The 57671-nt window shown below is 64.9% G+C and carries 52 protein-coding genes and 1 tRNA gene (2 of these 53 running past the window's edge); 40 read left to right on the top strand and 13 right to left on the bottom strand.

Annotation, left to right across the window (positions count from 1 at the left end; translation table 11 throughout):
* The 3 genes in view from hscA to iscX are tightly spaced (at most 12 nt apart) and all read left to right on the top strand, a layout consistent with a single transcriptional unit that may run on beyond the window.
* On the top strand, positions 1-579 hold the final stretch of the coding sequence (gene hscA, locus B447_RS05205; RefSeq protein ID WP_002932451.1) for a Fe-S protein assembly chaperone HscA. 1290 nt of this gene lie to the left of the window's left edge; the window shows 579 of its 1869 coding nt (coding positions 1291-1869); its start codon lies beyond the left edge, outside the window; it ends in the stop codon at positions 577-579.
* Between the two features lie 12 nt (positions 580-591).
* Positions 592-933, top strand: a complete 342-nt coding sequence (fdx, locus tag B447_RS05210; protein WP_002932444.1) for an ISC system 2Fe-2S type ferredoxin — start codon at positions 592-594, stop codon at positions 931-933.
* Position 934: 1 nt separating this feature from the next.
* Positions 935-1129, top strand: coding sequence for a Fe-S cluster assembly protein IscX (gene iscX / locus B447_RS05215; RefSeq protein WP_002932441.1), 195 nt, complete (start codon positions 935-937; stop codon positions 1127-1129).
* A 19-nt stretch (positions 1130-1148) separates the two neighbouring features.
* Here the strand turns inward: iscX and B447_RS05220 are convergent, their stop codons facing one another.
* The 6 genes from B447_RS05220 to dapC all read right to left on the bottom strand — a co-directional run bounded on the left by B447_RS05220 (position 1149) and on the right by dapC (position 7127).
* Positions 1149-1607, bottom strand: a complete 459-nt coding sequence (locus tag B447_RS05220; RefSeq protein WP_002932438.1) for a response regulator — start codon at positions 1605-1607, stop codon at positions 1149-1151.
* A gap of 52 nt (positions 1608-1659) precedes the next feature.
* The gene (gene prmB / locus B447_RS05225) at positions 1660-2610 is read right to left on the bottom strand and encodes a 50S ribosomal protein L3 N(5)-glutamine methyltransferase (protein ID WP_002937375.1); all 951 of its coding nucleotides are present in this window, start codon (positions 2608-2610) and stop codon (positions 1660-1662) included.
* A 39-nt stretch (positions 2611-2649) separates the two neighbouring features.
* The gene (gene dapE / locus B447_RS05230) at positions 2650-3798 is read right to left on the bottom strand and encodes a succinyl-diaminopimelate desuccinylase (RefSeq protein ID WP_002937377.1); all 1149 of its coding nucleotides are present in this window, start codon (positions 3796-3798) and stop codon (positions 2650-2652) included.
* Between the two features lie 58 nt (positions 3799-3856).
* Positions 3857-5035 (bottom strand): PilT/PilU family type 4a pilus ATPase, encoded by a 1179-nt coding sequence (locus tag B447_RS05235; protein WP_002932431.1) that lies wholly within the window; start codon positions 5033-5035, stop codon positions 3857-3859.
* Between the two features lie 62 nt (positions 5036-5097).
* The gene (gene dapD, locus B447_RS05240; RefSeq protein ID WP_002932427.1) at positions 5098-5919 is read right to left on the bottom strand and encodes a 2,3,4,5-tetrahydropyridine-2,6-dicarboxylate N-succinyltransferase; all 822 of its coding nucleotides are present in this window, start codon (positions 5917-5919) and stop codon (positions 5098-5100) included.
* Between the two features lie 14 nt (positions 5920-5933).
* A complete protein-coding gene (dapC, locus tag B447_RS05245; RefSeq protein WP_002937382.1) occupies positions 5934-7127 on the bottom strand; it encodes a succinyldiaminopimelate transaminase in 1194 nt (397 codons plus the stop codon).
* A 130-nt stretch (positions 7128-7257) separates the two neighbouring features.
* Between dapC and smc the strand changes: the two genes are divergently transcribed.
* The 4 genes from smc to galU all read left to right on the top strand — a co-directional run bounded on the left by smc (position 7258) and on the right by galU (position 15032).
* The gene (smc, locus tag B447_RS05250) at positions 7258-10800 is read left to right on the top strand and encodes a chromosome segregation protein SMC (protein WP_232431533.1); all 3543 of its coding nucleotides are present in this window, start codon (positions 7258-7260) and stop codon (positions 10798-10800) included.
* 35 nt (positions 10801-10835) lie between these two features.
* Entirely contained in the window at positions 10836-11921 is a 1086-nt protein-coding gene (locus B447_RS05255) for a cell division protein ZipA C-terminal FtsZ-binding domain-containing protein (protein WP_002937389.1), read from the top strand.
* Positions 11921-14005 carry an NAD-dependent DNA ligase LigA gene (ligA, locus tag B447_RS05260; protein ID WP_002937397.1) on the top strand — a complete coding sequence of 695 codons (2085 nt, stop codon included), beginning with the start codon at positions 11921-11923 and terminating at the stop codon, positions 14003-14005. Before B447_RS05255 ends, ligA begins: the two co-directional genes overlap by 1 nt.
* A gap of 124 nt (positions 14006-14129) precedes the next feature.
* The gene (gene galU, locus B447_RS05265) at positions 14130-15032 is read left to right on the top strand and encodes a UTP--glucose-1-phosphate uridylyltransferase GalU (RefSeq protein ID WP_002932414.1); all 903 of its coding nucleotides are present in this window, start codon (positions 14130-14132) and stop codon (positions 15030-15032) included.
* Between the two features lie 244 nt (positions 15033-15276).
* Here the strand turns inward: galU and typA are convergent, their stop codons facing one another.
* Positions 15277-17094, bottom strand: a complete 1818-nt coding sequence (typA, locus tag B447_RS05270) for a translational GTPase TypA (RefSeq protein ID WP_002937398.1) — start codon at positions 17092-17094, stop codon at positions 15277-15279.
* 128 nt (positions 17095-17222) lie between these two features.
* Between typA and B447_RS05275 the strand changes: the two genes are divergently transcribed.
* Positions 17223-17960, top strand: a complete 738-nt coding sequence (locus B447_RS05275; protein WP_002937399.1) for an S-methyl-5'-thioinosine phosphorylase — start codon at positions 17223-17225, stop codon at positions 17958-17960.
* Between the two features lie 23 nt (positions 17961-17983).
* A complete protein-coding gene (locus B447_RS05280) occupies positions 17984-18490 on the top strand; it encodes a TIGR00645 family protein (RefSeq protein ID WP_002937400.1) in 507 nt (168 codons plus the stop codon).
* A gap of 76 nt (positions 18491-18566) precedes the next feature.
* Here B447_RS05280 and B447_RS05285 read toward each other — a convergent pair whose 3' ends face one another.
* The gene (locus B447_RS05285; protein WP_002937401.1) at positions 18567-21143 is read right to left on the bottom strand and encodes a [protein-PII] uridylyltransferase; all 2577 of its coding nucleotides are present in this window, start codon (positions 21141-21143) and stop codon (positions 18567-18569) included.
* Positions 21144-21157: 14 nt separating this feature from the next.
* Positions 21158-21982, bottom strand: a complete 825-nt coding sequence (gene map, locus B447_RS05290; protein WP_002937403.1) for a type I methionyl aminopeptidase — start codon at positions 21980-21982, stop codon at positions 21158-21160.
* A 357-nt stretch (positions 21983-22339) separates the two neighbouring features.
* Between map and rpsB the strand changes: the two genes are divergently transcribed.
* The 19 genes from rpsB (at position 22340) to B447_RS05385 (ending at position 40194) form a co-directional block, all read left to right on the top strand.
* Positions 22340-23095: a 30S ribosomal protein S2 gene (gene rpsB, locus B447_RS05295; RefSeq protein WP_002937404.1), complete on the top strand. Its 756-nt coding sequence runs from the start codon at positions 22340-22342 to the stop codon at positions 23093-23095.
* Between the two features lie 111 nt (positions 23096-23206).
* Positions 23207-24103, top strand: a complete 897-nt coding sequence (tsf, locus tag B447_RS05300; RefSeq protein WP_002929150.1) for a translation elongation factor Ts — start codon at positions 23207-23209, stop codon at positions 24101-24103.
* 13 nt (positions 24104-24116) lie between these two features.
* Positions 24117-24830 (top strand): UMP kinase, encoded by a 714-nt coding sequence (gene pyrH / locus B447_RS05305; RefSeq protein ID WP_002929149.1) that lies wholly within the window; start codon positions 24117-24119, stop codon positions 24828-24830.
* Between the two features lie 18 nt (positions 24831-24848).
* Positions 24849-25406 (top strand): ribosome recycling factor, encoded by a 558-nt coding sequence (frr, locus tag B447_RS05310; protein WP_002937405.1) that lies wholly within the window; start codon positions 24849-24851, stop codon positions 25404-25406.
* 49 nt (positions 25407-25455) lie between these two features.
* Entirely contained in the window at positions 25456-26241 is a 786-nt protein-coding gene (uppS, locus tag B447_RS05315; protein ID WP_051018567.1) for a polyprenyl diphosphate synthase, read from the top strand.
* Complete coding sequence (locus B447_RS05320) at positions 26234-27055, top strand: phosphatidate cytidylyltransferase (protein WP_002937406.1); 822 nt, start codon at positions 26234-26236, stop codon at positions 27053-27055. The genes uppS and B447_RS05320 overlap by 8 nt, the downstream gene beginning before the upstream one ends.
* 63 nt (positions 27056-27118) lie before the next feature.
* Positions 27119-28306, top strand: a complete 1188-nt coding sequence (gene ispC / locus B447_RS05325) for a 1-deoxy-D-xylulose-5-phosphate reductoisomerase (RefSeq protein WP_002929136.1) — start codon at positions 27119-27121, stop codon at positions 28304-28306.
* On the top strand, positions 28303-29667 hold the full coding sequence (gene rseP / locus B447_RS05330) for an RIP metalloprotease RseP (protein ID WP_002937409.1): 1365 nt from the start codon (positions 28303-28305) through the stop codon (positions 29665-29667). Before ispC ends, rseP begins: the two co-directional genes overlap by 4 nt.
* A gap of 9 nt (positions 29668-29676) precedes the next feature.
* On the top strand, positions 29677-32034 hold the full coding sequence (gene bamA, locus B447_RS05335) for an outer membrane protein assembly factor BamA (protein ID WP_002929132.1): 2358 nt from the start codon (positions 29677-29679) through the stop codon (positions 32032-32034).
* 34 nt (positions 32035-32068) lie between these two features.
* Complete coding sequence (locus B447_RS05340; protein ID WP_002929130.1) at positions 32069-32569, top strand: OmpH family outer membrane protein; 501 nt, start codon at positions 32069-32071, stop codon at positions 32567-32569.
* A 13-nt stretch (positions 32570-32582) separates the two neighbouring features.
* A complete protein-coding gene (gene lpxD, locus B447_RS05345; protein ID WP_002937410.1) occupies positions 32583-33620 on the top strand; it encodes a UDP-3-O-(3-hydroxymyristoyl)glucosamine N-acyltransferase in 1038 nt (345 codons plus the stop codon).
* 6 nt (positions 33621-33626) lie between these two features.
* Positions 33627-34061 (top strand): 3-hydroxyacyl-ACP dehydratase FabZ, encoded by a 435-nt coding sequence (fabZ, locus tag B447_RS05350; protein ID WP_002929126.1) that lies wholly within the window; start codon positions 33627-33629, stop codon positions 34059-34061.
* On the top strand, positions 34058-34828 hold the full coding sequence (gene lpxA, locus B447_RS05355) for an acyl-ACP--UDP-N-acetylglucosamine O-acyltransferase (RefSeq protein WP_002937411.1): 771 nt from the start codon (positions 34058-34060) through the stop codon (positions 34826-34828). Before fabZ ends, lpxA begins: the two co-directional genes overlap by 4 nt.
* A gap of 15 nt (positions 34829-34843) precedes the next feature.
* Positions 34844-35995 carry a lipid-A-disaccharide synthase gene (gene lpxB, locus B447_RS05360; RefSeq protein WP_002937412.1) on the top strand — a complete coding sequence of 384 codons (1152 nt, stop codon included), beginning with the start codon at positions 34844-34846 and terminating at the stop codon, positions 35993-35995.
* Between the two features lie 10 nt (positions 35996-36005).
* On the top strand, positions 36006-36629 hold the full coding sequence (gene rnhB / locus B447_RS05365) for a ribonuclease HII (protein ID WP_002929116.1): 624 nt from the start codon (positions 36006-36008) through the stop codon (positions 36627-36629).
* Positions 36626-37417 carry a TrmH family RNA methyltransferase gene (locus tag B447_RS05370; protein WP_002937415.1) on the top strand — a complete coding sequence of 264 codons (792 nt, stop codon included), beginning with the start codon at positions 36626-36628 and terminating at the stop codon, positions 37415-37417. The genes rnhB and B447_RS05370 overlap by 4 nt, the downstream gene beginning before the upstream one ends.
* Before the next feature lie 173 nt (positions 37418-37590).
* A complete protein-coding gene (locus B447_RS05375) occupies positions 37591-38082 on the top strand; it encodes a hypothetical protein (protein WP_002929111.1) in 492 nt (163 codons plus the stop codon).
* 139 nt (positions 38083-38221) lie between these two features.
* Positions 38222-39007, top strand: a complete 786-nt coding sequence (gene yaaA / locus B447_RS05380) for a peroxide stress protein YaaA (protein WP_002929109.1) — start codon at positions 38222-38224, stop codon at positions 39005-39007.
* A gap of 41 nt (positions 39008-39048) precedes the next feature.
* The gene (locus B447_RS05385) at positions 39049-40194 is read left to right on the top strand and encodes a M14 family metallopeptidase (protein ID WP_002937417.1); all 1146 of its coding nucleotides are present in this window, start codon (positions 39049-39051) and stop codon (positions 40192-40194) included.
* A gap of 74 nt (positions 40195-40268) precedes the next feature.
* Here B447_RS05385 and hpnE read toward each other — a convergent pair whose 3' ends face one another.
* The 3 genes from hpnE to hpnC are packed head-to-tail and all read right to left on the bottom strand — an operon-like array spanning position 40269 to position 43295.
* Entirely contained in the window at positions 40269-41597 is a 1329-nt protein-coding gene (gene hpnE, locus B447_RS05390; RefSeq protein WP_002937422.1) for a hydroxysqualene dehydroxylase HpnE, read from the bottom strand.
* 4 nt (positions 41598-41601) lie between these two features.
* Positions 41602-42435, bottom strand: a complete 834-nt coding sequence (hpnD, locus tag B447_RS05395) for a presqualene diphosphate synthase HpnD (protein ID WP_002937423.1) — start codon at positions 42433-42435, stop codon at positions 41602-41604.
* Complete coding sequence (gene hpnC / locus B447_RS05400) at positions 42432-43295, bottom strand: squalene synthase HpnC (RefSeq protein WP_198291751.1); 864 nt, start codon at positions 43293-43295, stop codon at positions 42432-42434. Before hpnC ends, hpnD begins: the two co-directional genes overlap by 4 nt.
* Positions 43296-43490: 195 nt before the next feature.
* On the opposite strand from hpnC, the gene B447_RS05405 reads away from it, so the two are divergent.
* The 12 genes from B447_RS05405 to B447_RS05460 all read left to right on the top strand — a co-directional run bounded on the left by B447_RS05405 (position 43491) and on the right by B447_RS05460 (position 57270).
* Positions 43491-44168, top strand: a complete 678-nt coding sequence (locus B447_RS05405; RefSeq protein ID WP_051018765.1) for an ABC transporter ATP-binding protein — start codon at positions 43491-43493, stop codon at positions 44166-44168.
* Positions 44165-46786, top strand: coding sequence for an FtsX-like permease family protein (locus B447_RS05410; RefSeq protein WP_002937431.1), 2622 nt, complete (start codon positions 44165-44167; stop codon positions 46784-46786). Before B447_RS05405 ends, B447_RS05410 begins: the two co-directional genes overlap by 4 nt.
* 43 nt (positions 46787-46829) lie before the next feature.
* Positions 46830-48056 carry a lipocalin-like domain-containing protein gene (locus B447_RS05415; protein WP_002937438.1) on the top strand — a complete coding sequence of 409 codons (1227 nt, stop codon included), beginning with the start codon at positions 46830-46832 and terminating at the stop codon, positions 48054-48056.
* 187 nt (positions 48057-48243) lie between these two features.
* Positions 48244-49320 (top strand): dTDP-glucose 4,6-dehydratase, encoded by a 1077-nt coding sequence (gene rfbB / locus B447_RS05420; protein ID WP_002937446.1) that lies wholly within the window; start codon positions 48244-48246, stop codon positions 49318-49320.
* On the top strand, positions 49317-50207 hold the full coding sequence (rfbD, locus tag B447_RS05425; protein WP_002937448.1) for a dTDP-4-dehydrorhamnose reductase: 891 nt from the start codon (positions 49317-49319) through the stop codon (positions 50205-50207). Before rfbB ends, rfbD begins: the two co-directional genes overlap by 4 nt.
* 18 nt (positions 50208-50225) lie before the next feature.
* Positions 50226-51674: a mannose-1-phosphate guanylyltransferase/mannose-6-phosphate isomerase gene (locus B447_RS05430; RefSeq protein ID WP_002937450.1), complete on the top strand. Its 1449-nt coding sequence runs from the start codon at positions 50226-50228 to the stop codon at positions 51672-51674.
* Positions 51675-51752: 78 nt separating this feature from the next.
* Positions 51753-51837, top strand: a tRNA-Leu gene (locus tag B447_RS05435).
* 275 nt (positions 51838-52112) lie between these two features.
* Positions 52113-53987 carry an NAD(P)H-dependent oxidoreductase subunit E gene (locus B447_RS05440; protein ID WP_002937451.1) on the top strand — a complete coding sequence of 625 codons (1875 nt, stop codon included), beginning with the start codon at positions 52113-52115 and terminating at the stop codon, positions 53985-53987.
* Complete coding sequence (locus B447_RS05445) at positions 53984-54706, top strand: 2Fe-2S iron-sulfur cluster-binding protein (RefSeq protein WP_002937452.1); 723 nt, start codon at positions 53984-53986, stop codon at positions 54704-54706. Before B447_RS05440 ends, B447_RS05445 begins: the two co-directional genes overlap by 4 nt.
* Positions 54706-55248 carry an NADH ubiquinone dehydrogenase gene (locus tag B447_RS05450; RefSeq protein ID WP_002937453.1) on the top strand — a complete coding sequence of 181 codons (543 nt, stop codon included), beginning with the start codon at positions 54706-54708 and terminating at the stop codon, positions 55246-55248. Before B447_RS05445 ends, B447_RS05450 begins: the two co-directional genes overlap by 1 nt.
* Positions 55249-55303: 55 nt before the next feature.
* The gene (locus tag B447_RS05455) at positions 55304-56770 is read left to right on the top strand and encodes a Ni/Fe hydrogenase subunit alpha (protein WP_002937457.1); all 1467 of its coding nucleotides are present in this window, start codon (positions 55304-55306) and stop codon (positions 56768-56770) included.
* A 23-nt stretch (positions 56771-56793) separates the two neighbouring features.
* Complete coding sequence (locus B447_RS05460) at positions 56794-57270, top strand: hydrogenase maturation protease (RefSeq protein WP_037982429.1); 477 nt, start codon at positions 56794-56796, stop codon at positions 57268-57270.
* Between the two features lie 8 nt (positions 57271-57278).
* Here the strand turns inward: B447_RS05460 and radA are convergent, their stop codons facing one another.
* Positions 57279-57671, bottom strand: partial view of a DNA repair protein RadA gene (gene radA / locus B447_RS05465; RefSeq protein WP_002937459.1) — the final stretch only. It continues 1017 nt past the right edge of the window; 393 of the gene's 1410 nt are visible here — the last part of the coding sequence; the start codon falls outside the window, past its right edge — the gene reads right to left on this strand; the stop codon is at positions 57279-57281.

Genomic DNA, 57671 nt, shown 5'->3' on the forward strand with positions numbered 1-57671 from the left:
AAGGATGGCCAGACCGCGATGGCTTTCCATGTCGTCCAGGGCGAGCGCGAGCTCGTTGCCGACTGCCGCTCGCTCGCTCGCTTCGAACTGCGCGGCATCCCACCGATGGTGGCGGGCGCAGCCCGTATTCGTGTCAGCTTCCAGGTTGATGCGGATGGTCTGCTGTCGGTGTCCGCGCGCGAGATGTCCTCGGGCGTCGAGGCAAGCGTACTCGTCAAGCCATCCTACGGGCTGTCCGACGAGGAGATCGCCGGCATGCTGAGATCGGGTGTCGAGCACGCGGGCGAAGACATGCGCGCGCGCGCGCTGCGCGAGCAACAGGTCGAGGCAGAGCGTGTGATCGAGGCGACCGAACACGCGCTGGACAAGGATGGCGGACTGCTGGCAGTGCACGAACGTGACGCCATCCTGACCGCGATCGTTAACCTGCGCGCCTTGCTTGCCGGCGACGACCATCGTGCGATCAAGGCGAGCATCGACGCTCTCGCGCGCGCCACCGACGACTTTGCTGCACGCCGCATGGACAACAGCATCCGCACTGCGCTCGCCGGCCACAAGGTCGACGAACTCGAACTCTGATCCGAACACATCATGACCCAGATCATCGTCCTACCTCACGTCGAACTCTGCCCCGACGGCAGTGTGATCGAAGCGACTCCCGGCACAACCGTTTGCGACAGCCTGCTGGAGCACGGTATCGACATCGAGCACGCGTGCGAGAAGTCCTGTGCTTGCACGACCTGTCATGTCATCGTGCGCGAGGGCTTCGAATCGCTGAACGAGGCAACCGAAGACGAGGAGGACCTGCTCGACAAGGCCTGGGGCCTCGAGCCGCAATCCCGCCTGTCATGCCAGGCCGTGGTCGGCGAGGCTGCGCTCGTGGTCGAGATTCCCCGCTATACGATCAACATGGCTCGCGAAGGAAAGCACTGACATGAAGTGGACCGAGGTGGAAGAAATCGCCATTCAGCTTGCCGACGCTCACCCCGATGTTGACCCGACGCGGGTGAACTTCGTCGATCTGATGAACTGGGTGCTGGCCTTGCCGGAGTTCGACGACGACCCCAAGCGCTGTGGCGAGCGCATCCTCGAAGGCATTCAGCAGGCCTGGATCGACGAGCTCGCTTGAGTGCGCGCGCGACAGCGCCTCAGTAGGCGCTGCGTGCCGCGCTGTCAGTGGTCTCGTTCAGGTCCAGCCAGTAATGGCCAATGAGGCCGATGGCGCGCTCGAAGCGTTCGAAATCCACGGGTTTGCGGATGTAGCTGTTGGCGCCCAGGCTATAGGCCTGGCGCAGGTCCAGGCTCTCACAGGAGGTGGTCAGCACGACCACTGGCAGGGTGGCTGTGCGCTCGTCGGCGCGGATCCGGCGCAGCACCTCCAGCCCGTCGATGCGGGGAAGCTTCAGGTCAAGCAGGACGACGACGGGCAGCGGATTCGCGTGGCGGCTGCCATTGGCCTCGAGACCGAAAAGGTAATCCACGGCCTCGACGCCATCGTGTGCGACCACGACAGGCGCTTCTATCTGGTTCTTACCCAATGCGCGCAAGGTCAGGGTCTCGTCGTCGGGGTTGTCTTCGACAAGCAGGATGGGGCGCGCAGTTGCCATGTTGGATTCCTTGTGGCTCGTGCCCGCCCGATCTCGAACCGGGCAAGGCGATCTAGAGGTCCTCCCTGCGAAGCAGGAAGATCGAGTCATCCCCGCCAGCGGTCGACAGCCAGGTAAAGGGCAGGTCGGGGAAGGCGTCTTCGACGAGGTGGCGATTATGCCCGACTTCTACAGCGAGGATGCCATTCGGATTGAGGTGATCGCGTGCCTGAGCGAGCAGGGTACGCACGACATCCAGCCCGTCTTCGCCCGCGGCGAGGGCCATCTGCGGCTCGTGGAGATACTCCGCAGGCAGTTCGTCCATCGATTCGGCCGTGACGTAAGGTGGATTGCTCAGGATCAGATCGAAGCTGCGACCTTCAAGTCCGGAGAACACGTCGCTATGGACAAGCTCGACCCTCTCGCTCAGACCATAGTCGTTCACGTTCAGATGCGCCAGTTCAAGCGCATCCTCGGACAGGTCCGCCCCGGTGATGTCCGCGTTGGGGAACGCATGAGCCATCAGGATGGCCAGGCACGCCGATCCGGTGCACATGTCGAGTGCGCTGTGCACCGCTTCGGGCTCCTCGATCCAGGGGGCGAGCCCATCTTCAAGCAACTCGGCAAAGAACGAACGCGGCACGATGACGCGCGGATCGACGGTGAAACGGAAGTCACCCAGCCAGGCTTCGCCAAGAATGTAAGCCGTGGGGATGCGCTCGTCCGCGCGTTGTTCGATGGCTTCGAGCACTGAAATGCGCTCCTCGCTCGGTATGCACGCATCGAGAAAGGGTTCGAGCCTGTTCAGCGGTAGCGCGAGCGTACCGAGGATGAGCCAGACCGCCTCGTCGTAGGTGTCGGAAACGCCATGGCCGCAGAAGATGCCGGCACGGTTGAAGCGCGTCACGGCATAGCGCAGCCAGTCGCGTACGGTAACGAGCTCGGCGAGCGGTCCATGTTCGTGGCCATGGTCGTGATCATGATCATGTTCGTCCTGCGCTTGCTCGAAGTGATTGTCTTGCATGGTTTTTCCGGCGAAGAGGTTGGTCGTGCCCGATAGGAGTCAGCCCGCGGGCTGGAGCAGGGCAGCAAGCGTGCGTTCGTAGATCGCGGACAAGGGTTCGACCGCGTCGATGGCGACGCACTCATTGATCTTGTGAATGGTGGCGTTGACCGGCCCGAACTCGACCACCTCTGGGCAGATATCGGCAATGAAGCGGCCGTCCGACGTGCCGCCGGTGGTCGACAGCTCGGTGGTGACGCCGACGGTGTCGTGGATGGCAGCCGACAGTGCCCTTACCAGCTGCCCTCGGCCAGTGATGAAGGGCTTGCCGGACAGATGCCAGTCGATCTCGTAGTCGAGGCCATGGCGGTCGAGGATCTCGCAGGTGCGACGCTTGAGATCGTCCGCAGTCGACACCGAGCCGAAGCGGAAGTTGAACAACACCTCGCACACGCCCGGAATCACGTTGTTGGCACCCGTGCCGGCGTGGATGTTCGACACCTGCCAGGTGGTCGGCGGGAAGAACTCGTTGCCCTCGTCCCAGCGGATGGCGGCGAGTTCGGCCAGTGCGGGGGCGAAGAGGTGAATGGGATTGCGTGCGAGCTGCGGGTAGGCTACATGCCCTTGCAGCCCCTTGACGCGAAGCGTGCCCGAGAGCGAGCCACGGCGGCCGTTCTTGATCATGTCGCCAAGCGTGCTGACCGAGGTCGGCTCCCCGACGATGCAGTAGTCGATGCGCTCGCCGCGGGCTGCCAATGCCTCCACCACCTTGACCGTGCCATGGGTGGCGACCCCTTCCTCGTCCGAGGTCAGCAGCAGCGCGATGCTGCCTTCATGATCAGGGCAGGCGCTGACGAAGCGTTCGATTGCGGTTACGAAAGCAGCGAGCGAGGTCTTCATGTCCGCAGCGCCACGCCCGTAAAGAAGGCCATCGCGCAGGTTCGGCTCGAACGGGGGCGTGTCCCAGGCTGCGGCAGGGCCGGGCGGCACCACGTCGGTGTGGCCGGCGAGGCATAGCACCGGCGCCTGGCTGCCGCGGCGCGCCCACAGGTTCGACACGCCACCGGTGTCGATGCGTTCGCAGGTAAAGCCCAGCGCCTGCAGGCGTGCGGAGATGAGGTCGAGGCAGCCAGCGTCCTCAGGGGTGACCGAGGGACGGGCGATGAGCTCGCAGGCGAGGGTGAGCGTCGGGGTATGGTTGGCGTGCATGTGAAGAGTCGGTTGGGGGAGTATGGCGCGGTGGCGCGGCATGCCGCGCCCCTGACGCTCAGTTGTTGCTCATGTCGAGGGTGAATTCCTTGAAGGACGCCCCCTCTTCGTTGATGCCCTCGAAGTCCAGCGCCTTGCCTTCGCGCGCGCTCTTCAACGAGGGCGACTCGGGTTCGTTGATCTGCGCATTGTTGATCAGCCAGTGGAGGTTGGTTGGCGAGTCGGCATTGGCGAGTGCCTCCTCCAGGGTGATCGTCTTTTCGGTGTAGAGCTGGTAGAGCGCCTGCTCGAAGGTCTGCGAGCTTGGCGCCAGGGATTGCTCCATGGCCTCCTTGATGCCGTTGAGCTCGCCGCGCTCGATCAGCTCGCTGATGTGGCGCGTGTTCATCAGGATCTCGACCGCGGGTACGCGTTTGCCGTCAGGCTTGCGCACGAGGCGCTGGGAGACGATGCAGCGCAGCGCGACGGCAAGATCGAGGTAAAGGAGCTGGCGGTTCTCGATCGGGAAGAAGTTCACGATGCGGTTGAGCGCGTGGTACGCGTTGTTCGCGTGCAGGGTCGCCAGGCATAGGTGGCCTGTCTGTGCGTACGATATGGCGGCCTGCATGGTCTCGCGGTCGCGAATCTCGCCGATCAGGATGCAGTCAGGGGCCTGGCGCATCGCGTTGCGCAGAGCTTCGTTCCAGCTCAGCGTATCGATCCCGACCTCGCGCTGATTGACCACCGACTTGCGATGCTTGAACAGGTACTCGATGGGGTCCTCGACCGTGAGGATGTGGCCACTGCGGTTGCGGTTGCGGTGGTCGAGCATCGACGCCAGCGTGGTCGATTTGCCCGAACCGGTGGCGCCGACCACGAGGATCAGGCCGCGCTTGTCCATCACCACCTCGGTCAGCACCGCAGGCAGGCCGAGTGACTGGACTTCCGGGATGTCGCTCTGGATGTAACGCACGACGATCGCCATCGAATTGCGCTGCCAGAAGACGTTGATACGGAAGTTGCCCAGGTCCCGGCGCCCGAACGAGAGGTTGAGTTCCCGGTCGCGCTCGAGCGCGGCGATCTGCGAAGGGGTGATCGCCTCCTGGATGATGCGCTGGATCATCAGCGGGTCCATGACCTGCTGGTTGATCGGCATGGTGTGGCCCTGGATCTTGATGTGGATCGGGGCGCCTGCGGTGATGAAGATGTCCGAGGCCTTCTTTTCGGCCATGAGCTGGAAAAGGCTGTCGAAAATCATGGCTCCGGACTCCTGCGAATGTTGTGCGTGGGGGCACGCAGCCCCCGGCTGCGATGTGCGGCTTACGCTCCGCGCAGCAGTTCGTTGATGGCAGTCTTGGCGCGCGTCTGGGCATCCACCTTCTTGACGATCACCGCGCAGTACAGGCTGTACTTGCCGCATGCCGAGGGCAGGCTGCCCGGAACGACCACCGCGCCGGCCGGTACACGGCCGTAGGTGACGGTGCCGGTCTCGCGATCATAGATCTTGGTGCTCTGGCCGATGTACACGCCCATCGACAGCACGGCGTTCTCCTCGATGATGACGCCTTCCACGACCTCGGAGCGGGCGCCTACGAAAACGTTGTCCTCGATGATCACCGGGCCGGCTTGCACCGGTTCGAGCACGCCACCGATACCGACGCCGCCTGACAGGTGCACATTCTTGCCGATCTGCGCGCACGAACCGACGGTTGCCCAGGTGTCGACCATCGTGCCTTCGTCGACGTAGGCGCCGATATTCACGTACGAGGGCATCAGCACCACGTTCTTGCCGATGAAGCTGCCCTTGCGGGCCACGGCCGGGGGAACGACGCGGAAGCCGCCATCGCGGAACTGATCCGGCGTGTAGTCGCCAAACTTGGTCGCGACCTTGTCGAAGAAGTTGAGGCCGCCGGCCTGCACCACTTCGTTGTCGCGCAGGCGGAAGGAAATGAGCACCGCCTTCTTGATCCACTGGTTGACCACCCACTGGCCATCCTTCTTCTCGGCCACGCGCAGGGTGCCGGCATCGAGGCCTGCGATCACCTGCTCGACCGCGTCACGGATCTCGGCCGGAGCGGAGGTGGGCGAAAGGCTGGCGCGGTTTTCGAAGGCGTCGTCGATGATCTGTTGCAGAGCGTGCATTGGGGGTTTCTCTCTCAGAGGGTTTTGCAGAAATCGATGATGCGCTCGGCGGCTTCGACGCATTCGTGTGTATCGGCCACCAGCGCAATGCGGACGAAGCCGGCGCCCGGGTTGACGCCCTGGGCCTCGCGCGCGAGATAGCTGCCGGGCAGGACCGTCACATTATATTCAGCCTGCAGCCTGCGGGCGAACTCGGTGTCCGGCAATGGCGTACGTACCCAGTAGTAGAAGCCGGCATCGGGCAATTGAACGGGAAGGTAGGGGCGCAGCATGGGCGTGACGCGAGCAAACTTGTCGCGATAGAGACGGCGGTTCTCCTCGACGTGGGTCTCATCGTTCCATGCTGCCACCGAGGCGGCCTGGACCGCGGGGCTCAAGGCGCAACCGTGGTAGGTCCGGTAGAGCAGGAAGTTCTTGAGGATGCGCGCATCGCCGGCGACGAAGCCCGAGCGCATCCCGGGGACGTTGGAGCGCTTGGACAGGCTGGAGAACATGACGATATTGCGGAAGTCGGTGCGCCCCAGGCGCCATGCGGCTTCCAGGCCGCCGATCGGTTTGGCGTGGTCGTCGAAGTAGATCTCCGAGTAGCATTCGTCGGCTGCGATGACGAAGCCGTGACGGTCCGACAGCTCAAAAAGGGTCTTCCACTCGTCGAGCTTGAGCAGGCGACCGGTGGGATTGCCAGGCGAACAGACGTAGACGAGCTGGATGTCCCGCCAGGTCGCGTCGTCGATCGCCGCGAAGTCCGAACCGAAGCCGTTCTCGGGCAGGTTGTTGATGAAGAGTGGCTCGGCGTTGGCAAGCAGCGCAGCGCCTTCGTAGATCTGATAGAACGGATTCGGGCACAGCACCTTGGCGCCAGGGCGGCTGCCATCGACCACGCACTGTGCGAAGGCGAAGAGCGCCTCGCGCGTACCCGCCACCGGTATGACCTGGGTGGCGGGGTCGACCTGCGGCAGCCCGAAACGGCGCTCGAGCCAGTGGGCGATCGCGCCGCGCAGGGCATCCGAGCCCAGCGTCGCCGGATAGCTGGACAGCCCGCCCAGGTTGTCCGCCAGGGTCTGGCGGATGAAGCCGGGGGTGGGGTGCTGCGGCTCGCCGATCGACAGGCGGATCGGCTTCAGGTGCGCGGGCGGCTCGATGCCGGCAAACAGTGCGCGCAGCTTCTCGAACGGGTAGGGCTGCAGTCGGGCGAGGTTTGGATTCACTTTGATACGGATCGGGTACGCGCCGGGCGCGTCCGCGCGAAGTCGGTAGGGGCGGAAATGTTATCATGCGAAGCCTCTGCGCCCGTCCGTGGCGGCGCTGCCACGCTCTCGCCCCTGCCTGTTTCCCGAAGTGCGCCTCTCCAAGCTCAAACTCGCCGGCTTCAAGACCTTTGTCGATCCGACGACCGTGCTCACCCCGGGTAGCCTGGTCGGCGTGGTGGGACCGAACGGTTGCGGCAAATCCAACATCATCGATGCCGTGCGCTGGGTGCTGGGTGAGACTCGCGCGTCGGCGCTGCGCGGCGAGTCGATGCAGGACGTCATCTTCAACGGTTCGACCACGCGCAAGGCGGTATCGCGCGCCAGCGTCGAGCTGGTGTTCGACAACGCCGAGGGCAAGGCGGCCGGGCAGTGGTCGCGTTATGCAGAAATCTCGGTCAAGCGCGTGCTCGACCGCTCGGGCGAGTCCACCTACTACATCAATGGCGTCCATGTCCGGCGCAAGGATGTGATCGACCTTTTCCTGGGTACCGGGCTCGGGCCGCGGGCCTACGCGATCATCGAGCAGGGCATGATCTCGCGCATCATCGAGGCGCGGCCAGAGGATATTCGCGGCTTCCTGGAAGAAGCCGCTGGGGTGACCAAGTATCGCGAGCGGCGCAAGGAGACCGAGGGGCGGCTGCGCGACGCGCGCGATAACCTTGCCCGCCTCGACGATATCCGCATGGAGCTGGGCGAACGCATCGCCCACCTCGAGGCGCAGGCCGAAGTGGCAGCGCGCTACAACGCCCTCAACGGTGCGCATGTGCAGAAGCAGCAGCTGCTCTGGTTGCTCAAGCGTAACGAGGCGCGCACCGAACTCGAGCGCAGCCGCGCTGAGCTGGGTGAAGCCAGCGCGCGCATCGACACCGACAACGCGCGCCTGCAGGAACTCGAGGGGCGTGTCGAAGCGGCACGCGATGCCCAGTTCGCAGCGTCGGAAGCCGTGCATGTCGCGCAAGGCGATCTGTTTGCAGTGAGTGCGGAGGTGGCACGCCTCGAGACCGAACTCCAGCACGTCGGCGAGGCCCGCAAGCGGCTGGAGGCCCGGCTTGCCCAGCTCGAACTCGACGATGCGCACTGGCGCGCGCGCGCCAGTGCGCTGGGCGAGGATCAGGCGCGTTGGGAGGCGCTGGCCGAGAATGCCGCCCTGCGTGCCGAGCACGCCGAGGCGCGTCATGCAGAGGTCAGTGAGCGCCTGCCCGAACTCGACGCCGCCCGCCAGGCGGCCGACACTACCGTCGGCGCAGCACGGCGCGAGCTGGCCCACACCGAGCAACAGCTGCGCGTCGAGGACGCCAACCGCAACAGTGCCGTTCGTGCGCTCGATGCATTGGCGCAGCGGCGCGCCAGGCTGGAGGCCGAGCTGGGTGCGATCGTCGGCCCCGATGAGCGGGCGATAGCGGAACGCGAGGCTCGCCTGGAGTACATTGAAGATGAGCTCGAGACATTGCAGCACGCGCTTGCCAGCGAACAGGCACGACTGCCGGATACCCAGGCCCGGCTCAAGGCGGCGCTGGACCATGAGCGCATGGTCCAGCGCCGGCTGACCGAGCTGCGTGCCCGTCGCGATGCGCTGGCGCAGCTCCAGGCCCGACTGCAGGCCCAGGGCAAGCTGGGCGACTGGCTCAAGCGTCATGGGCTGGATGGCCTGGCCCCTTTGTGGAAACACTTACGCGTCGAGCAGGGTTGGGATACGGCGGTGGAGGCGGTGCTGCGAGAGCGCCTGGCGGCGCTGCTTGCTGTCGACGCCGAGGCGGCGCTGGCGGCTGCGCGGGTTGTGCTCGACGAGGCTCCGCCCGAATCGCTGGCCATTGTGCTCTTGCCGGCGACAGAGGGTGGCGTAGCTGCGGACTTTTCCGCGCCCGGCCTGCGGCCGCTGGAGGCGCTGGTCGACGTCACCGATCCCGGCTTGCGACCGCTGATCGCAGGCTTCCTGCACGGCAGCTGGGCAGCCGAGCACCTCGAGGAGTGGCTACCCCGGCGGGCCGAACTGCCCGCGGGCGTGACGCTGGTCGGCCCGCGTGGGCAGGTGCTGGATCGCAACGCATTGCGTCACTTCGCGGTGGACAGCCGTACTCATGGCGTAATCGAGCGCCAGCGCGAGATCGACATGCTCGCAGCGGAGCAGGCCACCCTCGAGGACGAAGCCAGCATTGCCCATGACGCGCTGGCGGCTGCAGAAGCGCATGCTGCCGCACTGCAGGAGCGTGTCGCGGAACTGCGCCGGGACTTGCAGGTGCGGCAGGCGGGCGTACATGCCGAACAGGTCGAGCTGCTCAAGCTCAGCCAGGCGCGCAGTCGCGCGGATGAGCGCCGTGGCCAGCTTGCGCGCGACCTCGACGACATCGTTCAGCTGGCGGCGATCGAGCGCGAACATCTGTCGCGAGCCGAGCTGGAGCAGGCTCGCGCGGCCGAACTCGCCGACATGCAACGCGCACGGCTGGATGCGGCGGGCGAGGTCCTGCGCGAGCGCGAGCAGGCGCTGCGTGAAGCACGTGCGCTCGAGCAGGCAACTGGCCGCGACCTGCAGGAGGCACGCTTTTCGGCACGCGAGTGCGACGGCAAGCTCGAGGACATTGCACGCAACCGACAGCTTGCGGACGAGCAACTCGCGCGTATCGCGAATGAGGCGGTGGTACGTCGGGGCGAACTCGAAGCGGCCGACGATCGCCGCAGCGTGGAAGCCTTGCACGAGGCGCTTGCGCTGCGTGGCAGCCGCGAAGCCGCGCTCGGGGTACGCAGGGATGCGCTCGAGGAGGCCAGTGCGGCCCTGCGTCAAGCCGAGGAGCTGCGTATGCGCACCGAACATGAGGCGGCGCCAGTGCGGGTCAGGGTCGGCGAACTGCGCCTGGCGGTACAGGCGGCCGAACTTGCAGTGAGCCAGCATGAAGAGCGCCTGCGCGAGGTCGCCGCCGACGAGGACGCGCTTGCGCCGCTGCTTACGCCAGAGCTCAAGGAGAACAGCCTGCAGCGCGAGGTGGCGCGCCTGGCGCGGGAGATTGCCGAGCTTGGGGCGGTGAATCTCGCTGCACTGGATGAATTGCGGACGGCTTCGGAACGCAAGGGCTATCTCGACACTCAGACCGAAGATCTCTTGCTGGCGATCGACACCCTCGAGGATGCGATCCGCCGTATAGACCGCGAAACACGCGAGCAACTGCAGGACACCTACAATACGGTCAATCGGCAGTTCGGCACGCTCTTCCCGCAGCTTTTCGGCGGCGGGCGTGCCGAACTGGTGCTGACGGGCGAGGAGATCCTCGATGCGGGCATCCAGATCGTGGCGCAACCGCCGGGCAAGAAGAACACCTCGATACACCTGCTGTCCGGCGGCGAGAAGGCGCTGACGGCGATCGCGCTGGTGTTCTCGATGTTCCAGCTCAATCCGGCGCCGTTCTGCATGCTTGACGAGGTCGATGCCCCGCTGGACGATACGAACACCGAGCGCTACGCGAACATGGTCAAACGCATGTCATCGCAGACACAGTTCATCTTCATCAGTCACAGCAAGATCACGATGGAGTTCGCACAGCAGCTGGTCGGCGTGACGATGCAGGAGCAAGGGGTGTCGAGAGTGGTGGAAGTGGACATCGAGGAAGCGCTGCGCCTGGCGGAGCCGGCGGCAGCCTGAGGCATGGGAATACACGGGGTCATTCGGGAACATACATGGACAGCGAACTTCAGATTGCGCTGATTGGAGCAGGGCTTGCCGCGGTCGTCTTGATCGTTGGCTACAACAAGTGGCAGGAGCGCAAGCATCGCCGTCAGGCCGAACGTGCGTTCAAGTCCGAGCACCGCGACGTCTTGCTCGAGCCGCGCACCGACGGTGCTGCAGCCGACGAGCGCCGCGAGCCGGGACTTGGGCTCGACGAGTCGCCGCGCCGCTTCAGCGAGGCGCCGGTCAAGCGCAGCGTGCCCGAGATTCCGAACTTTCTGGATGAGCGCGCCGACTGCGTCATCCGCCTGGAGGCCATCGAGGCGCTCGATGTGCACAAAGTCTGGGCGGCGCAGGCCGAGCAGCTCGCGGGCGTGAACAAGCCCGTGCGTTGGTTCGGGTTCAACGATGCGCAGAACGTATGGCAAGCGCTCGGTCCACACAGTGCTGGCGCCTGCCACTGGTTTTGCGCTGCGCTGCAGCTGGTAGATCGCCAGGGCTCGATCGGCGAAGGCGATTTCCTGCGCTTCACCGGTGGTGTGCAGCGTGTGGCGGATGCGGTGATGGCCCTGCCGCCCGGATTGCCGCAGCGCGCCGATACCTTGCGCAATGCGACCGAACTCGACCGCTTCTGCGCCGACGTGGACGTCCAGATCGGTGTCAACGTCGTTGCACGCGACGGCCAGTTTGAGGGCCGTGCGATCCAGCAGCTCGCCGAACGCCACGGTCTCAGCCTCGCCAACGATGGCTGCTTTCATGCCCTCGATGAGCGCGGGGCAAGCCTGTTTTCCCTCGGCAACCTGGAGCCGGGCCTGTTCGCGCCCGACGCAATGCGGCAGATCGTGACACAGGGCCTGACCCTGGTGATCGACGTTCCACGCGTGAGCGACGGCCGCGCCGTGTTCGACCGCATGATGCGCATCGCGGTCGACCTGGCCGAGCAGCTCGGTGGCGTCGTGGTCGACGACAACCGTGCGCCATTCGGTGACGAGGCGGCCAACCTCATCCGGGTACAGATCGAGCAGTTCCAGGGGCGTATGGCGGCCAATGACATCCCTGCCGGCAGCTCCCTTGCCCAACGCCTGTTTGCAGTCTGATGGATCTCTTCGAACATGCCCGGGCGCAGGGTGATGCATTGCGCGCGCTCGAAGCGCGCGCGGCCGAGTTGCGCGCCCTGATCGCGCAGCATGACCATGCCTACTACGTCCTCGACGCGCCGACCATCGCCGATGCCCAGTACGACGACCTGTTCCGCGAGTTGCAGGCGATAGAAGCCCGGCACCCCGATCTGAAGACCGCAGACTCGCCCACTCAACGCGTAGGCGGGCGGCCTCTGGCTGCCTTTCCGGCGGTACGCCACCGCATTCCGATGCTGTCGATCCGCACCGAGACCGACACCGAGGCGAGCGGGGCTGAGGGTTTCGACGCGAGGGTGCGGCGTGAGCTGGGCCTGGCGTCGGCGGCACCCGCCGTCGAGTATGCTGCCGAACTCAAGTTCGATGGACTTGCCATCAGCCTGCGCTACGAGCACGGCCTGCTCGTGCAGGCCGCCACCCGCGGCGATGGCGAAACCGGCGAGGACGTCACCAGCAATGTGCGCACGGTCAAGGCCGTTCCCCTGCGTCTGCGCGGCGCGCCCCCTCCGGTGCTGGAGGTGCGTGGCGAGATCTACATGCGGCGCGACGATTTCGAACGCCTGAATGTCCGCCAGGCAGCGGCAGGCGAGAAGGTCTTCGTTAACCCGCGCAACGCCGCCGCAGGCAGCATCCGGCAGCTCGACCCCACGGTCGCCGCCCGCCGACCGCTGTCTTTTTTCGCTTACGGCGTGGGCGACGTGGACGGCTGGCTGCTGCCCGACAGCCATGCACAGGTGCTCGATGCGCTCGAGGCCTTCGGGCTTCCGGTATGCGCGCACCGCGCGGTGGTGAGCGGCGCCGAGGGCCTCGCGGCTTTCCACGCCAGGATCGCCGGCCTGCGCGACAGCCTCGGTTTCGACATCGATGGTGTCGTGTACAAGGTGAATGCGCTCGCCTTGCAGCAACGGTTGGGCTTCGTCACGCGCGAGCCGCGTTGGGCCGTCGCGCACAAGTACCCGGCGCAGGAGGCGATCACCTTGTTGCGCGATATCGAGGTGCAGGTTGGTCGAACCGGCGCGCTGACGCCCGTTGCGCGACTGGAGCCGGTTTTCGTGGGCGGCGTCACGGTCACCAACGCAACCCTTCATAATCAGGACGAGATCGATCGCAAGGATGTGCGCATCGGCGACTGGGTGGTCGTGCGCCGTGCCGGTGACGTGATTCCGGAAGTCGTGGCACCGGTGCCCGAGCGCCGGCAGACGGCACTGCCGCGCTTCGTGCTCCTTGAACGCTATCCGAACTGCCCGGTGTGCGGTTCCCACGTCGTGCGTGGCGAGGACGAGGCGGTCGCACGCTGCACGGGAGGGCTGTTCTGCCCCGCGCAGCGCAAGCAGGCCTTGCTGCACTTTGCCAGCCGGCGTGCGATGGATATCGAGGGCCTGGGGGAGAAGCTCGTCGACCAGCTGGTCGATGCAGCGATCGTGAAGACGACGGTCGACCTTTATCGACTTGGTCTGCTTGCACTGGCAAACCTCGAGCGCATGGGCGAGAAGTCCGCGCACAACCTGCTGGCGGCGATCGACAAGAGCCGTTCGACAACGCTCGCGCGCTTCATCTTTGCGCTTGGCATCCGCAACGTGGGCGAGGCCACCGCGCGCGAGCTCGCGCGCCATTTCGGTGCGCTTGACGCGCTGATGGAGGCCGACGTGGATGCCTTGCAGCAGGTTGCCGACGTGGGTCCCATCGTTGCGCGTTCGATTGCCGAGTTCTTTGCCGAGCCGCACAACCGCGAGGTGATCGAACAACTGCGGGCCGCCGGCGTGAATTGGACCGAGGGGGCACCAGCCGAGGGTGCAGTCGGCGCACTGGTGGGCAAGACTTTCGTCCTTACCGGGACGCTGCCGTCGATGACGCGCGACGAGGCCAAGGCGCAGATCGAGGCGAGAGGCGGCAAGGTTGCGGGCTCGGTATCGAAGAAGACCCACTATCTGGTCGCCGGTGCTGAGGCCGGCTCCAAGCTCACCAAGGCGCTCGAGCTGGGCGTCACCGTGGTCGACGAGCAGGCATTGCGCACGCTTCTGAACGAATCGGATACAGATCGTTGATACCGCCGGTCCCGGCTTAAGGCATCATGGCGGGCTGCTGCGCCGCACAATCACATCATAGTCATTTCGGGTCGTTTCGGGCTCGCTATACAGCCCGGTCAGTCAATATGGGAGTCAGAAAACAATGAAGAAGGTCACCAAGGCGGTCTTTCCGGTTGCCGGCATGGGCACGCGCTTCCTGCCCGCAACCAAGGCCAGCCCCAAGGAGATGCTGCCGATCGTGGACAAGCCCTTGATCCAGTACGCGGTCGAGGAAGCGGTGGCAGCCGGCATCACCGACATGATCTTCATTACCGGGCGTACCAAGCGCTCGATCGAGGATCACTTCGACAAGGCCTACGAGCTCGAGACCGAACTCGAGGCACGCGGCAAGAAGGAACTCCTCGAGATTGTGCGCAAGACGGTGCCGAAAGGGGTCAACTGCATCTACATCCGCCAGTCCGAAGCGCTGGGCCTGGGGCATGCCGTGATGTGCGCCAGCCATGTCGTGAGCGACGAGGCTTTCGCCGTGATCCTGGCCGACGATCTGCTCGACAACAAGAACGATACGCCGGTACTCAAGCAGATGGTTGATGTGTACAACTACCACCGCTGCTCGGTGCTGGGCACCATGAACGTTCCGCGCGAGGAAACCCGCAGCTACGGCATCGTCAGCACGGAGACCCAGAACGGGCAGGTGCAGCGCATGACCGGCATCGTGGAAAAACCAAAGCCCGAAGAGGCACCGACGACGCAGGCGGTGGTGGGGCGTTACATCCTGACCCCGCGCATCTTCGATCACATCCGCGCACTCAAGCCTGGCGCCGGTGGCGAGTACCAGCTGACCGACGCCATCGCCTCGCTGCTCAAGGAAGAAGCCGTGCTGGCCTACCAGTTTAATGGCGTACGCTACGACTGCGGCTCCAAGCTCGGCTATCTGAAGGCCACGATCGAGTTCGGCCTGCGTCACCCGGAGACAGGTGGCGAATTTGCCCAGTACCTGAACGCCCGTTTCGGCGCAGAGTCCGGCGGCAGCAAGAAGAAGTAAGCGGGGCCGCGGGCGCTGTTGTAGGAGCGACGCCAGTCGCGAGCTTTTAGGGGCTCGCGACTGGCGTCGTGCCGTCAAACCCTCGCGGTTCGCCGCGCTCCTACAGAAAGACCCCAAGCCGCGGCCCGGTTGTAACCGCAGGACCCAGCGCCATCAGGGGCCGTAGGAGCGGCCCCTGATGCGAGCCTTCTCAGGCATGCTGGTCTTACGAAACCGGCCCGACCGTTGGCAGCCGGGCCAGTAATCAGGCTTCGGCCGCCTTTGCAGCGCGCTTGCGATCGTTTTCCTTCAGGTGACGCTTGCGCAGGCGGATGTTCTTCGGCGTGATCTCGACCAGTTCGTCGTCGGCGATGAACTCGATCGCGGACTCCAGCGTCAGCGCGATCGGCGTGATCAGGCGCACGGCCTCGTCGGTGCCGGAGGCACGCACGTTGGTGAGTTGCTTGCCCTTGATCGGGTTTACAACGAGGTCGTTGTCGCGCGTGTGGATGCCGATGATCATGCCTTCGTACAGCGCTTCGCCCGGGCTCACGAACATGCGACCGCGGTCCTGCAGATTCCACAGCGCGTAGGCGACCGCGTCGCCGTCGTTCTGCGAGATCAGCACGCCATTGCGACGCTCGGCCATCGCGCCGGCCATCGGACCGTAGTCGTCGAACACGTGGCTGGCAAGGCCGGTGCCGCGCGTCATGGTGAGAAATTCGCCCTGGAAGCCGATCAGGCCGCGGGCCGGAATGCGGTATTCGAGACGCACACGACCTTTCCCGTCCGGCTGCATGTCCTGCAGTTCGCCGCGGCGGCGGCCGAGTTCTTCCATGACGCCGCCCTGGTGGTCTTCCTCGACGTCCACCGTGAGCATTTCGTACGGCTCGCATTTCACGCCGTCGATTTCCTTGTACACCACGCGCGGGCGGCCAACCGCCAGCTCGTAGCCTTCACGGCGCATGTTCTCGAGCAGGATCGTCAGGTGCAGCTCGCCACGGCCCGACACCTCGAAGACGTCCGAATCGCCGGTGTAATTCACGCGCAATGCGACGTTCTTAAGCAGCTCCTTTTCCAGGCGCTCGCGGATCTGGCGGCTGGTGACGAACTTGCCTTCGCGGCCGGCCAAGGGCGAAGTGTTGACCATGAAGTTCATGGTCAGCGTCGGCTCGTCGACCGCGATCGGCTTCATGCCCTCGAGGCAGTCCGGGTCGCACAGCGTGACACCGATATTGACCTGCTGAATGCCCGCGATCAGCACGATGTCGCCGGCTTCGGCCGATTCGGCAGGGGAGCGCTCCAGGCCCTTGAAGGTCAGAATCTGGCTGACCTTGCCCTTGCCACGGTTCTCGTCGCCGTACATGACCACAACTTCCTGGTTCGGGCGCACGCGGCCACGCTTGATGCGGCCGATGCCGAGCTGCCCCATGTAGGTGGAGTAGTCGAGCGAGCAGACCTGGAGTTGCAGCGGGCCGTCGGCATCGACCTCGGGCGCCGGCACGTGCTCGAGGATGGCCTCGAACAGCGGACGCATGTCCTTGCGCTCGTCACCCTCGTTGATGATCGCGAAGCCGTTCAGGCCCGAAGCGTAGATCACAGGGAAGTCGAGCTGCTCTTCGGTGGCGCCGAGCTTGTCGAAGAGGTCGAAGGTGTGGTTGATGACCCAGTCCGGACGCGCGCCCGGGCGATCGATCTTGTTGATCACGACGATCGGCTTCAGGCCCAGGGCGAGTGCCTTGCGGGTGACGAAACGCGTCTGCGGCATTGGGCCTTCGACCGCATCGACCAGCAGCAGAACGCTGTCGACCATCGACAGCACGCGCTCGACCTCGCCACCGAAGTCGGCGTGACCCGGGGTGTCTACGATGTTGATGTGGGTGTCGCCGTACTGGATGGCACAGTTCTTCGACAGGATCGTGATGCCGCGTTCCTTTTCGATGTCCCCCGAGTCCATGACGCGTTCTGCGACCTGCTGGTTTTCGCGGAAGGTGCCGGACTGGCGCAGGAGCTGGTCGACGAGGGTGGTCTTGCCATGATCGACGTGGGCGATGATGGCGATGTTGCGAATGGCGCGGGACATGGAGGAGGGCGTGCGAAGTCTTTGAAAGGGCGAGGATTCTATCACGTGCTGCGGCGGCGCAGCATGGAATTATCGAGCCTGTCCGGTGACGTGCTAGAATCGCGCGCCCATCACGGAGAAGACCACGAATGCTTGCGATCATCGGCGGCAGCGGACTCACCCAGTTGTCGAACATGGAGATCGAGCGGCGCGAGGTTGTGCGCACCCCGTTTGGCGAGCCTTCGGGCGCGCTCGTCTTTGGCCGCATGTGCAACGAGCCCGTCGTGTTCCTGGCGCGACATGGATACGGCCACACGATTCCTCCGCATCTGGTCAATTACCGCGCCAACATCTGGGCGCTCAAGGATGCGCGGGTAAGCGGCATCGTCTCGGTGGCATCGGTCGGTGGCATCCGGGCCGAACTGGCGCCGGGCACCTTGATGGTGCCCGACCAGATCATCGATTACACCTGGGGTCGCAAGAGCACCTTCTTCGAGGGTGGCGATACCCCGGTGCGCCATATCGACTTCACTCACCCCTACGACCAGGCGCTGCGCCAGCGCCTGCTTGCGGCGATCTCCGCTGCGGGCGAGCACGCGGTCGATGGCGGTGTCTATGCCAGCACCCAGGGGCCGCGGCTGGAGACCGCAGCGGAGATCAACCGGCTCGACCGTGATGGTGCCGACATCGTCGGCATGACCGGCATGCCCGAGGCTGCTTTGGCGCGCGAGCTCGATCTCCCCTATGCAGCGATTGGTGTGGTGGTCAATTACGCTGCCGGGCGCTGGTCGAGCGAGGCGGGCATCCACTTTCCCGACATCGAGATCGTGCTGCAGGAATCCATGCTGAGGGTGCGCAACGTACTCGAGTGCTTGTGCAGGGTTTGAGGCCAGGGGCCGGAGCAAATCGCATGAAACGGATCGAAACCACATTCGAGCATGTGCTCTTCACCAGCCGCTGGCTGATGGCGCCGGTCTACCTGGGCCTGGCGATGGCGATGCTGTTGCTGCTGTTCAAGTTCATGAAGGAGCTGTTCGGGCTGTTCGCCGAGATCTGGTCCGCATCGGGGAGCGAGTTGATCATCGGCGTGCTCACCCTGGTGGACGTTGCGCTGATCATGAATCTGCTGATCATCATCATGTTCAGCGGCTACGAGAACTTCGTCTCGAAGATGGAGGACTTGCACTCCCACCGCGACCGGCCGGACTGGATGGGGCACATAGGCTTTTCGGACCTGAAGCTCAAGCTGATCGGTTCGATCGTCGCCATCTCGGGGATCGAGTTGCTCAAGGGCTTCATGAATGCCCACAACATGACCGACCGTCAGCTCGCCTGGATGGTGGGCATCCATGTCACCTTCCTGTTCTCCGGCCTGCTCTACGCAGCCATGGATCGCATTGCCGGCAAGGGGCACTGATCCCTGCGGCGGACGCCTGCAGGCTGCTGGGGCCGGATGGGCGCAAGGAAGAGACAAGGGGGCGAAAGCCCCCTTGTCATGTCTGCAGGCGGTCCAGGATCTCGCGCTCGATCTTGAGCACGAGCGCGTCCTGGTTCAGGGCCTGGCCAGTGAGCAGGAAGGTGTCTTCGACGCGCTCGCCCAGTGTGGCGATCTTGGCCGTATGCAGGCGGATGCCATGATCGGCAAGCACAGAGGCAACATCGAAGAGCAGGCCGGGGCGGTCGGCCGCGGTCAGTGACAGGACGTGATGCCGCCCGGCTTCGTCGGCGCGGATGCTGACTTCGGGGCTGATCGGGAAGTGCTTCACATGGCGCGACATGCGTCCGCGCGCGGGGCGCTCGGGCGCGCCCTGCTGTTGCAGGCGCACGGCCAGCTCGTGCTCGATCAGGGTCACGATATCCCTGTAGGATGCTCGTTGCCCCGGGTCCTGGAGCATGAAGCTGTCGAGTGCGAAGCCATGGCGCGTCGTATGTACCTTGGCGTCGAGGATCGAGAACCCCATGCGCCCGAAGAAGCCGGTTAGGCGCACGAAGAGGTCGCGCTGGTCGCGCGTGAAGACCATCACCTGGACGCCATCCTCGTCTTCAGCCACACGCGCCTTGACGACCGGTTCGGGCGAGTCGCTGCGATAGTAAAGCAGACGGGTGTGCCATGCGATCTCCTCGGCAGAGTGGCGCATGAAATACACCGGATCGAGGTGATCCCAGAGCGTGTTTTCCACGCCGGGGCGCAGGCCGTGGTAGCGCAGCAGGCGCCGCGTGTCCTCCAGTCGGTCATCCAGGCCCAGTGCCGCCTGCGGAGTTGCACCGCGCAGCAGGCGCTGGGTGGCGAAGAAAAGATCCTCGAGCAGCTTGCCCTTCCAGCCATTCCAGACCTTGGGGCTGGTGCCGCGCACGTCGGCGTGGGTAAGCAGGTAGAGGGCTGTCAGGCGGCGCTCGTCGCCCACCGTATCTGCAAAGCGCTGAATCACTTCGGGGTCCGAGGTGTCTTCCTTCTGCGCCACACGCGACATGGTGAGGTGGTGCTCGACGAGCCAGACTACGAGTTCGGTGTCCTCGGTCGGCAGTTCGTGCTGGGTGCAGAACTCCCGCGCATCGGCCATGCCAAGCGTCGAATGGTCGCCGCCGCGTCCCTTTGCGATGTCGTGAAAGAGGGCGGCGATATAGAGCAGCCAGTGGCGCTCGAAGCCGATGATGAGCCGGGTCATCAGCGGGTATTCGTGCGCATGTTCGCCCATCGTGAAGCGCCGCATGTTGCGCAACACCATGAGGATGTGCTGATCGACCGTGTAGACATGGAACAGGTCGTGCTGCATCTGTCCGACGATACGGCGCCAAGGGACAATGTAGCGCGACAGGATGCCGTATTCGTTCATGCGCCTGAAGCTGCGCACGATGCCGCGCTTCTGCTGCAGGATCTGCAGGAACAGGGCGCGATGCTCGGGGCGCGCCCGGAAGGCGGCATTCACACGGTTGCGATTGATCCACAGGGCTCGCAGCGTGCGCGCAGTCATGCCCTTAAGTTCGGAGCGCTGCTGCAGCAACAGGAAGCACTCGAGCAGTGCGGCGGGTTCGCGCTCGAACACATCCTCATGGCGGATGTCGAGCAGTTCGCGCACGACCTGGAAGCGGGGGTTGACCGTGATCGCCGCGCCGCGGTCGGGGAAGATCACGCTGCCGTAGTTCTGCAGCAGTACAGTGTTGAGCTGCATGACCATCTTTGCGGTCACGTAGTAGCGCTGCATCAGAACTTCGGATGCGCGTCGGGTCGCCGTGGGTTCGATGCCGAGGATGCGCGCGAGCTTCTCCTGGTGGTCGAACAGCAGCCGATCCTCGCTGCGCCCGGTCAGCAAGTGCAGACGGATGCGCAGGTGCTGGAGGAAACGCTCGACATTGCGTAGCTCCCCGGCCTCGCTTCCGGTAATCAGGCGCCGCCGCGCGAGATCCCGCCAGCTGCGTCCAAGACCACCGGCGCGCGCGATCCAGCCGAGCATCTGAAGGTCGCGAAGCCCACCGGGGCTCTCCTTGCAATTAGGCTCCAGTGCGTACGGCGTTTCATTGAAGCGCGCGTAGCGCTGTTCCTGCTCGAGCAGCTTGGCCTTATAGAAAGTGCGCAGGTCGAGGCCATCGCGGAAGAGGCTGTTGAGCAGTTCGAACAGCCTGCCGTCGCCGGTGAGCAGTCGAGCCTCAAGAAGACTGGTCTGGACGGTGATGTCGTCGGCTGCAGCCACTAGGCACTCGTCGATCGTGCGCACTGAATGGCCGATCTCGAGGCCCATGTCCCACAACGCACTCACGAGGCTGGAGAGCTTGCCCTGCAGTGCCGCATCGGCAGCCTTCGGTAGCAGGATAAGCAGGTCAACGTCGGAGGCCGGAAACAGCTCGCCACGGCCATAACCGCCCACTGCAACGACTGCGGCATCGGCAGGCATTGCGCAGTCGTGCCATAGACGGACGATCTCATCGTCCACGAGCTTGGCTCGCCCCTTGAGCATGTTGCCGGTGTGCGGGCGCGCCTCGTAGGCGGTGCGCAGCGCGGCCATGCCCTCGCTGAGCCGGCGCCTGGCCGCGGCGACGAAGCCCTGCAGTGATTCGGTGAGCGCGTCGTTCATGCGCCTTGTCCGTCTCAGTGTGTCGCGGCGAAACGGTCGGCGACGATGGCGGGCGGAGCGGGCGCCTTGGGCGAAACCGTGAGCACCTCGACGCCGGACTCGGTGACGAGAATCGTGTGCTCCCACTGCGCCGACAGGCTGCGGTCCTTGGTCACGATTGTCCAGCCGTCCGGCAGTTCGGAGATCGCCGCCTTGCCGGCGTTGATCATTGGCTCGATGGTGAAGATCATCCCCGGCTTGAGCTCGGGGCCGGTGCCTGCCTTGCCGTAGTGGAGAACCTGTGGCTCCTCGTGAAACTTGCGGCCGATACCGTGTCCGCAGAACTCGCGCACCACGGAAAAGCCGTTGCCTTCGGCGTGCTTCTGGATGGCCGCACCAATGTCGCCCAGTCGCCCACCCGCTCGCACCGCGGCGATACCCAGCCACATGCACTCATAGGTGATCTGGGTCAGGCGCTTGGCGATGATGCTGGCCTCGCCGCCGACGATGAACATGCGGCTCGTGTCGCCATGGAAGCCATCCTTGATGACGGTGATATCGAGGTTGACGATGTCGCCCTTCTTGAGTGCCTTGTCGCCGGGTACGCCATGGCACACCTGATGGTTGACCGAGGTGCAGATCGACTTCGGATAGGGCGAGTAACCCGGGGGCGCATAGTTGAGCGGTGCCGGAACCGTGTTCTGCACGCCGACCATGTAATCGTGGCACAGGCGGTCGAGTTCGGCCGTGGTGACGCCGGGCTTGACGAAGGGTTCGATGTAGTCGAGGACTTCGGCAGCCAGGCGGCACGCCACCCTCATCTGCTCGATCTCTTCCGGTGTTTTGATGACGATGCTCATTATGTTTATGGGTGCGAGTGGCGTGGGAGTTGGGGGAGGGAGGGGTTGAAAGCCCCTGCCAAGGACTGAAGGCTATCGCATGCGCCCCTTACCGGCAAACCCGGAGTGAATCGCGCCTTGAGTGCTGTGATTCTGACGTGATATTATCGCCGGCTTGTCTGTAGTGACAGGCAAAATCCGCACGTCCTGATGGAAGGGGTCTGCCGGGTCAGCGCTGTGGTGCCAGCACGCCGTTCAAGGGCTGCAGGTACCTGACGGCCTGCCGGTGGCGTTTTTTGCGGCTTGTTCGTTAGCATTTTGCGGCGAGCTTGCGCACCTCAGGGCGGAGGTACAACCCTTTGAAATTTGGAGTTATTCATGTCCGTTACGATGCGTCAGATGCTGGAAGCCGGCGTCCACTTCGGTCACCAGACCCGTTTCTGGAACCCGCGCATGGCCCCCTATATCTTCGGTCAGCGCAACAAGATTCACATCGTCAACCTCGAAAAGACGATGGCCAAGTACAACGAGGCGATGGACTTCGTCCGCAAGCTCGCTGCCAATCGCGGCAACGTTCTGTTTGTCAGCACGAAGCGCCAGGCGCGCGAGATCATCGCCGAAGAGGCGGGTCGTGCCGGCATGCCTTTCGTCGATGAGCGCTGGCTCGGCGGCATGCTGACCAACTTCAAGACGGTCAAGCAGTCGATCAAGCGTCTCAAGGAAGTCGAGGCGATGATGGAAGACGGCTCGATCGAGCGTCTGTCCAAGCGCGAAGCGCTGACCGTTCGCCGCGAACTCGAGAAGCTGCAGAAGTCGATCGGCGGCATCAAGGACATGGGTGGCCTGCCCGATGCGCTCTTCGTCATCGACGTCGGTTACCACAAGATCGCCATTACCGAAGCACAGAAGCTGGGTATTCCGGTCGTTGCCGTGGTCGATACCAACCACTCGCCAGATGGCGTTGATTACGTGATCCCGGGTAACGACGACTCGTCGCGCGCAATCCGTCTCTACGCTCGTGGCGTGGCCGATGCCGTGCTGCAGGGCCGCAGCCAGGTGCTGCAGGAGATCGTCGATGCGGGCGGCGACGAATTCGTCGAGGTCGAGGAAGAAGGTACGCAGGAACAGGCCTGATCCTCTGCACAGGGGCCGCGAGGCCCCTTTTGCAATCTGGTCTCCGTGGAGCGGCCGCCTGGCCGGGACTCCACCCATATCTGACACACAACCGAACATTCAGGAGCTAGCATGGCGGAAATCACCGCGAGCATGGTCAAGGAACTGCGCGAGAAGACTGACGCGCCGATGATGGAGTGCAAGAAGGCGCTGACCGAGGCCGGCGGCGACATGGACAAGGCTGAAGAGATCCTGCGCGTCAAGCTCGGCAACAAGGCTTCCAAGGCTGCCGCCCGTATTGCCGCTGAAGGCATCGTCGGCATCAGCATTGCTGCGGACGGCAAGCTCGGCACCATCATCGAGGTCAATTGCGAGACCGACTTCGTGGCCAAGAACGACGACTTCCTCGCGCTGGTGCAGAACTGCGCCGAGCTGGTGTCGGCAAACAATCCGGCCGACGTCGCTGCGCTGTCGGCACTGCCGCTGGGCGAGGGTACGGTCGAGTCGACCCGTACCGCGCTGGTCGGCAAGATCGGCGAGAACATGTCGATCCGCCGCTTCGCTCGCGTCGAAGCCAAGGGCCAGCTGTTCTCCTACATTCACGGTGGCGCCAAGATCGGCGTACTGCTGGACCTCGTCGGCGGTGACGAGCAACTCGGGCGTGACATCGCGATGCATATTGCGGCCTCCAAGCCGAAGTCGCTCGACTCTTCCGGTGTGTCGGCCGAGCTGATCGAAGCCGAGCGCCGCATTGCCATCGAGAAGGGGCGTGAAGCCGGCAAGCCGGAGGCGATGCTGGAGAAGATCGCCGAAGGTACGGTGCAGAAGTTCCTGAAGGAAGTCACCCTGCTCGGCCAGATCTTCGTGAAGGCCGAGGACGGCAAGCAGACGATCGAGCAATTGCTCAAGGCGAAGGGCGCAAGCGTCGCGTCGTTCACCCTCTACATCGTCGGCGAAGGCATCGAGAAGAAAGTGACCGACTTCGCTGCCGAAGTGGCCGAGCAGGCCGCAGCTGCTGCAAAGAAGTAAGAGGGAGATGGATATGTCCGCCGCCTACAAACGCATCCTGCTCAAGCTCTCGGGCGAAGCCCTGATGGGAGATGACGCCTATGGTATCAACGAGGATGTCGTAACCCGCATCGTCTCCGAGATCGCCGAGGTTACACGGCTCGGTGTGCAGGTGGGTGTGGTGATTGGCGGCGGCAACATCTTTCGCGGCATGAAGGGTGCGGCATCCGGCATGGATCGCGCCACGGCCGACTACATGGGCATGCTGGCGACAGTGATGAATGCAATGGCCCTGGCCGATGCGATGCGTCGCATGGACCTCGAGGCTCGCGTGCAATCCGCGCTGCGTATCGACCAGGTCGTCGAGCCTTACATCCGCGGTCGCGCGATCCGCCACCTCGAAGAGGGGCGGGTCGTCATCTTCGCTGCCGGCACCGGCAACCCTTTCTTTACCACCGATACCGCTGCCGCCCTGCGCGGTGCAGAGATCGGCGCCCAGATCGTCCTCAAGGCCACCAAGGTCGATGGCGTCTACACGGCAGACCCCAAGAAGGATCCGAGCGCCCAGCGCTATCATCGCATCAGCTTCGATGAGGCCATCGGCCGCAATCTGGCGGTCCTCGATGCCACGGCGTTCGCGCTGTGCCGTGACCAGAAGCTGCCGATCAACGTGTTCTCGATCTTCAAGCCGGGCGCGCTCAAGCGCGTGGTGATGGGCGAGGACGAAGGAACGCTGGTCCATTCCTGATTACTGGAGAGTGCGCGCATGATTCCTGAACTCAAAAAAACGGCCGAGCAGAAGATGCAGAAGTCGGTCGAATCGCTCAAGACCGATCTCGCCAAGGTCCGCACCGGGCGTGCCCATACCGGCCTGCTCGACCATGTCATGGTCGAGTACTACGGCTCGATGGTGCCGGTGAACCAGGTCGCCAACATCACCCTGATCGATGCTCGTACCATCGGCGTACAGACTTGGGAAAAGCCGATGCTGCCCAAGGTCGAAAAGGCGATTCGCGACAGTGATCTCGGTCTCAATCCGTCGAACATGGGCGAGCTCTTGCGCGTGCCCATGCCCGCGCTTACCGAAGAGCGCCGCCGCGACCTCACCAAGGTCGTTCGCCACGAAGGCGAGAATGCGAAGGTCGCCATCCGCAACCTGCGCCGTGACGCGAACCAGCAGCTCAAGGACGCGGTGAAGGACAAGCTCATCTCGGAAGACGACGAGCGTCGCGCCGAGGATGACATCCAGAAACTCACCGACAAATACGTTGCCGAGATCGACAAGCTGCTCGCGCAGAAGGAACAGGAGCTGATGCAGATCTGATCCGGCCCCGGATCGGCAGTTGCCAGCACGGCGGGACAGGAGGCAGGTCATGGTCGGTAGATTGTTCAGGAGCTCCACAAGGGAGATTCCGGAAGTTGCATCCGTGCCGCAGCACATTGCGGTGATCATGGACGGCAACGGCAGATGGGCGCGCAAGCGTCTGATGCCGCGCGTAGCGGGGCACAGCCGTGGCGTCGAGGCTTTGCGCGCAGTGACCCGGGGGTGCATCGAGCGTGGCGTGGGCTATCTCACCGTGTTTGCCTTCAGCTCCGAGAACTGGAGGCGTCCGCCAGACGAAGTCTCCTTTCTGATGCAGTTGTTCTTGAAGTCGCTGCGCCGCGAGGTCAAGCGCCTGCACGAGAACGGTATCCGTTTCAGGGTCATCGGCGACCTGTCACGGTTCGACTCGCAGTTGGTGGGCGTGGTGCGTGAGGCCGAGGCGCTCACGGCCGCCAACGACCGTTTCCACCTTACTGTGGCGGCAAACTATGGCGGGCGCTGGGACCTCATGAACGCCATGTCGCGCTTGATCGCCAACAACCCTGGGCGTGACGGGGACTTCAGCGAGGATGAGCTCGCAGCCGAGTTGTCGATGAGCTTCGCACCAGAACCTGATCTGTTCATCCGCACCGGTGGCGAGAAGCGGATCAGTAACTTCATGCTGTGGCAGCTCGCTTACACCGAGCTGTATTTCACCGATACGCTCTGGCCCGATTTCGATGAGGCTGCGCTCGACATGGCGATCGACTCCTACCAGGGACGGGAGCGCCGTTTCGGGCGTACCAGCGAGCAGCTCAAGCAAAGCGCTGCCGAACTGCAGGAACCCAATGCTTAAGGATCGCGTCGTCACCGCCTTGTTGCTGCTTGCCGGCCTGCTGGGCGCAGTATTCCTGCTGCCGGCGATAGCCTGGCTTGCCGTGTGCGCGGCGCTATGCGGCCTGGCAGCATGGGAGTGGGGCGGGCTCGCCCGCTTCGATCGGCCCTTGCGCATGTCCACGGCGGTGGTATTCGCGGTGTCCTGCCTGATGCTCGGCTACCTGACCGGGCTTGGTAGCGGCACGCTTGCTGGCACTCCGCTGCTGCTGCCGTTGTATGCGATCAGCGCCTTGTTCTGGATGTTCGTCGTACCGATGTGGTTGCTGCGCAAGTGGCCGCTGGACAAACCGATGCTTGCGTCACTCGTGGGCTTCATCGTCCTCATCCCGACCGCGCTGGCGCTCGCCCACCTGCGCGTCGTCGGGCCGTGGGTCTTGCTTGGTACGATGGCTGTGGTCTGGGTTGCCGACATTGCCGCCTATTTCACCGGGCGCACCCTCGGACGAAACAAGCTTGCCCCAACGATCAGCCCGGGCAAGACCTGGGAGGGCGCGATGGGTGCCGTGGCTGCCGTCCTGCTCTATGGCATCGGCGTCCTCGTCTGGCTCGGCGCAGGCCAGGCGGGCGGTGCGCTGGTGATCGGCCTGGCGTTGGTGACCTGGACGGCGCTCAGCATCATCGGCGATCTGTTCGAATCGCTGCTCAAGCGGCAGGCGGGGCTCAAGGACAGCGGCAGCATCCTTCCCGGGCACGGCGGCATCCTTGACCGGATCGACAGCCTCACGTCCACGCTGCCGATCGTGGCGCTCGTTTTCGTCCTGTTGTCACACTGAGGCCCCGCAGCGGCTGGGCCGCTCATGCTCCTCAGGGCCGCATTTCTCGAGGCTGAACACGCAATGCAGCGCATCACCATTCTTGGGGCGACCGGATCGATCGGCCAGAGCACCCTGGACGTTGTTGGGCGCCACCCCGACCGCTTCGAGGTGTTCGCACTCACGGCGCATCGCCAGGACGACAAGCTGGTCGAGCCCTGCCTGCGCTTTCGCCCCCGCCATGCCGTCGTAGGGAGCCCGGAAGCCGCCCAACGCCTGGCTGCTGCATTACGGGCGCGGGGCTGTCCAACAGAGGTGCTTCATGGCGAGGCTGCCCTTGAGGGCGTCGCTTCAGCTGCTGATGTCGATATGGTGATGGCGGCCATTGTTGGCGCGGCCGGGCTGAAGCCGACGCTGGCTGCTGCGCGGGCCGGCAAGAAGGTGCTGCTCGCCAACAAGGAGGCGCTGGTGCTGTCCGGTGCGATCTTCATGCGCGCAGTAGCCGACAGCGGAGCGCAGTTGCTGCCGATCGACAGCGAGCACAACGCCGTCTTTCAGGCGCTGCCGCAGGGTTATGCCCGGGAGCCGTCGCCTGCTGGGGTGCGGCGCATTCTCCTGACTGCATCTGGCGGTCCGTTTCGCGAGACGCCGCTGGCCAACCTCGAGGCTGTGACGCCAGAGCAGGCGTGTGCGCATCCGAACTGGGTGATGGGCCGCAAGATCTCCGTCGATTCTGCCAGCATGATGAACAAGGGGCTCGAGGTCATCGAGGCCCATTGGCTGTTTGGCGTGCCTGCCGACATGATCGAGGTGGTCGTGCATCGCCAGAGCGTTATCCACTCGATGGTGGAGTACGCGGACGGATCGGTGCTCGCTCAGCTTGGCAATCCTGACATGCGCACCCCGATCGCGCACGCGATGGCCTGGCCCGAGCGCATCGAGGCCGGCGTCAGGCCACTCGACCTGTTCGAGATTGCGCGGCTCGATTTCGAACGGCCGGACTTTGCGCGCTTTCCATGCCTGCGTCTCGCTTTCGACGCGCTGCGCGAGGGGGGCGCCGCAGCCGCGGTGCTCAACGCCGCCAACGAGGAGGCTGTCGCGGCCTTCCTGGATCATCGTATCGGCTTTCTCGATATCGCCCGCGTTATCGAGCGCTGCCTGGAACGCAGTGCCGGCCTTGCGGTCGATTGCCTGGAGGCTGTTTTCGCAGCCGATGCGTGCGCTCGGGAATGGGCGCATGCCGAGATCCGCAACCGAACCCCTGGCCGATGAACCTTCTAGACTACCTCCTTCCGTTTGCGCTCGCGCTGGGTGTGCTCATCCTCGTGCACGAGCTGGGCCACTACCTCGTTGCACGTTGGTGTGGCGTCAAGGTGCTGCGCTTCTCGATCGGCTTCGGCAAGCCTCTGATCGTTCGCCGTGCGGGTCGCGATGGCACCGAATGGGCTCTTGCCGCCTTTCCGTTGGGCGGCTACGTCAAGATGCTCGACGAGCGCGAAGCTGCGGTCGCGCCGGAAGAGCTGCATCGCACCTTCAACCGGCAATCGGTCTACCGCCGCTTCGCAATCGTTGCCGCCGGCCCCCTGGCCAACTTCCTGCTTGCGATCGTGCTCTATTGGGGGCTTTTTGTCGCTGGCACGGACGAGCTGCGGGCGCGCGTCGCACTATCTGAAACGCCGCAGGTTGCCGAGGCGGCGGGTGTGCGTGACGGCGACCTGGTGTTGGCGGTGGACGAACAGTCGGTGCGCAGCTGGCAGGACCTGCGCTGGATCCTGCTGCAACATACGCTCGATCAGCGCGAGGTCGTGCTGCGCGTACGTACGCTCGAAGATGTGGAAGCGTTCCGCAGGCTCGATCTTGCGGGAGTGCGCATTGACGATGACAGTGGCGATCTGATCGCACGGCTTGGACTCAAACCCTGGCGTCCGCAGATTCCTGCAGTCATCGGGCGTCTGGTTGAAGGCGGGGCTGCCGCGCGCGCGGGCCTGCAGTCCGGGGACGAAGTGACTGCGATAGACGGTGTCGCCTTAACGTCCTGGAGTGATCTCGTGCAGATCGTCCGAGACGGTGCGGGGCGTGAGTTGCGCTTCGACCTTCGCCGCGACGCCGCGGCGTTCTCGGTAGTCGTGACGCCCGATGAGGCGAACGAGGGGGGTGCGCGGGTGGGACGCATCGGTGTCGGTGTTGCCGACCCGGCACCTGGCGGGCTGTCGATGTTTGCCGAGGTGCGCTACGGCCCGCTCGAGGCAATGGCCAAGGCGGTGCGCCAGACCTGGGAAACCAGTGTGCTGAGCTTGCGCATGATCGGGCGCATGTTCACCGGTGAGGTGTCGTGGAAGAACCTCTCCGGCCCGGTCACGATCGCCGATTACGCAGGCCAGACTGCGCAACTTGGGCTGAGCCATTACCTCAAGTTCGTGGCCCTGATCAGCATCAGTCTCGGGGTACTCAACCTGCTCCCCATCCCCGTTCTGGACGGGGGGCACTTGATGTACTATACGGTCGAAATCATCAAGGGCGGACCCATTCCAGAACGTGTCATGGAGATCGGTCAACAGATCGGTCTGGCTTTGCTCGTGATGCTGATGGCATTCGCCTTCTTCAACGACATCAATCGTCTCATTTCCGGCTGAACCTCCTGCATGAAACGCAAGCTCCTGCCCGGGCTCGTCATGGCCCTCCTTGCCGCTGCCCCGGCGTTTGCATTCGATCCCTTCGTGGTCAAGGACATCCGTGTCGAGGGTATCCAGCGCACCGAAGCTGGCACCGTCTTCAATTATCTTCCGGTGCGTGTCGGCGACACCTTTACCGAGTCGCAGGCGGCTGACGCGATCCGCGCATTGTTCGCAACCGGTTTCTTCAGCGACGTGCGCATCGAGACCGAAGGCGAGGTCATCGTGGTGGTCGTTGATGAGCGACCGGCGATCGCCGACATCACCTTCGACGGCGTCAAGGAGTTCGACAAGGATGCGCTCAAGAAGGGGCTTCGCGAGGTCGGTCTCGCCGAGTCCCGGATTTTCGATCGTGCTTTGCTCGAACGTGCCGAACAAGAACTCAAGCGTCAGTATCTGTCGCGCGGCAAGTATGCGGCCACGGTGAAGACGACGGTCACGCCGCTCGAGCGTAATCGGGTGGGGATCAACTTTGCCGTCGAGGAAGGCGGTGTCGCCAAGATCCGCCAGATCAATATCGTTGGTGCCAATGCCTTCCGCACCAAGGACCTCATCAGCCAGATGCAGCTCACCACGCCGGGCTGGTTGACGTGGTACACCAAGAATGATCAGTACTCCCGTCAGAAACTGTCGGCTGACCTGGAGAGCCTGCGCTCCTATTACCTGAACCAGGGCTATCTCGATTTCAACATCGACTCGACCCAGGTATCGATCACGCCGGACAAACAGGACATCTACATCACCATCAACATCACCGAGGGCGAGAAGTACACCGTCACCGGCGTACGTTTCACCGGTGATCTCGTCCTGCCTGAATCGGAGTACCTCGCGCTGACGCGTATCCGTCCGGGCGAGACCTTCTCCCGCGAGCGCCTCACCGAGACTACCAAGGCCATCACGGACCGACTCGGCAACGAGGGTTACGCCTTCGCCAACGTGAACGCTGCCCCCGAAGTAGACAAGGAAAAGCGTGAAGTCGAGTTCACGGTTTTCGTCGATCCGGGACGCAGGGTCTATGTCCGTCGGATCAACATCGGCGGCAACACCAAGACGCGCGACGAGGTAGTGCGCCGAGAGATGCGCCAGATGGAAGGCGGTTGGTACGATGCCTCGGCCATCAATCGCTCGCGGACCCGCATCGATCGCCTGGGCTTCTTCGACGAAGTGACCGTGGAGACACCTGCGGTGGCGGGTACCACCGACCAGGTCGACGCCAACTTCACCGTCAAGGAAAGACCGACCGGCAACCTGATGCTCGGCGCTGGCTTCTCGAGTGCCGAGAACATCGTGCTGTCGGCGTCGATTTCCCAGCAGAACCTGTTCGGCAGCGGCAACGCGCTGACCTTTGGCCTGAACACCAGCAAGTCGAGCCGCACACTCGCGTTGTCGTTCACCAACCCCTATTTCACCCCCGATGGCGTGAGCCTGGGCTGGGATGTCTATCACCGCACCTACGACGCCGATGAGCTCGACTCGGTGTCGCCCTACAAGACCGTGTCCACAGGTGCCGGCATTCGCCTGGGATGGCCGATTGCCGAGGATGACCAGGTCAACTTCGGCCTGACCGCCGACCAGACCGAGATCACGACGTACCCGCAGAGTCCCAAGCTCTACAAGGACTTCTGCAAGGACTACGGCGGTTGCAACAATACCGACGGCACCGGTACGGTGACCGTACGCAGCCTGCTGGCGACGGTCGGCTGGTCGCGCGACAGCCGCGACAGCTTCATCTATCCGCGTTCTGGCAGCTATCAGCGCCTGTACGGTGAAGCAACGGTTCCTGTTGGCGATCTGCGCTATGGCAAGCTTGGCTACCAGTACCAGCACTGGTTCCCGATCGGACGTGACTATGCTCTGATGCTCAATGCGGACGTCGGTTACGCGAAGGGCTTTGGTGGCAAGGATGTGCCGTTCTACAAGAATTACTACGTCGGCGGCATCGGCTCGGTACGCGGCTTCGATCAGGGCTCGATCGGTCCGAAGTTCCGCGACACAGACGGTGACGTAACCTCGACCGGCGGTACCCGCAAGGTGGTCGGCAACGCCGAGTTCTTCTTCCCCATGCCGGGCTCGGGTCAGGATCGTTCCTTCCGTATCTCAGCCTTCTTCGATGCCGGCTACGTGTGGGGTGAGGACGAGCGGCCGCTGGGCAGTGACAACTTCGTCAACCAGAAGGTTCGCTTCAGTGACCTGCGCTACAGTACCGGCCTGGCGTTCTCCTGGAGTTCGCCGATCGGCCCCCTCAAGTTCAGTTTCGGTCACCCGCTCAAGAAGCAGGATAACGACGAGATCCAGCGGTTCCAGTTCCAACTTGGCAGTGTCTTCTGACGCGCCGGCATAGAAGAGTTTTCCGGAGGCACATGTGAGATTCATCCCCCTTTCCCTGATCGCTGCAGCGTTGCTTGGGGCGTCCCAGGCTGCAATCGCCGAATCCAAGATCGGCTTTGTCAACTCGGATCGCCTGATGCGCGAGGCGGCTCCCGCCGTCCGCGCTCAGCAACGCCTCGAGAAGGAATTCGAGAAGCGTGACCAGGAGCTCCAGCGCCTGGCCCGCGACCTGCAATCGATGCAGGAAGACCTCGAGCGTAACGCGCCCACGATGAGCGAAAACGACCGCCGCAACAAGGAGCGTACGTTCAACGAGTTGAACCGCGACTTCCAGCGCAAGCAGCGCGAGTTCCGCGAGGATCTCAACCAGCGGCGTAACGAAGAACTGGCATCGGTGCTCGACCAAGCCAACCGCACGGTCAAGCAGATTGCCGAGAGCGAGAAGTACGACATCATCCTTCAGGAGGCGGTCTACGCCAGCCCGCGCATCGACATTACCGACAAGGTCATCAAGGCCCTGTCAGCCGCGAAGTAAGCCCACCGACAGGATGTTCCAGCTTCAGGAAATCGTCGATCGCCTCGGGGGTGATCTGCTGGGCGAACCGGCACTTGCGGTTGCACGCGTTGCCACGCTCGAGCAGGCCGGGGAGGGTGACCTGGCCTTTCTCGCCAACCGCAAGTACGTCGCACAAGCCAGGGCCTGTGCGGCGACGGCGCTTATCGTCAGCCCCGATGCCGTCGAGCAGATGAGTGGTCGCAGCCTCATCGTCACCCCCGACCCTTACCTCTACTTTGCACGCGTCGCCCAACTGTTCAGTCCGCCTCCGGCGGTGCAGCCGGGCGTTCATCGCCTCGCTGCAGTCGCCTGTGCAGTGCCCGGCAGCGTTCAGGTAGGGGCCGGCGCGTCGATTGAAGAGGGGGTCGAGCTCGGCGAAGACGTCGTGATCGGACCAAACTGTCATGTCGGGCGCGGTACCCGGATCGGGCGGGGAACCCGCCTGGCCGCCAATGTCACCATCTACCACGATTGCGTGATCGGTGAAGATTGCATCCTGCATGCCGGCGTGGTGATCGGCGCCGACGGTTTCGGCTTTGCCCGCGAACGTTCGGGTGCGTGGGTCAAGATTCCTCAGGTTGGACGCGTACTCATTGGCAACGACGTGGAGATCGGTGCCAACACCACAATCGACCGTGGGGCGCTCGACGATACGGTTATCGGCGATGGCGTCAAGCTCGACAACCTGATCCAGATCGCACACAACGTACGCATCGGCGATCACACGATCATGGCGGGTTGCGCCGGTGTTGCAGGAAGTGCCCAGATCGGCGCACGCTGCATGATCGGTGGCCAGGCGGGCATTTCGGGGCATCTGAACATCGCCGATGACGTTGTGGTCTCCGCCTGGACTCTGGTTGCCAAGTCGATTCCCAAGGCGGGGGTGTACACCAGCAACCTGCCTCTTCAGACGCACGGCGACTGGGTCAGGAACTTCTCGCATCTACGTCATCTCGACGCGCTCGCCAAGCGAGTGCGCCATCTCGAACAACAGAACAACGACGGTCCCAAGGACCGCGACCCAGGCTGAGCCGTCATGGACATCAAGGAAATCCTGCAGTACCTGCCGCATCGCTACCCCTTCCTCCTTGTGGATCGCATGCTGGAGATCGAGCCGGGCGTGCGTGCGCGCGGCTTGAAGAACGTCACCATGAACGAGCCCTTCTTCCCGGGCCATTTCCCCCACCACCCGGTGATGCCTGGAGTCCTGATCATCGAAGCCATGGCGCAGACCGCAGCGCTGCTTTCGTTCAAGAGCAGTGGCGTCAAGCCCGATGACAACTCGGTCGTCTACTTCGCCGGCATCGACAATGCGCGCTTCAAGCGGCCGGTCGTACCGGGTGACCAGTTGATATTCGACGTCGAGATCACCCAGTCCAAGCGCAACATCTACAAATACAAGGCGCGTGCAAGCGTGGATGGCGAACTCGCCGCAGAAGCCGAACTGATGTGTGCGATCAAGACCCTATGATTCATCCGACCGCGATCATCCACCCCGGCGCCAAGCTCGGGGAAGGCGTCAGCGTGGGGGCCTACTCGTTGATCGGCGAGCATGTCGAGATCGGCGCGGGTACCCGCATCGGCCCGCACGTGGTGGTCGAAGGGCACACCCGCATCGGCCGCGACAACGAGATCTTTCAGTTCTGCTCGATCGGCGCAAGTCCGCAGGACAAGAAGTACGATGACGAGCCTACCCGGCTCGAGATCGGCGACCGCAACACGATCCGCGAGTTCTGCTCCTTCAACGTCGGTACCAGCCAGGATGCGCACGTCACGCGCATCGGCAACGACAACTGGATCATGGCTTACGTGCACATCGCGCACGACTGCCAGGTCGGTAGCCACACGATCTTTGCCAACAATGCGACACTCGCAGGTCATGTGCAGGTGGGCGATTGGGCGATCCTCGGTGGGTTTACCGGGGTACATCAGTTCTGCCGCGTGGGTCCCCACAGTTTTTGTGGCGTCGGTACCGTGCTGCTGCAGGATCTGCCTCCTTTCGTGACGGTTGCCGGCAATCCGGCGAAGCCGCACGGCATCAACAGCGAGGGCCTCAAGCGGCGTGGTTACTCGGCCGAAGGCATTGCAGCGATCAAGCGTGCCTATCGCGCGCTCTATCGCTCCGGCCTGTCCCTGGAGGAGGCTCGTCAAAGCGTCGCCGAGCTCGCTGCCGGGCAATCGGAGGTCCAGCTGTTCTCCGACTTCATCGCGCAGTCGGGGCGTGGCATCGTTCGCTGAGGGTCGGTTTCGGCAATGAAGGTCCGCATCGCGATGGTCGCCGGAGAAACCTCCGGCGATCTTCTTGCCAGTCATCTCATCCGCGCGCTGCGTCAGCACATCCCGGACGCCGAGTTTTTCGGCATCGGTGGCCCCAAGATGCAAGCAGAAGGCTTCGAAGTGCGTTGGCCGAGCGAGCTGCTGGCGGTTCATGGTTACGTTGACGCCCTGAAGCGCTACCGTGAGCTGTCGGGAATCAGGCGGACGTTTCTGGCACAGATCCGCAAGGAGCGCCCGACGGCATTCATCGGCGTCGATGCCCCCGATTTCAACCTGTGGCTCGAGGGGAAGGTGCGCGACGAAGGCATGCCTTCCATCCACTTCGTCAGCCCGTCGATCTGGGCCTGGCGGGGAGGGCGCATAAAGCGCATCGCTCGTTCGGTATCGCACATGCTGTGCCTGTTTCCCTTCGAGCCCGAGATCTACGAGCGTGCTGGCGTTCCGGTGAGCTACGTGGGGCATCCGCTCGCCGACGTGTTCCCGCTCGAACCCGATCGCGCTGAGACACGGGCCCGGCTGGGGGTGCCCGCCAACGCGGCAGTCGTCGCGCTACTTCCTGGTAGCCGCCAGTCGGAGGTGCGCAACCTGGCCGACACCTACATCGCCACTGCCAGGCTACTGCAAGCCGGCAACCCGGAGATCATATTCCTCGTGCCGCTCGCAACGCGGGAAACGCGACAGATCTTTGAAGAGGCGTTACGGCGTAACCAGGCAGCCGATCTGCCAGTGCGGATGCTGTTCGGCCACGCCGTCGATGCGATGACTGCAGCCGACGTTGTCCTGGTTGCAAGCGGCACGGCCAGTCTGGAGGCGGCCCTGCTCAAGCGCCCCATGGTCATCACCTACCGCATCGGCAAGTGGCAGTACAGACTCATGAAGCACATGGCCTATCTACCCTGGGTGGGGCTTCCCAACATCCTGTGTCGCGAGACGATCGTGCCCGAGCTGCTTCAAGACGAGGCGACACCCGACAGACTCGCGGAGGCGGTGGCGGATTGGCTGCGCGACCCTGCACGGCGGGCAGCAGCCGAGAGCCGCTTCCGGGAGCTGCACCTGAGCTTGCGCCAGGATACAGCGCGACGTGCGGCAGAGGCTATTCTGCCTTACCTCGCCAGCACGCGGGCTTGAGAGTGGAACGATGACAAGAGACCTGTTCGCAGCCGCCGACGCGGACGGCGCGCATGTCTGCGGCGTGGACGAGGCTGGACGCGGGCCTTTATGCGGGCCCGTGGTCGCAGCCGCAGTGATCCTTGACCCAACCCGTCCGATCGCCGGCCTAGCCGACTCGAAAAAGCTCAGCGCGGAGGCGCGCGAGCGCCTGGCCACGCAGATCCGCGAGCATGCGCTGGCCTGGGCGCTGGGCGAAGCGAGCGTCGAGGAGATCGATCAGCTCAATATCCTGCACGCAACGATGCTGGCAATGCAGCGTGCAGTGATGGCGCTGAAGCTTCAGCCCGCTCAGGTGCTTGTCGACGGTAACCGCTGTCCGCGCCTGCCGTATGCGGTGCGAGCCATCGTCAAGGGCGATGCGACCGAACCCGCGATCTCGGCCGCCTCCATCCTGGCCAAGACCGCCCGCGACAGCATGATGCGCACCCTCGACCAGAGCTGGCCTCATTACGGACTGGCCCTCCATAAGGGCTATCCAACTCCGGCGCACCTTGCAGCACTTGAGAAGCATGGCGTCGCGCCGTTCTACCGCAGGAGCTTCGGCCCCGTGCGCAGGCTGATTGAGCAGGGCTGCGGAAGCCCTCGGCCATGACGAAGGAGATCAGCTCCCGCGACAACCCGACCGTGAAGCGTCTGCACGCGCTCGCACATTCCGCGCGCGACAGGCGCAAGCACGGCGAGACCTTGCTCGACGGGGTGCACCTGATCGACGCCGCACTCGCGGCAGGCTGGCCGATCAAGAGCCTGATTGTTGCCGCAGGGATCGAGGAGCACGGAGAGATTACCCAACTGCGAGCGAAGGCGCCAGCTGCGGTACAGCAGATCGTGCTCGCCGATACGCTGTTTGCGCACGTAAGCCCGGTAGATACGCCGTCAGGCATTCTGGCGCTCATCGATCTCCCCGCCCCGACCGGCAACTTGCCGTTCAGAGCCGACGTGCTCGCGCTCGATGGCATACAGGATCCCGGCAACCTCGGCACCATTCTGCGTACGGCTGCGGCCGCAGGCGTGCACCATGTCCTGCTTGGAGAAGGTTGTGCCCAGGCCTGGGCACCCAGGGTGTTGCGTGCCGGCATGGGCGCGCATTTCCTGCTCCAGCTCGAAGAGCGGGTGGACCTCCCCAACCGTCTGGTGGACTTCCCCGGCTCGCGCATTGCCACTGCGCTCGGGGAGGGCTCACAGGGGCTCTTCCAGATAGACATCCGAGCGCAGGTTGCCTGGTTGTTTGGTGCAGAGGGGCAAGGCCTGTCATCCGCGCTGCTCGCGATGGCCGACCGCCGCGTCAGTATCCCGATGTGTGCGGGTGTCGAGTCACTCAATGTGGGCGCCGCGGTGGCAGTCTGCCTGTTCGAGCAGGTTCGGCAACGGAGCCTGCGTTAGAATCGTCACGCATTTCGGCCATGGCGACTTGACGTGCGCGGATCCCGGGCGGCATGCTCGGCGCATGAGTCGGCAAGGCGTCGGCGGCGGTCCCGCGCGTGCGCCGGCCGCAGGTAGTGCATCCAACTTTCAGACGGCCAAAGGCCGCATCCTCGACGAGGAGACAGACCCCCATGACGTGTTTCGTCAAGACGGCGCGCGGGCAAGAAGAGCTCACCACACGTAGCGGCAGACTCGGTGCGCGCGCGCGCCGACTTCTGATCCTGGCCGACGGGCAGCGCACACTGGACGAACTGACGCGGCTCTCGGGTGACGAGAACGCCGCGGCCACGCTTCAGGAGCTCGAGGACGGCGGCTTTCTGGAGCGCGTAGCCGCAGCACCCCCTGCAGGGGGTGCCGTACCGACGCCCAACGCCGTTCAAGCGCTCGCGGGCGCCCCGGGCGGAGCCAAGGACTTGCAGATGGCCCGCGATTTCATGATGAACACGCTGCGCACCTTCAACGGCCCCTACGCCAAGCTCGATCTCGTCAAGCGTATCCACGCATCGCGGCGTGAAGAAGAACTGCGTGCACTCTTTGACGAGTGGCTACAGGCGATCACTGAGACGACAATGGGACGCAAGCGCGCTGACGAGCTCTCGGAGAGACTGCTCAAGGTGATGTAGAAGTCTGCTCGAATGACCAGCGGCACGTGTCGCCGACCCCGATCATTGGTTGCGCGCGTTTCGAAGCACGATCGGCGCAGCGAATCGCGCTACCATTCGAGGGCCCTGGGCTTCACGCCTGTCACCGCTCGCTTTGCACATGATCCTCGTCATCTCTCCAGCCAAGGCGCTCGACTACGAGACGCCGCCTACCACCACTGTCTGCACCCAGCCCGACTTCCTCGACGATTCCGCACAACTCATAGACGTGCTGCGCGAGCGCTCGCCCGCACAGATCGCCGAGCTGATGTCGCTGTCGGACCAGCTCGCCAGCCTCAACGTCGCACGCTACGCGAACTGGTCGCTGCCTTTCGATGCCGGCAACGCCAAGCAGGCCGTGCTGGCCTTCAATGGCGATGTCTATGAGGGCCTCGATGCCGGCAGCCTGAGTGCAGAGGACCTGGCCTGGGCGCAGGACCACCTGCGCATCCTTTCAGGCCTCTACGGCGTGCTGCGTCCGCTCGACCTCATGCAGGCCTACCGCCTCGAGATGGGAACGCGGCTTGCCAACCCGCGCGGCAAGAACCTCTACGAGTTCTGGGGCGAGCGCATCACCGCGGCGCTCAACCAGTTGCTCGATGCCGATGCAGCGGGCGGCTGCGAGCGCGTGCTGCTCAACCTCGCCTCGGACGAGTACTTCAAGTCGGTCAAGCCGAAGCTGCTCAAGGCCCGGCTGGTGACGCCGGTGTTCGAGGACTGGAAGGGCGGGCGCTACAAGATCATCAGCTTCTACGCCAAGCGTGCACGAGGCCTGATGAGTCGCTTCGTGATCCGCAACCGCATCGACGAGGTCGACGGTTTGAAGGACTTCGACAGCGAGGGCTATGTCTTCGCCGCAGACGCGTCGGACGCCGACACGCTCGTGTTCCGTCGCCGCGAAGCCTGAATCCACCGCCCGCCTCGTGCGGGCGCAACCGGATAGCGCCAATGAAGATCAGCAGCTGTTTCGATTCCGGTGCAATCGAGGTACTCAGCCTCGACGATCCGCAGGACATCCGCCTGCGCCTGCGTGCGGACAATGCCGCGGCCTTCCACCAGTGGTTCCACTTCCGCCTGCATGGTGCTGCGGGCAGGGCGGTGCGCATGGTGTTCGAGAACGCCGCGGCGGCGGCCTACCCGGACGGTTGGCCGGACTATCGCTGCGTCGCGTCCTACGACCGCCAGCACTGGTTCCGCGTGGAGGGCACGCATTTCCGCGACGGCGCACTGATCGTCGAGCACACGCCCGAGCGCGACAGCGTCTACTACGCCTATTTCGAGCCGTATTCCTACGAACGCCACCTCGACCTGATCGGCCATGTCGCTCAGTCGCCCTTCGCCAGGATCCGTGATCTCGGCAGCACCGTCGATGGCCGCGACCTCGACCTCGTGGTCGTCGGCGATCCAGCGGCGGGGCGTCCGCCGCTGTGGATCATCGCCCGCCAGCACCCGGGCGAGACCATGGCCGAGTGGTTCGTCGAAGGCCTGCTCGAGCGCCTGCTCGACCCTGCGGACCCCGTGGCACGGCGCATCCGCGAACTCGCCGTGCTCTACATCGTGCCGAACATGAACCCGGATGGCGCCGTGCGCGGCAACCTGCGAACCAATGCGGCCGGGCGCAACCTGAACCGCGAATGGCGCGAGCCCGATCCGCTCGCCAGCCCGGAGGTCTTCCTGGTGCGCGCGGAGATGGAGCGCACCGGCTGCGCGCTGTTCCTCGACATCCACGGCGACGAATCGCTGCCCTACGTCTTCTTCTCGACCGCCGAGGAGGTTCCCGGCTTCAGCGCCGAAGCGGCGCGTGCTCAGGCACGCTTCATCGAAGCCTTTGCTGCCGCAAGCCCGGACTTCCAGACCGTCGAAGGCTACAAACCGGGCCGTTTCGGCGAGGAATTGCTGACGCTGGCGAGCAAGTGGGTGGCGCATCGCTTTGGCTGCGTGTCGCTGACGCTGGAGATGCCGTTCAAGGACAATGCCTTGCTGCCCGATCCGGTGGCCGGATGGAACGGCGCCCGCAGCAAGCGCCTGGGCGCGGCGATGCTCAACCCGATCCTGCGCCATCTCATTGACGCAGCAACTTCATCCAGCGCCTGAGTTCCGGCGCAGAAGGTACTCAGGGCGCGGCCGCGGCTCGTAACGAGGTCACGGCAAGGACGGACGGGCAGGGCTCAGCCGCCCGCCTTGCGTCCCAGTTCGGCGAGGATGGCGGCGGCGCAGGCGACGCCGGAACGCACCGCGGATTCCAGCGTGGCCGGATAATCGGAGTCCAGGTAGTCGCCCGCCAGCCACAGGCCGGGCAGGGGCGTGCGAATGCCCGGGCGCAGGATGCCGGGGCGGCAGGCGATGGTGGCGCGCTTCTCGGTGATCACCTGCGACCACTCGGGCGCGGGCAGGCGACGGCCGAGCTGGCGTTCGAGCTGGGCGTGGCAGGCGACGATGAGTGCGTCACGTTCCAGGGCCTCGTGCGGCCCGCTGGCGCTGATCACGCAAGCCATCAGGCCTTCGGGACCGCCGAGCTGGCCGCGGTCGAACGCCCATTGCGCAGGGTCGACTGCGGTTCCTGAGACGAGCCCGATCATCGCCTCGGGCAGGCGCTGGCCCTTGCCGAGGGCGAGGTACACGGTCGTGATCGGCTCATGATCGAGCGCATCGATCTGCTCGACCAGGCGTTCGCAGCCACCCGCGCTGGCCAGTAGCGGGCTCGCATGATAGGGCGCGGTGGCAAGTACGACCTGCGGCCAGGGCTGGCTCCCGGGGTCGCCCTGCAGCCGGTAGCCGCCGGCCACCGGCTCGACCGCCTCGATCGCGTTGCCGGTGCGCAGCTTGCCACGGCGGGTGGCAAGGTAGCGCGCTGCAGGCACGGGGAAGAGTTCGGACAGATCGACGCGCGGCAACAGCAGTTCGCTGGCTGCGGCGCCTGCGGCCAGGCTGTCGCGCAGCACGTTGGCGAACACCTGTGCATCGGCCTCGGCGGCCGGGGTGTTTAGCGCGGCGACGCAGAGCGGTTCCCAAACCAGTTGCACCAATGGCGGCGTCTGGCGCGTTGCCTGCAGCAGGCCGGTAACGGTCATGTCGGCGGGTACGCGGAAGCTGCGCTTCTTGAGCCAGCGCATCAGCCGCAGCATGGCCAGGCGATCGGCCCAGCTCAGGCCGCGCGCGCGCAGCAGTCCGACGGCGAGATGAAAGGGCGCGGGCAGGCTTGCGGCCTTGAGCTGCAGCCGGTCGGGAACGTGCAGGGTGAGCGGCAGGTGTGCGAGCTGCTTGGGCGAGCAGCCAGTGAGACGCATCAGACGGGTGAGCTCGCCATAGGCGCCGATGAGGATGTGCTGGCCGTTGTCTACCCGCCAGTGGTGGTCTTTATGCACCACCCGCGCCCGCCCGCCCAGGGTATGCGAACGCTCGAACACGGTGACATGCACGCCGGCGCGCGCGAGTTCGACGGCACAGGCCAGGCCGGCGTAGCCAGCACCGATGACGGCGACGACGGGGACGCTCATGCGCTCAGCCCTTGAACCAGGTGGTGCCGGCGAGCCAGACCTTGCGCAGCGGCGTCAGCGAGGTGCGCCGATCGAGGACCATGAAGCCATCGGCGGCAATCTCGCGCAGCAGGGTGCGGTAGATGGCGGCCATTACCAGCCCCGGGCGCTGGGCCTTGCGGTCGCTCGCGGGCAACTGGGCGAAGGCCTGATCGTAGAATCTTTCCGCGCGCTCGGCCTGGAAAGCCATCAACGCACGGAAATTGTCCGAGTAGCGCGCCTCGAGGATGTCCTTGGCCGGTACGTTGAAACGCTGCAGATCCTCGATCGGCAGATAGATGCGGCCGCGGCGGGCATCCTCGCCGACGTCGCGGATGATGTTGGTGAGCTGGAAGGCCATGCCGAGGTCGTGCGCGTACTTGAGTGTCTGGCGGTCCTGGTAGCCGAAGATCTCGGCCGCGAGCAGGCCGACCACGCTTGCCACCCGGTAGCAATAGAGTTGCAGCGCCTTGAAGTCGAGGTAGCGGGTCTGCGAGAGGTCCATCGCCATGCCGTCGATGATCTCGTGCAGCTGCTCCTGTGGCAGGTTGAAGCGCGTCAGTACGTCCTTGAGCGCATGGCCGACGGGGTGCGTGGGCGTCCCGGCCCAGGTGCGCTGCACCTCCTGTCGCCACCATTCGAGCTTGGTCTGCGCCAGCGACAGGTCGTGGCACTCGTCTACGACGTCGTCCACCTCGCGGCAGAAGGCGTACAGCGCGGTGATGGCCTGGCGTCGCTCGGCGGGCAGGAACATGAAGCTGTAGTAGAAGCTCGAGCCGCTCTTGGCGGCCTTGTCCTGGCAGTAGTCGTGCGGGTTCATGCGCGGGGTCCGTAGTTCAGTGCGCGCCATGCCAGGCGCAGCCAGTCGCTCTTGCCCAAGGTCGGGCGGCGGGAAAAGACGTCGTAGCCGGTTGCATCCAGGCGCTCGAGGATGCGCAGTCCGCCCAGCACGACCAGGCGCAGTTCCCAGCCGATGCGTCCGGGCAGGGCGCGCGCAAGGCCGGCGCCATCGAGCATCATCGAGCGCGCGCGCCCGGCCTGGAAGGCCATCAGCGCGCGCCAGCGGGCGGTGCCCTCGCCGTCCACGCCATCGAGGCCCTGCGTGCTGGCGCGTTCGAGGAAGACCTCATCGACACCGAAGCGGGCGAGTTCATCCTGCGGCAGGTAGATGCGCGCCTTGCGCCAGTCGATGGCGACGTCCTGCCAGAAGTTGATCAGCTGCAGGCTGGTGCAGATGGCGTCCGACTGACGCAGCTTGTCGGGCGTCGCCGCACCGTAGAGGCAGAGCATCAGACGTCCGACGGGGTTGGCCGAGCGCCGGCAATAGTCGAGCAGCTCGGCGAAGTCGCGGTAGCGTGTCTTGACCACGTCCTGCGCGAAGGCGTCGAGCAGATCGCGAAAGGGCTGGACGGGCAGGCCGTGGGCACGGATGCTTCGTCCCAGGCGGTCGAAGATCGGCACCAGGGTCGGGTCGCGAACCGGGCCGCCACGCGCGCTGGTTTCGAGCGCGAGACGATAGTCGTGCAGGCGGGCCAGACGTTCCACGCTCGCCGCGTCGCCCTCGTCGGCGACATCGTCTGCGCTGCGCGCGAAGGCGTAGATGGCCTCGACCGGCTCGCGCAAGCGCGCCGGCAGCAGCAGGGACGCAACAGGAAAGTTCTCGTAGTGCTCGACCGGCATGACCTGGACTGGGTGCACACCATGCGGGTGCGAATAATAGGGAAGGCGCTTGCCGTGCACAGCGGGCATCGCCTTGCAGGGCGGGCGGAGTATACCGTGCCGGCATGCAACTTTCGGCCGCGACAGCTGACACAAGGCGGACATTGCGCGGTCACCGCAAGAACACCAGAACACGGCCGCGCACGCGGGGATCTCATGCTGCAACTATCCGGACTGATAAAGACCCTTCCCGGTGCGCCACCACGCGTGCTCTTCGATGCGCTCGAACTGCAGGTCGCCGGCGGCGAATGTGTCGCCATCGTCGGCGAGTCGGGCGTGGGCAAATCCACCCTGCTCAACTGCATCGCTGGCCTTGAGCCTTTCGACGGCGGCGAGATCCGGGTGGCCGGGACGGAACTTGCGCGGCTCGATGACGACGGCCTCGCGCGCCTGCGCCGCAGACACTTCGGCTTCGTTTTCCAGGCCTTCCACATCCTGCCGCATCTGAGTCTGGCGCAGAACGTGGCCTTGCCCTTGTGGTTGCTGCAGCAGCCGGAGGCTGAGGCCGACCGGCGTGCGCGCGAGATGCTCGGCCGCGTGGGGCTTGGGAGGCGAGCAGACGACTCGCCCCACCTGCTGTCGGGTGGCGAGTTGCAGCGCGTGGCGATCGCACGTGCGCTGGTGCACCAGCCTGCGGTGGTGCTTGCCGACGAGCCTACCGGCAACCTCGACCCCGGGCGTGCGATGGAGGTGCTCGACCTGCTCCTCGAGCAGCTCCGCGCCCGCAGCGCAGCGGGCATCCTGGTGACCCATTCGCGGGCGGCCGCGGCACGGGCAGACCGCGTCATGGAACTCGCGGATGGCCGCCTGCATGCGGTGCGCCACGGATCATGAACACCCGGCTGCGTCATCTCTTTCTCGCCAGCCTGCTGCGCAGACGGCTCGCCACCGCGCTATCTCTGGTCGCGATCGCACTCGGGGTCGCGCTTGGGCTGGCGGTGCAGCTGATCCATGGAGCCGCGCTCGACGAGTTCGGCCGCGGCGTGCGCCTGCTGGCCGGCGAGGCAGACCTGCAGGTCGTGGGTGCGCGCGAGGGCTTCGACGAGTCACTTTACCCTCTGCTGGCGATGCGGCCCGAGGTCGCTGCCGCCAGCCCGGTGCTCGAGATCGAGGCCCGCCTGCCCGGGCGAGACGACAGCCTGCGCATCCTCGGCCTGGACCTGTTCCGGGTGATGCAGGTGCAGCCCGGGCTGATGCCTCGCGTCGTCGCAACGGCGGGGCGCGACGTCGATGACGCCGGGGGCGATGGTCGCCTTGCTGCGCTGCAACCGTCGAACCTGTTCCTGAGTGCAGATGCGCGTGCGCTCCTGCAGCAGCCGCTGCGCGTTGGCGGGCGTCAGCAGGCAGCCGGGGGCAACGGCCGGGCTGAGGCCGAGTTGCAACCGCCCGCGATTCAGGATGGCTGGTTGCTCGCGCAGTCGGGGCTGCGCAGCCTGCGACTGCGGGTGGCCGGCGAGGTGCCGGGGGCGAGTGGATTGGTCGGCGTCATGGACATCGCAGGGGTACAACAGCACTTCGAGCGCTTGGGTCAGCTCAGCCGCATCGATCTCAAGCTCGCCGATGGGGTCGCGGTCGACACTGCCATGCGCGCGCTCGCACCGCTGTTGCCGGCGGGGGTGGCGCTGCGTGTGCCGGAGGCGGCGGCGAGCGAGGCGGGCACGCTGTCGCGCGCCTACCGGGTAAACCTCACGATGCTGGCTGCGATCGCCTTGCTGACAGGTGGCTTCCTCGTTTTCTCAACCCAGTTGCTGGCGGTGGCACGGCGGCGACGCGAGTTCGCGCTGCTGCGGGCGCTCGGCCTGGAGCGGCGTGCGCTGATGCACGGGCTGCTCGCCGAGGGCGCACTGGTCGGCCTCGTCGGCGGCCTGCTCGGGGTCGTGCTGGGTCATGCGCTGGCGGGGGGCGCCTTTCGCCTGGTGGGTGGCGACCTGGGTGCGGGCTTCTTCCGCGGACTCGCACCGAGTCTGCAGGTCGATCCTGTACTGAGCCTGGCTTACCTGCTGCTTGGCGTCGCCGCCGGTGTCCTCGGTACCTGGGTGCCCGCGCATGAAGCGGCGCGTGTGGCCCCCGCCCGCGCCCTGCGCGCAGGTGAGGCCGAACGTGCAGGCCTGCCCCAGGCGAAGGTCGACGGACGGCTTGCAGGCGGGCTGCTGGGCCTTGCAGCGCTCGCCTGCCTACTGCCGCCCCAGGGCGGGATCCCGGTCGGCGGCTATGCGGCCGTCGCGCTGGTGCTGGCTGCAGCTGTGCTCGCCCTGCCGGCGCTGGCGCGCTCAGTGCTGCCATTGCTGGAACACGGACGCAGCGTGCTGTGGCGACTTGCCCACGCGCGCCTGAGCGCAACGCCTGCACAGGCCGTGGTCGCAGGGGCCGGCGTGATCGCGAGCGTCGCACTGGCGGTGTCGATGGCGATCATGGTGAGTTCTTTCCGCGTGTCGGTGGACGAATGGCTCGGCCAGGTTCTTCCTGCCGATCTCTATGTGAGGGCGTCATCATCCGCCGCCAGTGGCTACCTCGACCCAAGCGCGCTCGCCACCATTGCCGCGGTCGAGGGCGTGGCTGCGGTGGATACCACCCGCCTGGTCAATCTGCGCCTGTCCGATACCGAACCCTTGTTCAGCCTGTTGGCACGCCCGGTAAATGCAGACGGGCAGGGAGAGTGGGGCTTGCCACTGGTTGCAGGAAGCCTTGTTGCGCCTGCCGGCGCGACGCTTCCTGCGACCTGGGTGTCGGAGGCCGCAGCCGATCGTCACCGACTGGTGCCGGGCAGCGTGTTCGAGCTGCCGATCGGCGGCCACATGCAGGGCTTCGTGGTCGCCGGCATCTGGCGCGACTACGCCCGCCAGCATGGCGCAGCCCTCATCGACAGTCGCGACTACGTTGCGCTGACCGGCGACACGCGCATCAACGATGTGGCGATCCGGGTCGCAGCCGGTGTCGATCCGCACAGCGTGTCCGAGACGCTGCGTCAGCGCTTCGGCCCCGAGCACATCACGGTCGCGCTGCCGGGCGAGATCCGCGCGCTCAGCCTGGAGATTTTCGATCGCACCTTCCTGATCACCTACCTCATGGAGGCGGTGGCCATCCTGATCGGCTTGTTCGGCATTGCCACCACCTTCGCCGCGCTGGCGACCACGCGCCAGGGCGAATTCGGCATGCTGCGCCATCTCGGCCTGACCCGCGGCGAGATCGGCCGGCTGATTGCGCTTGAGGGTGCGCTAACAGCAGGGCTCGGAGTGCTCGCGGGTCTGCTCGCGGGCGGCGCGATCGCCTGGGTGCTGATCGAGATCATCAACCGCCAGAGTTTTCACTGGAGCATGGATCTTGCCGTGCCGTGGCTGGCGCTTGGCGTGTTCGCTACCAGCCTGGTGGTACTGGCAGGCGGGGTTGCCCGGCTGGCGGGCCGGCACGCGATGCAGCGCTCGGCCGTTCAGGCGGTGAAGGCGGACTGGTAAGCAAGGCCCCGAATGACATGGCAGACAAGCTGACGGAGTTTGGATGAGGAACAAGCGGCTACCCCCAATTGCTGCGGATCGGCGGCACTTTCTGCTGCGCCCGGTCGTCGGCAGCTTGCTTGCACTGGCCTTGCCGGGCGTGCCTTTGCTTGCACGTGCAGGCGGGCATGCGGCCAGTGCAGAGGCCTCGGCCTACCCTCCGGTGGTGGAGGGTGCGCTGTTGCAGTTTCCGCAGGACTTTGGTGCTCATCCGCAGTTTCGCACCGAGTGGTGGTATGTCACCGGCTGGTTGCGCGAAGCGGGCGGCGGGACAGGCAGGCACTGGCAGGGCGCCGGAGAGGGAGGGGCCGAAGTAAGGGCTGGAGGCTATGGTTTCCAGCTCACCTTTTTCCGCGTACGTACGCGTATCGGCGAGGACAATCCGAGCCGCTTTGCCCCGCGTCAGCTGATCCTTGCCCATGCCGCCATCGCGGACCCGTCCATTGGCAGGTTGCGCCACGCCGAGCGTTCGGCGCGCGCCTATCCGGGGCTGGTCGAGGCGGGCGAGGGGCGTACGTCCGTGCGGGTGGATGACTGGTTCCTGGAAGGCGGCGATACGGTGCTGGGGCCTTATCGGACGAACATCGAGACTGATGAATTTGGCTTCGAACTGGTGTTCGAGCCGGGTCGTGCGCCTGTCCTCAACGGCAAGCAGGGCTTCAGCCAGAAGGCGCCGGATCCACTCAATGCCAGCTATTACTACAGCCGACCACAGATGATGGTGGGCGGGCGCATGCGTATCGGTGGCAAGGTGCGCGAGGTTGAGGGCCATGCCTGGCTCGATCACGAGTGGTCTAGCGAGATCCTGCCCGAAGGCGCGCGCGGCTGGGACTGGGTCGGTATCAATCTGTATGGCGGCGGCGGACTGATGGCCTTTCAGATGCGCGATGGCGAGGGCAGGGCGCTCTGGCATGCAGGCACGCTGAGCGAAGAGGACGGTGCCTCACGCATCCATGGCCCCGACGAGCTGCGTTTTACCCCGCTGCGCCACTGGCAATCACCGCGTACCGGCATCCGCTACCCGGTGGAGTGGGAGATCGAGCTCGCCGGGCGCCGCCTGCGCCTGCGACCGTTGATCGATGACCAGGAACTGGACAGCCGCGCGTCGACCGGGGCGATCTACTGGGAGGGCGCGGTTCGCCTGTTCGAACTTGGTGCGGCAGACGAGGCGCGTGCGATCGGTGAAGGCTATCTCGAGATGACGGGCTACGCCGAACGCCTCGCGATGTAACTCGAGGCGCCACGGGAACAGCCGCTGGAGCGACGCAATCATGTCTCTTGGCGCCCCGGGCCCCACCTCGAAAGACCCGCCAGGGCCCGACCACGGTGCCGCAGGTGCCAGCTGCCACATCCGGACTGTGCCCGGCCGCTTCCCGATGCCATAATCCAGCCTTTGCAATCAGGACGGGAGCTGTATCTTGATCCTTGTCACGGGCGGCGCCGGCTTCATCGGCGCAAATTTCGTGCTCGACTGGCTTGCTGGCGGCGATGAGGCCGTGCTCAACCTCGATGCGCTCACCTATGCGGGCAATCTCGAGACCTTGGCCAGTCTGGAGCGCAACGCGGCGCACCGCTTCATCCACGGCGACATCTGCGATCGTGCACTGGTCGATGGCCTGCTGGCCGAGCACAGGCCGCGCGCGATCATCCACTTCGCTGCCGAGAGCCATGTCGACCGGTCCATCCACGGGCCGGGCACCTTTGTGCGTACCAACGTCGAAGGCACGTTCACACTGCTCGAAGCCGCGCGCACGTATTGGTCCGGACTGCCGGCCGGCGATCGCGAGGCGTTTCGCTTCCTCCACGTCAGCACCGACGAGGTCTATGGCTCGCTCGGGCCACAGGATCCGCCGTTTGCCGAAACCAAGACTTACGAGCCCAACAGCCCGTATTCGGCGAGCAAGGCGGCGAGCGACCATCTCGTGCGCGCCTGGCACCACACCTATGGCTTGCCGGTGCTGACCACGAACTGTTCGAACAATTACGGCCCCTACCAGTTTCCGGAAAAGCTCATTCCGCTCATGATCGTCAACGCGCTCGCAGGCAAGCCGCTGCCGGTGTACGGCGATGGACTCAATGTGCGTGACTGGCTCTACGTCGGTGACCATTGCAGCGCGATCCGTGAGGTGCTGGCGCGCGGACGCACTGGCGAGACCTACAACATCGGTGGCTGGAACGAGATCGCCAACATCGACATCGTGCGCACCTTGTGCCGTCTGCTCGACGAGATGCGTCCCGACCCGGCCGGGCCGCATGAGCGCCTGATCAGCTATGTCAAGGATCGCCCCGGCCACGACCGCCGTTACGCCATCGATGCGCGCAAGATCGAGCGCGAACTGGGCTGGAAGCCGGCGGAGACCTTCGAAACCGGTATCCGCAAGACAGTGCGCTGGTATCTCGACAACCCCGGCTGGATAGCCAATGTGCAGAGCGGCGCTTACCGCGACTGGGTGGCGACCCAGTATGGCGGCAGTGACGCAGGGCAGGGCGCATGAGGGTACTGCTGCTGGGCCGCAACGGCCAGGTGGGCTGGGAGTTGCAGCGCGCACTCGCGCCGCTCGGCGAGCTGGTCGCGCTCGATCGCCATGCAGACGCAGGCCTGTGCGGAGACCTCTCTCGCCCGGACGAACTGGCCAGCACCGTAGGCCGTGTGGCACCCACGGTGATCGTCAATGCCGCAGCCTACACCGCGGTGGACAAGGCGGAGACCGAGGCCGCCCAGGCCCGTCTCATCAACGCCGAGGCGGTGGGGGCACTCGCCGGTGCAGCCCGTGATGCGGGCGCCCTGCTGGTGCATTACTCAACCGACTATGTCTTCGACGGCAGTGGCGAGCGGGCGAGGACGGAGGCCGATGCAACCGGACCGCTGTCGGTGTACGGGCGTACCAAGCTTGAGGGCGAGCAGGCGATCCGCGAAAGTGCTTGCCGGCATCTGATCCTGCGGACATCCTGGGTCCATGCCGCGCGCGGCGGGAACTTTGCGCGCACCATGCTGCGGCTGGCGGCCGAACGCGAGGTGCTGAGCGTGATCGCCGATCAGTTCGGCGCCCCCACCGGCGCCGATCTCATTGCAGACGTCAGCGCCCACGCCCTGCGCGCCTGCCTGAGCCGGCCGGAGCTTGATGGCACCTACCACCTCGCCGCAGCAGGCGTGACGAGTTGGCACGGGTATGCACAGTTCGTCATTGACGAAGCGCGCAACCTCGGGCGCGCTCTCAAGGTACGCGAGATCGCCAGGATCGGTAGCGCCGACTATCCCACCGCGGCCGTGCGTCCGCTCAATTCCCGCCTCGACACCACCAAGCTGCGCCATGCCTTCGGGCTCCACCTGCCAGACTGGCGCGACGGCGTCGCGCGCATGTTGCGCGAACTGCAGACCTGACCAAGGACACTCCCGACCATGACCATCAAGAGCGTGATCCTTTCCGGCGGCTCGGGCACCCGCCTGTGGCCTGCCTCGCGTGAAAGTTACCCCAAGCAGTTGCTGCCGCTGACCGGCGAACTGTCCCTGCTGCAGGAGACCGCGGTCCGCCTGAAGGGCTTTGCTGGCGCCGAGGTCGATCCTCGGCCGCTGGTCGTTACCAACGAGGAATACCGCTTCATCATCGCCGAGCAATTGCGCCAGATCGGCGTACGAGCGCCGCAGATCGTGCTCGAGCCGGTCGGTCGCAATACGGCGCCAGCGCTCACGCTGGCGGCATTGGCTGCACTGGAGGAGGGTGATCCGGTGCTGCTGGTGATGCCAGCCGACCACGTGATCAGCGATGTCACGGCCTTCCAGCAGGCGATCGCAGAAGGCGCGCGAGCCGCCGCAGGCGGTGCGCTGGTGACCTTCGGCATCGTGCCGGACCGGCCTGAGACCGGCTACGGCTACATCCGAGCCGGGGCACCGGTTGCCGACACCGGCACGGCACGTGGCCTGGCCGAGTTCGTCGAGAAGCCGGACCGCGCCACTGCCGAGCGCTATGTCGCGAGCGGGGCCTACTTCTGGAACAGCGGCATCTTCATGATGAAGGCCTCGGTGTGGCGTCAGGCGATCGCGCGTTTCAATCCCGACATGGAAGCCGCCTGCGCGCGCGCTTTTACCGCCCGCAGCACGGATGCGGACTTCATCCGCCTTGACGCCCCCGCCTTCGAGGCCAGCCCGAGCGATTCGATCGACTACGCGGTCATGGAACGCATCGCCGAAGCGCCGGAGCTGGGGCAGGGGGTGGTCGTACCCTTATCCGCCGGCTGGTCGGACGTTGGTGCCTGGGATGCGCTATGGGCCGTCTCGAACAAGGATGCAGACGGTAACGCCGCGCGCGGCGAGGTGCTGTTCGAATCGAGCCGGAACACTCTGGTGCATGCCGGTAGCCGTTTGGTCGCCGCGATCGGCTGCGAGGACATGATCGTGGTCGAGACGCCGGATGCGGTGATGGTCGCGCACAAGGAGCGAACGCAGGACGTCAAGAAGGTCGTGGCGCGCCTGAAGGCCGAAGGCCGCAGCCTGACGCAGAGCCATCGCAAGGTGTACCGGCCCTGGGGTTGGTACGACTCGATCGATGCCGGCGAGCGTTTTCAGGTCAAGCGCATCGTCGTCAATCCCGGCGCCAAGCTCAGCCTGCAGATGCATCATCACCGCGCCGAACACTGGATCGTGGTGAAGGGTACGGCCGAGGTCACCAATGGCGACCGGACCTTCCTGCTCGGCGAGAACGAATCCACCTACATCCCGCTGGGACACACGCATCGCCTCGCCAACCCGGGCAAGCTGCCGCTGGAGATCATCGAGGTGCAATCTGGCAGCTATCTTGGCGAGGATGACATCGTGCGTTTCGAGGACAACTACGGCCGCACCGCCAGCTGACGGGACGCATGGCACGGCACCTGACGGCCGATCGGGCAGGTGCTGTGTATAATGCGCTCCGCTTCAGACGTGACACCCGCGGGGATGGCGGAATTGGTAGACGCACTGGATTTAGGTTCCAGCGCCGCAAGGCGTGAGAGTTCGAGTCTCTTTCCCCGCACCACATTGTTTTAAAAGGCTTTTTAAGTCTGGCCGCGACGTCGCCTGACCGCATTCGCGGATGCATGTGGGCAGTATTGGTGCAGTAGTGCCCAAACTGCCGAAGAGCGAGACAGCCTGCAGAGTGACTCTTTCCCCCCCTCTGCGATCATAAAACCACGATAATCTGCGTTATGTAAACTTAACGAGTTGATCACGCCATTGGAAACTTGATAACTGATACTCCACGCTTCCCGCCATAATGCAGGAGCAAGAGCACGCAATGGCCGGGAGTACGCTGTGGACGCATCGGAGCTCGATCGCATTCTCGTGCAACATCGCCGAGAGCCCTCTCAACTTCTGCAGATCCTTATCGATGTGCAGGAACAGTCGGGATGGTTGCCGCCGGACGTCATCAGCGCCATTGCGTCGGCGCTAGCCGTGCCGCGTGTGCGGGTCGAGAGCACGGCGAGCTTCTACAGTTTTCTGCACACCCAGCCTGCAGGCGAATACCGGCTGCTGTTCTCGGACAACATCACTGACCGTATGCTCGGCAACACCGGGCTGATGAGCGCACTGTGCGAGCAACTCTGGCTCGAACCAGGCCGGCTTTCCGAGGATGGATTGGTGCGCGTGGACACGACATCGTGCACCGGCATGTGCGACCAGGGTCCAGCCCTGCTCGCAAACGGCCGTGCGATCACCCGCCTGAATGTCGACCGGATCGACGAGATGGCGCACCTCGTTCGCAGCCGCGTACCCATCGGCGATTGGCCACCCGAATGGTTCGAGGTGGCGGACAACATCCAGCGTCGTGACGTCCTGCTCGATCATCGGTTGAGCCCGGGCGAAGCGCTCGCAGCGGCGCTCGACTGTGGCGCAGCCGGGCTGCTTGCCGAGATCGAGCGGTCGTCCCTGCGTGGTCGGGGGGGCGCAGGCTTCGGCAGCGACATCAAATGGCGCTCGTGCCGCGACGCCTGGGGCGACGCGCACTACGTTATCTGCAATGCCGACGAAGGCGAGCCAGGTACTTTCAAGGATCGTGTCCTGCTCAACAGCTACTTCGACCTCGTCGTCGATGGAATGTGCATCGCCGGCCTCGCGATTGGCTCGAGCAAGGGTTTCATCTACCTGCGCGGCGAGTACCGCTACCTGCTCGACCGCCTCCAGGTACGCCTGGCGCAACGCCGCGAACAAGGCCTGCTGGGGCGCAACATCATGGGCCGCGGCTTCAGCTTCGACATCGATATTCACCTTGGTGCCGGCGCCTATATCTGCGGCGAGGAGTCGGCACTCATCGAATCGCTCGAGGGCAAACCGGGTAAGCCGCGCATCCGACCGCCCTTCCCTGTCACCAACGGCTACCGGGGCCAGCCCACCACGGTGAATAACGTTGAGACGCTCGCCCTCGCAGCACTCATTGCCGTCCGTGGCGGCGAGTGGTTTCGCACGATCGGCACGCCTGCCTCCACCGGCACAAAATTGCTGTCGGTGTCGGGCGACGTCGCCCGTCCGGGGATCTACGAGTTTCCTTTCGGGGTCACCGTGGCCGACGTGCTGCAGGCTGCGGGCGCCCGCGACACCCTGGCCGTCACCAGTGCGGGCGCGGCAGGTCATTGTCTGGATGAGCACGAGTTCGGGCGCCGGATTGCCTTCGAGGACGTGGCCACAGGCGGCTCGATCATGGTGTTCGACCGCAGCCGCGACATGCTTGAGGTCGCGCGCAACTTCGCTCACTTCTTCGCCCATGAGAGCTGCGGTTTCTGCACACCGTGCCGGGTCGGCACCGCGGTGGTTGCCCGCCTGATTGATAAGCTGGCTGCCGGGCGTGGCTCGCCCTACGACCTTGAGGAGATGGCGAAGATGCACGCTCTCATGCAAGGGGCGAGCCATTGCGGACTTGGCAATACCGCGACCATCGCAGTCAACGACATGCTCTCCCGCTTCCGTTCGGTATTCGAGAGCCGGCTCCAGTCAAGCGAATACGAGCCCGCCTTCGATCTGGATGCCGCATTGTCGCGGGCGCGCCAGATGACCGGACGGGACGATCCGGGCGCTCACCTGGGCAGCAACCTTAGCGCTGTCGACACCAATCGACATCCGCCCGATTGGGGTGATGCGGCATACGCGCCCTTCCCCGCTACGCCAAGCCCTGCGAAGGATGAACAGCCATGAAGGACACCTTCCTGCTCGATGGCGAAGAAGTGGCCTTCACGCCAGGCCAGACGGTGATGCAGGCAGCAACTGCTGCTGGCAAGTACATCCCGCACCTGTGCTGGCATCCGGACTTTGCTGCGCACGGATCCTGCAAGCTGTGTACGGTGAGGATCGACGGCCGGCTGGCGACCGCCTGTACCGTGCGTGCGGCGGCGGGCCAATCAGTGGAAAGCGAGACCGAGGAACTGGCAGACAAGCGTCGTACCCTGCTGCAGTTGCTGTTCGTCGAGGGCAACCACTTCTGCCCCTCCTGCGAGAAGAGCGGCGATTGCGTGCTGCAGGCCACGGCTTACAGGCTGGGCATGCTCAGCCCCCACTTCGACCACTTCTATCCCGACCGGGCCGTCGATGCCTCGCACCCGGACGTACTCCTCGACTTCAACCGCTGCATCATGTGCGAGCTGTGCGTGCAGGCCAGCCGCGACGTTGATGGCAAGGACGTGTTTGCCCTGTCCGGGCGCGGCACACGTTCGCATCTCATCGTCAACAGCGTCTCCGGCCAGCTGGCGGAAACGCGCTTTGCCGCCAGCGATCGTGCGGCCACGATCTGTCCGGTGGGCGTGATCCTGCGCAAGCGCGTGGGCTTCGCCGTGCCGATCGGCAAGCGCACCTATGATCGCGAACCGATCGGGGCCGTCCAGGCAGACACCGTGCACACCGACAAGGAGCCAGGGTGATGGCGGGCAAGCTCAAGGTCTCGACCGTGTCGCTGGCAGGTTGCTTCGGTTGCCACATGTCGTTGCTGGATATCGACGAACGCCTGCTGACGTTACTCGAAAGGGTGGAGTTCGACCGCTCACCGATTACCGACATCAAGCACTGCGGCCCCTGCGACATCGGACTGATCGAGGGTGGCGTGTGCAATGCCGAGAATGTGCACGTGCTGCGCGAGTTCCGCGCCAACTGCAAGGTGCTGGTCGCACTCGGCGCCTGCGCGGTCAATGGCGGCCTGCCGGCGCAGCGCAATGCGCTCGACGTCGGCGAGATCCTGCAGATGGTGTATCGCACCGGGCACGGGCTGGCGCCGGGCAGCGCCGTACCCGACGACCCCGAACTGCCACTGCCGCTGAACCAGGTGCATCCGGTGCACGAGGTGGTGCGGATCGACTACTTCCTGCCTGGCTGCCCGCCCTCGGCCGATGCGATCTGGTCATTCCTGAACGATCTCATCGAAGGTCGTGCGCCCAAGCTCGGCCACGGCCTGCTGCAGTACGACTGAGACGGTACATAGGCACCATGCGCTCAACACGGATATGCCACAAAGGACAGACGCCATGAGCTTGGATCTCGAAACCGCAACCGTTGCACGCGACAGACTACGCCGCGTCGCCATCGACCCGGTCACGCGCGTGGAGGGCCACGGCAAGGTCACCATCCTGCTCGACGAGGACAACAAGGTGCATCAGGTGCGCCTGCACATCGTCGAGTTCCGCGGCTTCGAGCGCTTCATCCAGGGCCGACCTTACTGGGAAGTGCCGGTGATGGTGCAGCGTCTGTGCGGTATCTGCCCGGTGTCCCATCACCTCGCGGCGTGCAAGGCGCTCGACCTGATCGTCGGCGCCACGACCCTGACACCGACGGCCGACAGAATGCGCCGGCTCATGCACTATGGCCAGATCCTGCAGTCGCATGCGCTTCACTTCTTCCATCTGTCCTCGCCCGACCTGCTGTTCGGCTTCGAGTCCGAGCCCGGTCGCCGCAACATCGTGGGCGTGGCGGAGCAGTTTCCCGACATTGCCCGCAAGGGCATCCTGCTGCGCAAATACGGACAGGAGGTGATCCGGCTCACCGCAGGCAAGCGCGTCCATGGCACCGGTGCTGTGCCAGGTGGCGTCAATCGCTCGCTGAGCAGTGCCGAGCGCCAGTTGCTGCTCAGGGACGCCTACCAGATGATCGCCTGGAGCCGGGAGGCGGTCGAGATCGTCCGCCGCATCCATGAACAGGACCCCACGCTCTACGACAGTTTCGGCAGCTTCGAGTCGAATTTCATGGGCATGGTCGCCCCCGACGGCAGCCTCGACCTCTACGACGGTGCGCTGCGTGCTCGTGACGCAGACGGGCGCATCCTCTTCGACCAGGTCGACTATCAGAGCTACGACAGCCTGATCATGGAAGAGATCAAACCCTGGACCTACATGAAGTTCCCCTACCTCGCCGCACTCGGCCCCGAGCGCGGCTGGTACCGGGTCGGACCGCTGGCGCGAGTGCAGAACAGCGACAGCATCCCCACGCCGTTTGCCGACCATGAGCGGCGGACGCTGCTTGCCTACGCCGGCGAGCGCCCGATGCACGCCACGCTGGGCTATCACTGGGCGCGCATGATCGAGATGCTGTTTGCCGCGGAGACGATCAAGGATCTCCTCCACGACGACGATATCGAGGGTGACGAGCTGATGGTGACCGGGTCCCGCCGGCGCGAGGGCGTCGGTGTCATCGAGGCGCCGCGCGGCACCCTGTTCCACCACTACCAGGTCGGAGACGACGACCTCGTCACCATGGCCAACCTCATTGTGTCGACCACCAACAACAATCAGGCGATGAATGCCGCGGTGCGCGAGGTGGCCAGGCGCTACCTGGACGGCCGCGAACTCACCGAAGGGCTGCTCAATCACATCGAGGTTGCCATTCGCGCTTACGACCCCTGCCTGTCGTGCGCGACCCACGCCCTGGGCAAGATGCCGCTCGAGGTACGTCTGGTCGACGCCGCGGGTGAGGAGCTCGACCGCCGCTGCCGTCAGTGAGCCCGGGCACAGCGCATGCTGGCATGAGCATACGGACGCCACCGCCGATTCTCGTGTTCGGCTGGGGCAACCCCAGCCGCGGTGACGACGCACTCGGCCCCCTTTTCATCGACGCCCTCGCCGGTCGCGCGCTGCCCGGTGTCGAGTGCCTGACCGACTTCCAGCTCCAGGTCGAACATGCACTCGACCTGCGCGACCGGCAGCGCGTGCTCTTCGTCGATGCTTCGGTCGACGCCGGGCACCCTTTCGAGGTCAGCACAGTCCTGCCGGCGCGCGACACCAGCTTCACCACGCATGCGGTGTCGCCGCAGGTGGTGCTGAGTGTGTTCGAGGACCTGGAGCGATGCCCGCCGCCCCCTTCAACGCTCCTCGCCATCCGCGGTGAGCAGTGGGCGCTGGGTACCGAGCCGTCGCCGCAGGCAATGGCCCGGCTCGCAGCGGCCCTGGACTGGGCGCTGGCGTGGTGCACAACCGGCCCGCCGGCGCCCGGAGCCGGCTGAGCGCGGCCTCACTCGAGTTCGCGCAAGGCCTCCAGCGCCTCGTCGACGCGCTCCACGGCGATCACCCGCAATCCGTCGATGGCCTGCTTGGGCGCATTCGCGCGCGGCACGATGGCGGCGTCGAAGCCGAGTTTGGCTGCTTCCTTCAGGCGCTCCTGGCCGCGCGGCGCGGGGCGAATCTCACCGGCAAGGCCGACCTCGCCGAACACGGCCAGGCCACGACGCAAGGGGCGATCGCGCAGCGAGGACACGATCGCGAACAGGATCGCCAGATCGGCAGCCGGCTCGGTGATCTTCACCCCGCCCACCGCATTCACGAACACGTCCTGGTCGAAGCACACAATGCCGGCGTGGCGATGCATCACCGCCAGCAGCATGGCCAGCCGCGTCTGCTCGAGGCC

Source organism: Thauera sp. 27 (assembly GCF_000310125.2).
In the GTDB taxonomy this organism is placed as follows: Bacteria; Pseudomonadota; Gammaproteobacteria; order Burkholderiales; family Rhodocyclaceae; genus Thauera; species Thauera mechernichensis.

Excerpts from the sequence above, each read along its gene's own strand:
- B447_RS05280 (WP_002937400.1), top strand. The coding sequence starts at position 17,984 with ATGAAACGGATCGAAACCACATTCGAGCATGTGCTCTTCACCAGCCGC.
- ispC (WP_002929136.1), top strand. The coding sequence starts at position 27,119 with ATGCAGCGCATCACCATTCTTGGGGCGACCGGATCGATCGGCCAGAGC.
- frr (WP_002937405.1), top strand. The coding sequence starts at position 24,849 with ATGATTCCTGAACTCAAAAAAACGGCCGAGCAGAAGATGCAGAAGTCG.
- fdx (WP_002932444.1), top strand. The coding sequence starts at position 592 with ATGACCCAGATCATCGTCCTACCTCACGTCGAACTCTGCCCCGACGGC.
- B447_RS05405 (WP_051018765.1), top strand. The coding sequence starts at position 43,491 with ATGCTGCAACTATCCGGACTGATAAAGACCCTTCCCGGTGCGCCACCA.
- typA (WP_002937398.1), bottom strand. The coding sequence starts at position 17,094 with ATGTCCCGCGCCATTCGCAACATCGCCATCATCGCCCACGTCGATCAT.
- hpnE (WP_002937422.1), bottom strand. The coding sequence starts at position 41,597 with ATGAGCGTCCCCGTCGTCGCCGTCATCGGTGCTGGCTACGCCGGCCTG.
- B447_RS05430 (WP_002937450.1), top strand. The coding sequence starts at position 50,226 with ATGACCATCAAGAGCGTGATCCTTTCCGGCGGCTCGGGCACCCGCCTG.
- ligA (WP_002937397.1), top strand. The coding sequence starts at position 11,921 with ATGGATCTCTTCGAACATGCCCGGGCGCAGGGTGATGCATTGCGCGCG.
- tsf (WP_002929150.1), top strand. The coding sequence starts at position 23,207 with ATGGCGGAAATCACCGCGAGCATGGTCAAGGAACTGCGCGAGAAGACT.
- B447_RS05220 (WP_002932438.1), bottom strand. The coding sequence starts at position 1,607 with ATGGCAACTGCGCGCCCCATCCTGCTTGTCGAAGACAACCCCGACGAC.
- B447_RS05445 (WP_002937452.1), top strand. The coding sequence starts at position 53,984 with ATGAAGGACACCTTCCTGCTCGATGGCGAAGAAGTGGCCTTCACGCCA.
- B447_RS05375 (WP_002929111.1), top strand. The coding sequence starts at position 37,591 with ATGACGTGTTTCGTCAAGACGGCGCGCGGGCAAGAAGAGCTCACCACA.
- B447_RS05415 (WP_002937438.1), top strand. The coding sequence starts at position 46,830 with ATGAGGAACAAGCGGCTACCCCCAATTGCTGCGGATCGGCGGCACTTT.
- galU (WP_002932414.1), top strand. The coding sequence starts at position 14,130 with ATGAAGAAGGTCACCAAGGCGGTCTTTCCGGTTGCCGGCATGGGCACG.
- rnhB (WP_002929116.1), top strand. The coding sequence starts at position 36,006 with ATGACAAGAGACCTGTTCGCAGCCGCCGACGCGGACGGCGCGCATGTC.
- B447_RS05285 (WP_002937401.1), bottom strand. The coding sequence starts at position 21,143 with ATGAACGACGCGCTCACCGAATCACTGCAGGGCTTCGTCGCCGCGGCC.
- B447_RS05385 (WP_002937417.1), top strand. The coding sequence starts at position 39,049 with ATGAAGATCAGCAGCTGTTTCGATTCCGGTGCAATCGAGGTACTCAGC.
- hpnC (WP_198291751.1), bottom strand. The coding sequence starts at position 43,295 with ATGCCGGTCGAGCACTACGAGAACTTTCCTGTTGCGTCCCTGCTGCTG.
- pyrH (WP_002929149.1), top strand. The coding sequence starts at position 24,117 with ATGTCCGCCGCCTACAAACGCATCCTGCTCAAGCTCTCGGGCGAAGCC.
- B447_RS05460 (WP_037982429.1), top strand. The coding sequence starts at position 56,794 with ATGAGCATACGGACGCCACCGCCGATTCTCGTGTTCGGCTGGGGCAAC.
- B447_RS05455 (WP_002937457.1), top strand. The coding sequence starts at position 55,304 with ATGAGCTTGGATCTCGAAACCGCAACCGTTGCACGCGACAGACTACGC.
- yaaA (WP_002929109.1), top strand. The coding sequence starts at position 38,222 with ATGATCCTCGTCATCTCTCCAGCCAAGGCGCTCGACTACGAGACGCCG.
- dapD (WP_002932427.1), bottom strand. The coding sequence starts at position 5,919 with ATGCACGCTCTGCAACAGATCATCGACGACGCCTTCGAAAACCGCGCC.
- B447_RS05450 (WP_002937453.1), top strand. The coding sequence starts at position 54,706 with ATGGCGGGCAAGCTCAAGGTCTCGACCGTGTCGCTGGCAGGTTGCTTC.
- fabZ (WP_002929126.1), top strand. The coding sequence starts at position 33,627 with ATGGACATCAAGGAAATCCTGCAGTACCTGCCGCATCGCTACCCCTTC.
- rseP (WP_002937409.1), top strand. The coding sequence starts at position 28,303 with ATGAACCTTCTAGACTACCTCCTTCCGTTTGCGCTCGCGCTGGGTGTG.
- rfbD (WP_002937448.1), top strand. The coding sequence starts at position 49,317 with ATGAGGGTACTGCTGCTGGGCCGCAACGGCCAGGTGGGCTGGGAGTTG.
- uppS (WP_051018567.1), top strand. The coding sequence starts at position 25,456 with ATGGTCGGTAGATTGTTCAGGAGCTCCACAAGGGAGATTCCGGAAGTT.
- lpxB (WP_002937412.1), top strand. The coding sequence starts at position 34,844 with ATGAAGGTCCGCATCGCGATGGTCGCCGGAGAAACCTCCGGCGATCTT.
- dapE (WP_002937377.1), bottom strand. The coding sequence starts at position 3,798 with ATGCACGCCAACCATACCCCGACGCTCACCCTCGCCTGCGAGCTCATC.
- B447_RS05410 (WP_002937431.1), top strand. The coding sequence starts at position 44,165 with ATGAACACCCGGCTGCGTCATCTCTTTCTCGCCAGCCTGCTGCGCAGA.
- map (WP_002937403.1), bottom strand. The coding sequence starts at position 21,982 with ATGAGCATCGTCATCAAAACACCGGAAGAGATCGAGCAGATGAGGGTG.
- B447_RS05275 (WP_002937399.1), top strand. The coding sequence starts at position 17,223 with ATGCTTGCGATCATCGGCGGCAGCGGACTCACCCAGTTGTCGAACATG.
- B447_RS05235 (WP_002932431.1), bottom strand. The coding sequence starts at position 5,035 with ATGATTTTCGACAGCCTTTTCCAGCTCATGGCCGAAAAGAAGGCCTCG.
- B447_RS05255 (WP_002937389.1), top strand. The coding sequence starts at position 10,836 with ATGGACAGCGAACTTCAGATTGCGCTGATTGGAGCAGGGCTTGCCGCG.
- hpnD (WP_002937423.1), bottom strand. The coding sequence starts at position 42,435 with ATGAACCCGCACGACTACTGCCAGGACAAGGCCGCCAAGAGCGGCTCG.
- lpxA (WP_002937411.1), top strand. The coding sequence starts at position 34,058 with ATGATTCATCCGACCGCGATCATCCACCCCGGCGCCAAGCTCGGGGAA.
- B447_RS05370 (WP_002937415.1), top strand. The coding sequence starts at position 36,626 with ATGACGAAGGAGATCAGCTCCCGCGACAACCCGACCGTGAAGCGTCTG.
- B447_RS05320 (WP_002937406.1), top strand. The coding sequence starts at position 26,234 with ATGCTTAAGGATCGCGTCGTCACCGCCTTGTTGCTGCTTGCCGGCCTG.
- iscX (WP_002932441.1), top strand. The coding sequence starts at position 935 with ATGAAGTGGACCGAGGTGGAAGAAATCGCCATTCAGCTTGCCGACGCT.
- bamA (WP_002929132.1), top strand. The coding sequence starts at position 29,677 with ATGAAACGCAAGCTCCTGCCCGGGCTCGTCATGGCCCTCCTTGCCGCT.
- rpsB (WP_002937404.1), top strand. The coding sequence starts at position 22,340 with ATGTCCGTTACGATGCGTCAGATGCTGGAAGCCGGCGTCCACTTCGGT.
- lpxD (WP_002937410.1), top strand. The coding sequence starts at position 32,583 with ATGTTCCAGCTTCAGGAAATCGTCGATCGCCTCGGGGGTGATCTGCTG.
- prmB (WP_002937375.1), bottom strand. The coding sequence starts at position 2,610 with ATGCAAGACAATCACTTCGAGCAAGCGCAGGACGAACATGATCATGAT.